At 67.9% G+C, this 56,978-nt stretch carries 49 protein-coding genes and 1 tRNA gene (1 of these 50 running past the window's edge); 17 read left to right on the top strand and 33 right to left on the bottom strand.

Annotated elements, in window-relative coordinates:
* Positions 1–72: 72 nt before the first annotated feature.
* From ACPYN9_RS14900 to ACPYN9_RS14910, 3 genes are read right to left on the bottom strand one after another with little or no spacing between them, the layout of a single operon-like run.
* On the bottom strand, positions 73–483 hold the full coding sequence (locus ACPYN9_RS14900; protein WP_424467330.1) for a hypothetical protein: 411 nt from the start codon (positions 481–483) through the stop codon (positions 73–75).
* Positions 484–496: 13 nt separating this feature from the next.
* Entirely contained in the window at positions 497–1,624 is a 1,128-nt protein-coding gene (locus tag ACPYN9_RS14905) for a branched-chain amino acid aminotransferase (protein WP_424467331.1), read from the bottom strand.
* Positions 1,621–2,703 (bottom strand): 3-isopropylmalate dehydrogenase, encoded by a 1,083-nt coding sequence (locus tag ACPYN9_RS14910; protein WP_424467332.1) that lies wholly within the window; start codon positions 2,701–2,703, stop codon positions 1,621–1,623. The genes ACPYN9_RS14905 and ACPYN9_RS14910 overlap by 4 nt, the downstream gene beginning before the upstream one ends.
* A gap of 73 nt (positions 2,704–2,776) precedes the next feature.
* Here ACPYN9_RS14910 and ACPYN9_RS14915 point away from each other — a divergent pair, with 73 nt between their 5' ends.
* Positions 2,777–3,295 carry a hypothetical protein gene (locus ACPYN9_RS14915; protein ID WP_424467333.1) on the top strand — a complete coding sequence of 173 codons (519 nt, stop codon included), beginning with the start codon at positions 2,777–2,779 and terminating at the stop codon, positions 3,293–3,295.
* Between the two features lie 479 nt (positions 3,296–3,774).
* Here the strand turns inward: ACPYN9_RS14915 and serA are convergent, their stop codons facing one another.
* The 11 genes from serA to ACPYN9_RS14970 all read right to left on the bottom strand — a co-directional run bounded on the left by serA (position 3,775) and on the right by ACPYN9_RS14970 (position 17,624).
* Positions 3,775–5,367, bottom strand: coding sequence for a phosphoglycerate dehydrogenase (gene serA, locus ACPYN9_RS14920; protein WP_424467334.1), 1,593 nt, complete (start codon positions 5,365–5,367; stop codon positions 3,775–3,777).
* Between the two features lie 183 nt (positions 5,368–5,550).
* On the bottom strand, positions 5,551–6,576 hold the full coding sequence (ilvC, locus tag ACPYN9_RS14925) for a ketol-acid reductoisomerase (protein WP_424467335.1): 1,026 nt from the start codon (positions 6,574–6,576) through the stop codon (positions 5,551–5,553).
* Between the two features lie 87 nt (positions 6,577–6,663).
* Positions 6,664–7,170 (bottom strand): acetolactate synthase small subunit, encoded by a 507-nt coding sequence (gene ilvN, locus ACPYN9_RS14930; RefSeq protein WP_424467336.1) that lies wholly within the window; start codon positions 7,168–7,170, stop codon positions 6,664–6,666.
* Positions 7,171–7,173: 3 nt separating this feature from the next.
* Positions 7,174–8,976 carry an acetolactate synthase large subunit gene (locus ACPYN9_RS14935; RefSeq protein ID WP_424467337.1) on the bottom strand — a complete coding sequence of 601 codons (1,803 nt, stop codon included), beginning with the start codon at positions 8,974–8,976 and terminating at the stop codon, positions 7,174–7,176.
* An 83-nt stretch (positions 8,977–9,059) separates the two neighbouring features.
* A complete protein-coding gene (gene ilvD, locus ACPYN9_RS14940; RefSeq protein ID WP_424467338.1) occupies positions 9,060–10,760 on the bottom strand; it encodes a dihydroxy-acid dehydratase in 1,701 nt (566 codons plus the stop codon).
* 72 nt (positions 10,761–10,832) lie between these two features.
* The gene (mnhG, locus tag ACPYN9_RS14945) at positions 10,833–11,330 is read right to left on the bottom strand and encodes a monovalent cation/H(+) antiporter subunit G (protein ID WP_424467339.1); all 498 of its coding nucleotides are present in this window, start codon (positions 11,328–11,330) and stop codon (positions 10,833–10,835) included.
* Complete coding sequence (locus ACPYN9_RS14950; RefSeq protein WP_424467377.1) at positions 11,317–11,601, bottom strand: monovalent cation/H+ antiporter complex subunit F; 285 nt, start codon at positions 11,599–11,601, stop codon at positions 11,317–11,319. The genes mnhG and ACPYN9_RS14950 overlap by 14 nt, the downstream gene beginning before the upstream one ends.
* A complete protein-coding gene (locus ACPYN9_RS14955; RefSeq protein WP_424467340.1) occupies positions 11,601–12,311 on the bottom strand; it encodes a Na+/H+ antiporter subunit E in 711 nt (236 codons plus the stop codon). The genes ACPYN9_RS14950 and ACPYN9_RS14955 overlap by 1 nt, the downstream gene beginning before the upstream one ends.
* A complete protein-coding gene (locus ACPYN9_RS14960) occupies positions 12,308–13,873 on the bottom strand; it encodes a Na+/H+ antiporter subunit D (RefSeq protein ID WP_424467341.1) in 1,566 nt (521 codons plus the stop codon). The genes ACPYN9_RS14955 and ACPYN9_RS14960 overlap by 4 nt, the downstream gene beginning before the upstream one ends.
* The gene (locus tag ACPYN9_RS14965; RefSeq protein ID WP_424467342.1) at positions 13,870–14,550 is read right to left on the bottom strand and encodes a Na(+)/H(+) antiporter subunit C; all 681 of its coding nucleotides are present in this window, start codon (positions 14,548–14,550) and stop codon (positions 13,870–13,872) included. The genes ACPYN9_RS14960 and ACPYN9_RS14965 overlap by 4 nt, the downstream gene beginning before the upstream one ends.
* Complete coding sequence (locus tag ACPYN9_RS14970) at positions 14,547–17,624, bottom strand: Na+/H+ antiporter subunit A (protein WP_424467343.1); 3,078 nt, start codon at positions 17,622–17,624, stop codon at positions 14,547–14,549. Before ACPYN9_RS14970 ends, ACPYN9_RS14965 begins: the two co-directional genes overlap by 4 nt.
* Before the next feature lie 137 nt (positions 17,625–17,761).
* Here ACPYN9_RS14970 and ACPYN9_RS14975 point away from each other — a divergent pair, with 137 nt between their 5' ends.
* Together ACPYN9_RS14975 and ACPYN9_RS14980 are read left to right on the top strand one after the other, a co-directional pair.
* Positions 17,762–18,967 (top strand): DUF418 domain-containing protein, encoded by a 1,206-nt coding sequence (locus ACPYN9_RS14975; RefSeq protein WP_424467344.1) that lies wholly within the window; start codon positions 17,762–17,764, stop codon positions 18,965–18,967.
* A 5-nt stretch (positions 18,968–18,972) separates the two neighbouring features.
* Positions 18,973–19,938, top strand: coding sequence for a magnesium transporter CorA family protein (locus ACPYN9_RS14980; protein WP_424467345.1), 966 nt, complete (start codon positions 18,973–18,975; stop codon positions 19,936–19,938).
* A gap of 128 nt (positions 19,939–20,066) precedes the next feature.
* On the opposite strand, the gene ACPYN9_RS14985 is transcribed toward ACPYN9_RS14980, so the two are convergent.
* Positions 20,067–21,461: a cation:dicarboxylate symporter family transporter gene (locus ACPYN9_RS14985; protein ID WP_424467346.1), complete on the bottom strand. Its 1,395-nt coding sequence runs from the start codon at positions 21,459–21,461 to the stop codon at positions 20,067–20,069.
* A 162-nt stretch (positions 21,462–21,623) separates the two neighbouring features.
* Between ACPYN9_RS14985 and ACPYN9_RS14990 the strand changes: the two genes are divergently transcribed.
* From ACPYN9_RS14990 to ACPYN9_RS15000, 3 genes are read left to right on the top strand one after another with little or no spacing between them, the layout of a single operon-like run.
* Entirely contained in the window at positions 21,624–23,255 is a 1,632-nt protein-coding gene (locus tag ACPYN9_RS14990) for a sensor histidine kinase (protein WP_424467347.1), read from the top strand.
* Positions 23,245–23,970, top strand: a complete 726-nt coding sequence (locus ACPYN9_RS14995) for a response regulator (protein WP_424467348.1) — start codon at positions 23,245–23,247, stop codon at positions 23,968–23,970. The genes ACPYN9_RS14990 and ACPYN9_RS14995 overlap by 11 nt, the downstream gene beginning before the upstream one ends.
* Before the next feature lie 54 nt (positions 23,971–24,024).
* A complete protein-coding gene (locus ACPYN9_RS15000) occupies positions 24,025–24,840 on the top strand; it encodes a sugar phosphate isomerase/epimerase family protein (RefSeq protein ID WP_424467349.1) in 816 nt (271 codons plus the stop codon).
* 192 nt (positions 24,841–25,032) lie between these two features.
* On the opposite strand, the gene ACPYN9_RS15005 is transcribed toward ACPYN9_RS15000, so the two are convergent.
* The 3 genes from ACPYN9_RS15005 to ACPYN9_RS15015 are packed head-to-tail and all read right to left on the bottom strand — an operon-like array spanning position 25,033 to position 30,854.
* Positions 25,033–27,255, bottom strand: coding sequence for a YhgE/Pip domain-containing protein (locus ACPYN9_RS15005; RefSeq protein ID WP_424467350.1), 2,223 nt, complete (start codon positions 27,253–27,255; stop codon positions 25,033–25,035).
* Positions 27,252–30,212: an MMPL family transporter gene (locus tag ACPYN9_RS15010; protein ID WP_424467351.1), complete on the bottom strand. Its 2,961-nt coding sequence runs from the start codon at positions 30,210–30,212 to the stop codon at positions 27,252–27,254. Before ACPYN9_RS15010 ends, ACPYN9_RS15005 begins: the two co-directional genes overlap by 4 nt.
* Positions 30,213–30,233: 21 nt before the next feature.
* Positions 30,234–30,854 carry a TetR/AcrR family transcriptional regulator gene (locus ACPYN9_RS15015; protein WP_424467352.1) on the bottom strand — a complete coding sequence of 207 codons (621 nt, stop codon included), beginning with the start codon at positions 30,852–30,854 and terminating at the stop codon, positions 30,234–30,236.
* 189 nt (positions 30,855–31,043) lie between these two features.
* On the opposite strand from ACPYN9_RS15015, the gene ACPYN9_RS15020 reads away from it, so the two are divergent.
* Both ACPYN9_RS15020 and ACPYN9_RS15025 read left to right on the top strand, forming a co-directional pair.
* The gene (locus ACPYN9_RS15020) at positions 31,044–31,235 is read left to right on the top strand and encodes a hypothetical protein (protein WP_424467353.1); all 192 of its coding nucleotides are present in this window, start codon (positions 31,044–31,046) and stop codon (positions 31,233–31,235) included.
* Positions 31,236–31,367: 132 nt separating this feature from the next.
* On the top strand, positions 31,368–31,991 hold the full coding sequence (locus tag ACPYN9_RS15025) for a hypothetical protein (RefSeq protein WP_424467354.1): 624 nt from the start codon (positions 31,368–31,370) through the stop codon (positions 31,989–31,991).
* A 105-nt stretch (positions 31,992–32,096) separates the two neighbouring features.
* Here the strand turns inward: ACPYN9_RS15025 and ACPYN9_RS15030 are convergent, their stop codons facing one another.
* Positions 32,097–32,744, bottom strand: a complete 648-nt coding sequence (locus ACPYN9_RS15030) for a vitamin K epoxide reductase family protein (protein ID WP_424467355.1) — start codon at positions 32,742–32,744, stop codon at positions 32,097–32,099.
* A gap of 9 nt (positions 32,745–32,753) precedes the next feature.
* Positions 32,754–33,545, bottom strand: coding sequence for a DsbA family protein (locus ACPYN9_RS15035; protein ID WP_424467356.1), 792 nt, complete (start codon positions 33,543–33,545; stop codon positions 32,754–32,756).
* Between the two features lie 143 nt (positions 33,546–33,688).
* On the opposite strand from ACPYN9_RS15035, the gene ACPYN9_RS15040 reads away from it, so the two are divergent.
* The gene (locus ACPYN9_RS15040; protein WP_424467378.1) at positions 33,689–34,942 is read left to right on the top strand and encodes an MFS transporter; all 1,254 of its coding nucleotides are present in this window, start codon (positions 33,689–33,691) and stop codon (positions 34,940–34,942) included.
* Positions 34,943–35,022: 80 nt separating this feature from the next.
* Here the strand turns inward: ACPYN9_RS15040 and ACPYN9_RS15045 are convergent, their stop codons facing one another.
* Positions 35,023–36,378: a D-arabinono-1,4-lactone oxidase gene (locus ACPYN9_RS15045; protein WP_424467357.1), complete on the bottom strand. Its 1,356-nt coding sequence runs from the start codon at positions 36,376–36,378 to the stop codon at positions 35,023–35,025.
* Positions 36,379–36,491: 113 nt separating this feature from the next.
* Positions 36,492–36,564 (bottom strand) — tRNA-Lys (locus tag ACPYN9_RS15050).
* Positions 36,565–36,653: 89 nt separating this feature from the next.
* Between ACPYN9_RS15050 and bcp the strand changes: the two genes are divergently transcribed.
* The gene (gene bcp, locus ACPYN9_RS15055) at positions 36,654–37,133 is read left to right on the top strand and encodes a thioredoxin-dependent thiol peroxidase (RefSeq protein ID WP_424467358.1); all 480 of its coding nucleotides are present in this window, start codon (positions 36,654–36,656) and stop codon (positions 37,131–37,133) included.
* Here the strand turns inward: bcp and ACPYN9_RS15060 are convergent.
* Positions 37,130–37,540 carry a hypothetical protein gene (locus ACPYN9_RS15060; protein WP_424467359.1) on the bottom strand — a complete coding sequence of 137 codons (411 nt, stop codon included), beginning with the start codon at positions 37,538–37,540 and terminating at the stop codon, positions 37,130–37,132. The two genes, bcp and ACPYN9_RS15060, sit on opposite strands and share 4 nt — an antisense overlap.
* Positions 37,541–37,719: 179 nt before the next feature.
* Between ACPYN9_RS15060 and ACPYN9_RS15065 the strand changes: the two genes are divergently transcribed.
* On the top strand, positions 37,720–37,968 hold the full coding sequence (locus ACPYN9_RS15065; protein WP_068476994.1) for a WhiB family transcriptional regulator: 249 nt from the start codon (positions 37,720–37,722) through the stop codon (positions 37,966–37,968).
* A 47-nt stretch (positions 37,969–38,015) separates the two neighbouring features.
* On the opposite strand, the gene ACPYN9_RS15070 is transcribed toward ACPYN9_RS15065, so the two are convergent.
* The 3 genes from ACPYN9_RS15070 to ACPYN9_RS15080 are packed head-to-tail and all read right to left on the bottom strand — an operon-like array spanning position 38,016 to position 41,709.
* Positions 38,016–39,518 (bottom strand): sensor histidine kinase, encoded by a 1,503-nt coding sequence (locus ACPYN9_RS15070; RefSeq protein WP_424467360.1) that lies wholly within the window; start codon positions 39,516–39,518, stop codon positions 38,016–38,018.
* Between the two features lie 9 nt (positions 39,519–39,527).
* Complete coding sequence (locus tag ACPYN9_RS15075; protein ID WP_424467361.1) at positions 39,528–41,081, bottom strand: AAA family ATPase; 1,554 nt, start codon at positions 41,079–41,081, stop codon at positions 39,528–39,530.
* A 1-nt stretch (position 41,082) separates the two neighbouring features.
* Entirely contained in the window at positions 41,083–41,709 is a 627-nt protein-coding gene (locus ACPYN9_RS15080; protein ID WP_424467362.1) for a hypothetical protein, read from the bottom strand.
* 127 nt (positions 41,710–41,836) lie between these two features.
* Between ACPYN9_RS15080 and ACPYN9_RS15085 the strand changes: the two genes are divergently transcribed.
* Positions 41,837–42,112, top strand: coding sequence for a helix-turn-helix domain-containing protein (locus ACPYN9_RS15085; RefSeq protein WP_424467363.1), 276 nt, complete (start codon positions 41,837–41,839; stop codon positions 42,110–42,112).
* A gap of 79 nt (positions 42,113–42,191) precedes the next feature.
* Here ACPYN9_RS15085 and ACPYN9_RS15090 read toward each other — a convergent pair whose 3' ends face one another.
* Positions 42,192–42,788 (bottom strand): hypothetical protein, encoded by a 597-nt coding sequence (locus tag ACPYN9_RS15090; RefSeq protein ID WP_424467364.1) that lies wholly within the window; start codon positions 42,786–42,788, stop codon positions 42,192–42,194.
* 138 nt (positions 42,789–42,926) lie between these two features.
* On the opposite strand from ACPYN9_RS15090, the gene ACPYN9_RS15095 reads away from it, so the two are divergent.
* Entirely contained in the window at positions 42,927–43,394 is a 468-nt protein-coding gene (locus ACPYN9_RS15095; protein ID WP_424467365.1) for an Rv3235 family protein, read from the top strand.
* A 133-nt stretch (positions 43,395–43,527) separates the two neighbouring features.
* Here ACPYN9_RS15095 and secA read toward each other — a convergent pair whose 3' ends face one another.
* From secA to mtrA, 6 genes are all read right to left on the bottom strand, one after another.
* On the bottom strand, positions 43,528–46,479 hold the full coding sequence (gene secA, locus ACPYN9_RS15100; RefSeq protein WP_424467366.1) for a preprotein translocase subunit SecA: 2,952 nt from the start codon (positions 46,477–46,479) through the stop codon (positions 43,528–43,530).
* A gap of 140 nt (positions 46,480–46,619) precedes the next feature.
* Positions 46,620–47,288 (bottom strand): ribosome hibernation-promoting factor, HPF/YfiA family, encoded by a 669-nt coding sequence (gene hpf / locus ACPYN9_RS15105; protein ID WP_424467367.1) that lies wholly within the window; start codon positions 47,286–47,288, stop codon positions 46,620–46,622.
* 144 nt (positions 47,289–47,432) lie between these two features.
* The gene (locus ACPYN9_RS15110) at positions 47,433–48,170 is read right to left on the bottom strand and encodes a ComF family protein (RefSeq protein WP_424467368.1); all 738 of its coding nucleotides are present in this window, start codon (positions 48,168–48,170) and stop codon (positions 47,433–47,435) included.
* Between the two features lie 71 nt (positions 48,171–48,241).
* Positions 48,242–49,960 carry an LpqB family beta-propeller domain-containing protein gene (locus ACPYN9_RS15115; protein WP_424467369.1) on the bottom strand — a complete coding sequence of 573 codons (1,719 nt, stop codon included), beginning with the start codon at positions 49,958–49,960 and terminating at the stop codon, positions 48,242–48,244.
* Positions 49,957–52,008, bottom strand: a complete 2,052-nt coding sequence (gene mtrB / locus ACPYN9_RS15120) for an MtrAB system histidine kinase MtrB (RefSeq protein ID WP_424467370.1) — start codon at positions 52,006–52,008, stop codon at positions 49,957–49,959. The genes ACPYN9_RS15115 and mtrB overlap by 4 nt, the downstream gene beginning before the upstream one ends.
* 1 nt (position 52,009) lies before the next feature.
* On the bottom strand, positions 52,010–52,699 hold the full coding sequence (mtrA, locus tag ACPYN9_RS15125) for an MtrAB system response regulator MtrA (protein ID WP_424467371.1): 690 nt from the start codon (positions 52,697–52,699) through the stop codon (positions 52,010–52,012).
* A 118-nt stretch (positions 52,700–52,817) separates the two neighbouring features.
* Here mtrA and ACPYN9_RS15130 point away from each other — a divergent pair, with 118 nt between their 5' ends.
* The 4 genes in view from ACPYN9_RS15130 to ACPYN9_RS15145 are tightly spaced (each overlapping or abutting the next) and all read left to right on the top strand, a layout consistent with a single transcriptional unit that may run on beyond the window.
* Positions 52,818–54,116 carry a hypothetical protein gene (locus tag ACPYN9_RS15130; protein ID WP_424467372.1) on the top strand — a complete coding sequence of 433 codons (1,299 nt, stop codon included), beginning with the start codon at positions 52,818–52,820 and terminating at the stop codon, positions 54,114–54,116.
* On the top strand, positions 54,116–54,793 hold the full coding sequence (locus ACPYN9_RS15135; RefSeq protein WP_424467373.1) for a DUF4129 domain-containing protein: 678 nt from the start codon (positions 54,116–54,118) through the stop codon (positions 54,791–54,793). Before ACPYN9_RS15130 ends, ACPYN9_RS15135 begins: the two co-directional genes overlap by 1 nt.
* Positions 54,790–56,079, top strand: coding sequence for a DUF4350 domain-containing protein (locus ACPYN9_RS15140; protein WP_424467374.1), 1,290 nt, complete (start codon positions 54,790–54,792; stop codon positions 56,077–56,079). Before ACPYN9_RS15135 ends, ACPYN9_RS15140 begins: the two co-directional genes overlap by 4 nt.
* Positions 56,076–56,978, top strand: partial view of an AAA family ATPase gene (locus ACPYN9_RS15145; RefSeq protein WP_424467375.1) — the 5' portion only. It continues 51 nt past the right edge of the window; only the first 903 of its 954 coding nucleotides appear in the window; it begins with the start codon at positions 56,076–56,078; its stop codon lies beyond the right edge, outside the window. The genes ACPYN9_RS15140 and ACPYN9_RS15145 overlap by 4 nt, the downstream gene beginning before the upstream one ends.

Consider the following 56,978-nt stretch of genomic DNA (forward strand, 5'->3'; position numbering starts at 1 on the left):
AACCCACATCCTCACGGAGGTTTTCGTTTCCCTCAAACCATCAAGCGTTCACAACGTCCCAGGTCAATACAGCTAGCGGCGGCCCTGCGTCGCCGCACGCCAGCGAACCGCTCGCGCTGGAGTCACCGCGAACGTCAGGAACCAGCCCCCGGAATACGCGAACAGCGTGACCAGCCCGAGCGCGGCCACCGGCTTCGCGAATACGCCGAGCACCAGCATCCCGAGCACCGCCGCGATCACGACCAGCCGACGCACCCACGCAGGGACACCAGCCAGGAACCTCGTGGTCGCCCACCCTGCGAGGGCGGCGGCCACGAGCACGACGGGCCCCAGCCAGTACTGTCCCAGCGCGAGGAAGACGGCGAGCGCGACCGCGAGACCGAACTCGAGCAGCACCAGCAGCACGAAGCCACGCCTCGACGGCGCCGCCATGGTGCGCTCCTGGTACTCGGCGCCCTTGCGGGCCGCCCACCCGTAGACCATGGTCGCGTGCCGGCTACGCCAGGCGCTGCGTCCAACCCATGAGGTCGGGCAGCTCGCCGTTCTGGATGCCCGTGAGCTCGGCTCGGATGCGCATGCTCACCGAGTCCTGCGTGATGACGGGGTTCTCGATCGTGAAGTCGGGCGACTTCACCTTGCCGATGGGCGAGATGACCGCCGCCGTGCCGCACGCGAACGCCTCGACGATCGTGCCGTCGGCGACGCCCTCGCGCCACTCGTCGATGGTGATGCGACGCTGCTCGATCTTGCGCCCCGCCCGCTCGCAAAGCTCCAGCACGCTGTCCCTCGTGATGCCGGGCAAGATGGAGTCGCTCAGCGGCGTCAGGATCGTGCCGTCCGACTTGATGAGCACGATGTTCATGCCACCGAGCTCCTCGAGGTACGTGTTCTCTGAGGCGTCGAGGAACAGCACCTGCTCGCATCCGTTCGCGTACGCCTCCTCCTGCGGCAGCAGCGACGACGCGTAGTTGCCGCCGCACTTCGCAGCCCCCGTGCCACCGGCACCGGCGCGCGAGTACTCCTGCGACAGCCAGATGTCGACGGGGCGCGTCGGGTCGGAGAAGTACGAGCCCGCCGGGCAGGCGATGACCATGTAGCGCACCGTCTGCGCAGCCCGCACTCCGAGGAAGTTCTCGTAGGCGATCATGAACGGGCGCAGGTACAGGGTCTTGCCCTCGCCTGCCGCCGGCACCCACGCTTCGTCGATCTGCACCAGCTGGCGCACCGACTCGATGAACAGCTCCTCGGGCAGCTCGGGCAGCGCGAGACGCCTCGCCGAGCTCTGCAGGCGGCGGGCGTTGCGCTCCGGCCGGAATGCGAACACCTCTCCCCCGCCGTGGCGGTACGCCTTGAGTCCCTCGAAGATCTCCTGGCCGTAGTGGAAGACCGCAGACGACGGGTCGACCTGCAGCGGGCCGTATGGCACGACGCGCGCATCATGCCAGCCGTCGGCGAGCGTCCAGTCGATGATGACCATGTGGTCGGTGAAGTGCTTGCCGAAGCCCGGGTCCGCGAGGACCGACTCGCGCACCTCGTCTGATGCGGGCGTCAAGTTGCGCTCGATGGTGAACTCGAGGGATGCCCCCTCGGTCGCGGCCGCTTGGGTGGTGCTGGTGTCGCTCATGCTTCTGTTCCTTGGGCAGTCAGTCGGGAGATGATGGCGTCGCCGATCTCAGAGGTGCTTCTGGGCGCCCCGCCACGAGAGGCGAGGTCAGCGCGGCAGGCCCGTTCGAGAGATGCGGCTGCGTCCGAGAGTCTGAAGTGCTCGAGCAGCAGCACGACGGAGAGGATCGCCGCCGTCGGGTCGGCTTTGCCGAGACCCGCGATGTCTGGTGCCGAACCGTGGACGGGCTCGAACATGCTGGGAAATTCGCCGTCGGGATTGATGTTGCCCGAGGCCGCCAGCCCGATGCCGCCGGTGATGGCTGCGGCAAGGTCGGTCACGATGTCGCCGAACAGGTTATCGGTGACGATCACGTCGAATCGCGACGGGTTCGTGACGAAGAAGATCGTAGCAGCGTCGACGTGCAGGTACTCAACGGCCACGTCCGGGTAGTCGGCCGAGACCTGGTCGACGATCCGCTGCCACAGCACGCCCGCGTTCACGAGCACGTTCTTCTTGTGCACGAGCGTCAGGTGCTTGCGAGGGCGCGACTGCGCCTTCTCGAACGCGTACCGGACGGTGCGCTCGACGCCGAAGGCCGTGTTGACCGAGACCTCGCTGGCGATCTCGTGCGGTGTGCCCACGCGGACCACGCCGCCGTTGCCCACATACGGCCCCTCGGTGCCCTCGCGCACCACGACGAAGTCGACCTCGCCCGGGTCGCTGAGCGGCGTCTTCACGCCAGGCGAGATCGCGCCGGGACGCAGGTTGATGTAGTGGTCGAACGCAAAGCGGAGCTTCAGCAGTAGGCCACGCTCGATAATGCCGCCCGCGAGCCGCTCGTCGGCGGGATCCCCACCGACCGCGCCGAGCAGGATGCCGTCGTGCTGGGCAAGCGTGTGCAGCTCGGCGTCGGAGATGATCTCGCCCGTCTCGAGGTAGTGACCTGCGCCGAACGGGTACTCGGTGAGGCTCAGCTCGACGCCCTCGGGGAGCGCCGCACGGAGCGCGCGCTGGGCCTCCGCGATGACCTCTGGGCCGATCCCGTCACCCGGGATGACGGCGATGTCGAGCTTCTCGATGGATGCACGTTCCGACACGAAGCGTCCTTTCCTGCCGACGGCGATCGCGGCTCCCCCAGTTTAGGCCGCAGCTGGGCTACCGTCTGTCCCCATGACCACCGCAATCCTGCGCCGCAAGCACGAGCTGCCACGCGAGCGCGCCGCAAGCCGGCTCACCGCATACGTCTACGGCAACATCATCGTGCTCGCGACGCTCCTCGGCCTCGTCCACGCGGGCGAGCATCCAGGGCAGGGCGCGATCACGGTCCTCGCGACAGGCGGCACAACCCTGCTCGCGCACCTCATCGCTGACGCGGTCGGCCACAGCACACGCACGGGCGAGCGCACCGACGCCAAGGAGCTGCTCAACGAGCTGCGAGACGCGGTGCCGATCGCGTCGGCCGCCTCCATGCCCGCGATCCTGCTCGGACTGGCCGCCCTCGGCGTCATGCCCGGCGAGGTCGCCCAGCTCGCGGGCGAGATCGTGATCATCGCCCGCCTGGCAGGCATGGGCTTCACCGTGCAGCGCATCCGCGGCGAGCAGCCGTCGTGGCGCACCTTCGCCGCCGGCATCGCCCTCGCGCTCGTCGGCATCGCGATCTCGGTGCTGAAGGCGCCCCTCGGCCACTAGCCGCCCGCCGCGGTCCACCCTCCAGCCCACCCCACCGCGCGCGAGTCCGGAACGCCACGGCTTCGCAGCTCGCGCGCGACCCCTCGGCCCCATCGCTGCCAGCTAAACGGCCCCTCTGGCGCAGCGATAGCGGCCATCTATCTGGCGGCGATGAGCACCCCTCGCACCGAAAAGGCCACTTCACTGGCAGCGATTGCGCGGCCTGCGGCGCTTCGAAGCTCGCGCAGGTGCGGTCCGTGTCCAACTTGCGTGATGGATGCGCCAGAACCGCCTCGCAGAGCCCCGCCGACCCTCCTGCATCCCGGAAGTTGGTCAGGCGCCCCGGAAGGCGGGCGCCGCGACTTTCACGGATTCCGGACGCCGCGGTCGGAGCCCGCCCCGCAATGCAGAACGCTGCCTGCGTCGCCAACGTTGCGATCTCTCGCAGCGTTGAAAACGCAGGCAGCGTTCGCTGAGGCGGCGGGCCGCCGACAGCAGGCTCAGCTCTCGACGATGTCGATCTCGTGCAGCTCGGATGCGCCGATCGCGTCGCGCAGGTTCGCGAGCAGCTCGTCGCTGGCCGGCTCGTCGATCGTGAGCACGGACAGGGCCTGGCCACCCTCCTCGTCGCGGGCGATCTGCATGCCTGCGATGTTGACGCCGGCTTCGCCGAGCGCGGCACCGTACACCGCGACGACGCCGGGACGGTCGCTGTAGACCATCACGAGGTGGTGCGCGGCGAGCGGCACCTCAATGCTGTAGCCGTTGATGCCGACGAGCTTCTCGATCTGCTTCGGACCCGTGAGCGTGCCGGAGACGGAGACGGTCTTGCCATCGCTGAGCGTCGCACGCAGCGTGAGCACGTTGCGGTACTCGTCGCTGTCCTCGTCGACGTTCATGCGCACCTCGAGGCCGCGCCCCTCCGCGAGGAGCGGCGCGTTCACGTACGACACTTGCTCGGTGACGATGTTCGTGAAGAAGCCCTTGAGGGCGGCGAGGCGCAGCGCCTTCACCTCGTAGCGGGCGAGCTCGCCGTGCACCTCGATGTCGAGGGCCACCGGCGACGAGCCGATGAGGCCCTGCAGGAACTGGCCAAGCTTCTCCATGAGCGGGATGCCCGGGCGCACGTATTCGTCGATGATGCCGCCGGCCACGTTGACCGCGTCGGGCACGAGCTCTCCGGCGAGCGCGAGGCGCACCGAACGTGCCACGGAGACGCCCGCCTTCTCCTGCGCTTCGTCAGTGGATGCGCCGAGGTGCGGCGTGAGCTGCAGGTTCGGCTGGTCGAGGAGGTCGCGGTTCGACGGCGGCTCGGTGACGAACACGTCGAGGGCGGCGCCCGCGATCTTGCCGGACTCGAGGGCGTCACGCAGCGCGTTCTCGTCGATGATGCCGCCGCGCGAGCAGTTCACGATGCGCAGCTCGGGCTTCGCGAGCGCGAACTCGGCCTCGCCGATGAGCCCCGTCGTCTCCGGGGTGCGCGGGATGTGGATCGTGATGAAGTCGGACTGCGCCATGAGCTCCTCGAGGCTGAGGAGCTGCACGCCGAGCTGCGAGGCACGGGCTGGCGTGACGTAGGGGTCGTAGGCGACGAGATTGACGCCGAAACCCTTGAGGCGGTCGACGACGAGCGTACCGATGCGGCCGAGGCCGACGATGCCGACCGTCTTCTCGAAGAGCTCGACACCCGTGTACTTCGAGCGCTTCCAGTCGCCCGCCTTCATCGACGCGTTGGCGTTCGGGATGTGGCGTGCGAGCGAGATGATGTGGCCGACGGCGAGCTCGGCGGCCGACGTGATGTTCGAGGTGGGCGCGTTGACGACCATGACGCCGGCCTTGGTCGCGGCTGGCGTGTCGACGTTGTCGAGGCCGACGCCGGCGCGCGCGATGATCTTCAGGTTCGGGGCGGCGGCGATGGCCTCGGCGTCGACCTGGGTCGCGCTGCGCACGAGGATCGCGTTGGCCTCTGCGAGCGCTTCGAGGAGCGCGGGACGGTCGGTTCCGTCGACCTGGCGGACCTCGAAGTCGGGACCGAGCGCATCCACGGTTGCGGGGGAAAGCTGCTCGGCAAGCAGAACGACGGGCTTTGACACGTGAAGAATCCTCCAGTGGAGACAGGGAGTCTGCGGGCGCAGGCCGAACCGATCCTATCGCGAGGCGCGCATCCGCCCCACGCCGCCGTAACACGCGGGACCCTGCACACGGCGAAGGGCCGACCCCGAGCGGATGCTCGAGGCCGGCCCTGTGCGGTTCGACGCCGCGGACGACGGTGACGCTTAGCGCGCGACCTGTCCGTCGACGTAGTCGCTGTCGGTCTGCTTCCAGGCGAAGAGCTTGCGCAGCTCCTGGCCCGTCTTCTCGATGGGGTGCGACTCGCCCTTCTTGCGGAACTCTGCGAACTCGACGCCGCCGTTGTCCTGGTCGTCGATGAAGCGCTTCGCGAACGCGCCCGACTGGATGTCGGCGAGCACGGCCTGCATGTTCTCCTTGACGCTTGGGTCGATGACGCGAGGGCCGGAGACGTAGTCGCCGAACTCAGCCGTGTCGGAGACCGACCAGCGCTGCTTGGCGATGCCGCCCTCCCAGATGAGGTCGACGATGAGCTTGAGCTCGTGGAGCACCTCGAAGTAGGCGATCTCGGGCTGGTAGCCAGCCTCGGTGAGCGTCTCGAAGCCGTACTGGATGAGCTGCGACGTGCCACCGCAGAGCACGGCCTGCTCGCCGAAGAGGTCGGTCTCGGTCTCTTCCGTGAAGGTCGTCTTGATGACGCCCGCGCGGGTTCCACCGATAGCCGCGGCGTACGAGAGGGCCGTTGCCCACGCGGTGCCGGATGCGTCGTTCTCGACGGCGATGATGTCGGGAATGCCACGGCCTGCGACGAACTCGCGGCGCACCGTGTGGCCGGGGGCCTTCGGGGCGACGAGGATGACGTCGACGCCCTCGGGAGCGTCGATGTAGCCGAAGCGGATGTTGAAGCCGTGCGCGAAGGCGAGCGTCTTGCCTGCGGTCAGCTTGTCCTTCACGCTGTCGGTGTAGATCGAGCGCTGGTGCTGGTCGGGCGCGAGGATCATGATGACGTCAGCCCACTCGGCCGCGTCGGCGACGCTCAGAACCTCGAAGCCGTCTTCCTGTGCCTTGGCGGTCGACTTCGAGCCGTCCTTGAGGCCGATCTTGACCTCGACACCGGAGTCGCGGAGGTTCTGCGCGTGGGCGTGGCCCTGCGAGCCGTAGCCGACGATGGCTACCTTCTTGCCCTGGATGATGCCCAGGTCTGCGTCGGTGTCGTAGAGGATTTCAGCCACTGGTGTGCTCCTTGATTGTTGGCGTTTGTCGTGTGGGTTCTGCAGTGCCGGTCGGCACTGGGCGGGGTGGATGCGCGCGACGCGGGGTCAGCGCGAGACCCGCTCGGTCATGGACTTGGATCCGCGACCGACGGCGACGAGGCCGGACTGGACGATCTCGCGGATGCCGTAGGGCTCGAGCACGCGCAGGAATGCCTGCACTTTGCCGGTGTCGCCGGTGGTCTCGATGACCAGCGCGTCCGTGGCCACGTCAACGACGCGGGCGCGGAACAGGTTGACGGCCTCGATGACCTGCGATCGGCTCGCGGCGTCGACCTTGACCTTCACGAGCAGGTGCTCGCGCTGCACGGAGGCGTCGAACTCGAGCTCGACGATCTTGATGACGTTGACGAGCTTGTTGAGCTGCTTCGTCACCTGCTCGAGCGGGAACTCCTCGACGTCGACGACAACCGTGATGCGCGAGAGCCCTTCGACCTCGCTGGCGCCGACGGCGAGCGAGTCGATGTTGAAGCCTCTGCGGGCGAACAGCCCGGCGACTCGCGTCAGCAGGCCCGGCTTGTCCTCAACGAGGAGCGAAAGTACGTGCTTCGACATGTTCTACTCCCCCTCGAAGGTCGGACTGTGGTCTTTGGCGTACTGGACGAAGCTGTTCGAGACGCCCTGCGGCACCATCGGCCACACCATGGCGTCGGCGCTCACGACGAAGTCGATGACGACGCTGCGGTCGTTGGTCTCGAGCGCGAGCTTGATCGCGGCGTCGATCTCCTCTTCCTTCGTGACGCGGATGCCGAGGGCGCCGTAGGCGTCGGCCAGCTTCACGAAGTCCGGGATGCGGACCGTCTCGTGTCCCGTGTTCAGGTCGGTGTTGGAGTGGCGTCCGTCGTAGAAGAGCGTCTGCCACTGCCGCACCATGCCGAGCGACGAGTTGTTGATGATGGCGACCTTGATCGGGATGTTGTTGATCGCGCAGGTCGCGAGCTCCTGATTGGTCATCTGGAAGCAGCCGTCGCCGTCGATCGCCCACACGGTGCGGTGCGGCTCGGCGACCTTGGCGCCCATGGCTGCGGGGATGGCGTAGCCCATGGTTCCGGCGCCGCCGGAGTTGAGCCATGCGTTCGGGCGCTCGTACTTCACGAACTGGGCCGCCCACATCTGGTGCTGCCCGACCCCTGCCGCGTAAATGGCTTCCGGACCCGTGAGCTCGCTGATGCGCTGGATGATGCGCTGCGGCGAGAGCAGGCCGTCGCTCGGCTCGGTGTAGCCGAGCGGGAACTCGGCCTTGAGGCCGTCGAGGTAGGTCCACCACTCGTCGAGCCGCGCTGTGTCTGCTGGCGCGTGGTCGGTGACGGCGGCGAGGAGGTCGATCGCGACCTCGCGCGCGTCGCCCACGATCGGCACGTCGGCCGTGCGGATCTTCGAGATCTCGGCTGGGTCGATGTCGACGTGGATGACCTTCGCGTTCGGCGCGAAGAGCGCCGCCTTGCCGGTCACGCGGTCGTCGAAGCGGGCGCCGATCGTGATGAGCAGGTCGGCTTCCTGCAGCGAGAGCACCGCTGGCACCGTGCCGTGCATGCCGGGCATACCGAGCATCTGCGGGTGCGAGTCGGGGAACGCGCCGCGGGCCATGAGCGTCGTGACGGCCGGAGCGCCGGTCTTCTCCACGAGTCGCTGCACTTCAGCGGATGCGCCGGAGCGGACGATGCCGCCGCCCAGGTAGAAAACGGGCTTCTTGGCCTGCGCGATGAGCTGCGCCGCGGCGAGGATCTGCTTGCCGTGCGCCTTGAGCACCGGACGGTAGCCGGGCAGGTCGAGCTTGACCGGCCAGACGTACGGCGCCTTCTTCTGCTGCGCATCCTTCGTGATGTCGACGAGCACGGGTCCCGGGCGGCCGGTCGACGCGATGTGGTGCGCCGCCGCGATGGCCGCGGGGATCTCCTCGGGCGTGCGCACGAGGATGCTGTGCTTCGTCACCGGCATGGTGATGCCGATGATGTCGGCCTCCTGGAAGGCGTCCGTTCCCATCAGGTGTGAGAACACCTGGCCGGTGATGGCCAGCAGCGGCACCGAGTCCATGTAGGCATCGGCGATCGCCGTCACGAGGTTTGTCGCGCCGGGGCCGCTCGTCGCGATGCAGACGCCGAGCTTGCCGCTCGCCGAGGCGTACCCCTCAGCGGCGTGGCCTGCGCCCTGTTCGTGACGGACCAGGATGTGGCGGAGTTTCGTGGAGTCGAGCAGCGGGTCGTACACCTCGATGATTGCTCCACCCGGCAGCCCGAAGACATCCGTGACCCCGAGGTTCTCGAGGGTGCGGACAACAGCCTGGGCTCCGGTCAGCATTTCGGGCTCGCGCCCAGCGGAGGGTGACGCCGCAGCGATGCGGGCGGCAGTTTCCTGCGTCATGAGATCCGTTCTTCTTCGTACTCGTCGAGGCGAGTGCAGTCGATGAGGGCCGAGCCCGGTGGCCGGAGCCGAGGCTCCGAGGGCTAGCCCGTGGTCGCGCCCTCAGACGCGCTGCGAACGAGCTTCGAGTATTTCGCAAGCACGCCGCGCGTGAACTTCGGAGGGAGCGGTTCCCAGCCTTCTCGGCGGGAGGCGAGCTCAGCTTCGTCGACGAGTAGGTCGATCGAGCGAGCCGCGATGTCGACCCGAATCAGATCTCCACTGCGGACGAAAGCGATAGGACCTTGGTCGACCGCTTCCGGTGCAATGTGGCCGATGCACAGGCCGGTTGTGCCGCCTGAGAATCGTCCGTCCGTCAAGAGTAGTACATCCTTGCCGAGACCGGCGCCCTTGATGGCCGCGGTGATGGCGAGCATCTCGCGCATACCGGGCCCGCCCTTCGGTCCTTCGTAGCGGATGACGATGACGTCGCCCGCCTTGATCTCGCCGTTGGTCAGCGCATCCATCGCACCGCGCTCGCGCTCGAACACGCGGGCTGGCCCTTCGAAGACCTCGGCGTCGAAGCCGGCCGTCTTGACGACGGCGCCCTCCGGAGCGAGCGAGCCGTGGAGCACGGTGATGCCGCCGGTGGCGTGGATGGGGTTGTCGAGCGTGTGCACGACGTCGCCGTCGACCGGGTCGGGGTCGAGGTCCTTGAGGTTCTCTGCGAGGGTCTTGCCGGTGACAGTGAGCGCGTCGCCGTGCATCAGGCCCTCGTCGAGGAGCGCCTTCATGACGACGGGGATGCCGCCGTGGCGGTCGACGTCGTTCATGACGTACTTGCCGAAGGGCTTCATGTCGGCGATGTGCGGGACTTTGTCGCCGATGCGGTTGAAGTCGTGCAGGGTGACGTCGACCTGCGCCTCGCGAGCGATCGCGAGGAGGTGCAGCACAACGTTGGTCGAGCCGCCGAGGGCCATTGCGAGCGCGATCGCGTTCTCGAAGGCCTCCTTCGTGAGGATGTCCCCGGTTGTGATGCCCTGGCGCAGCAGGTTCACGACGGCCTCGCCTGAGCGGTGCGCGAACGCGTCGCGGCGGCGGTCGGCGGATGCTGGAGCCGCGGAGCCGGGCAGGCTGAGGCCGAGCGCCTCGGCGACGGACGCCATGGTGTTGGCCGTGTACATGCCGCCGCAGGCCCCCTCGCCCGGGGCGAAGGCGCATTCGATGCGCTTGAGGTCGGCCTCGGACATCTTGCCCGCCTTGCAGGCGCCGACTGCCTCGAAGGAGTCGATGATGGTGATGTCCTTCTCGGTGCCGTCTGAGAGCTTCACCCAACCCGGGGCGATGGACCCGGCGTAGAGGAACACGCTCGAGAGGTCGAGGCGGGCGGACGCCATGAGCATTCCGGGGATCGACTTGTCGCATCCGGCGAGCAGCACGGTGCCGTCGAGGCGTTCCGCCATGACGACCGTCTCGACCGAGTCTGCGATGACCTCACGCGAGACGAGCGAGAAGTGCATGCCCTCGTGGCCCATGGAGATGCCGTCGGAGACGGAGACGGTGCCGAACTGCAGCGGGTAGCCGCCGCCGGAGTGGACGCCTTCTTTGGCGCCCTGCGCGAGGCGGTTGAGGGAGAGGTTGCAGGGGGTGATCTCGTTCCACGACGACGCGATGCCGATCTGGGGCTTGTCCCAGTCCTCGTCGCCCATGCCGACGGCGCGGAGCATGCCCCGCGAGGTGGTGGCTTCGATGCCGTCGGTGACGACCCGACTGCGTGGCTTGATGTCGATCTCTGGCTCAGGCATGCCCGCCATTCTACGCCGCGACGAAGCCCCTCCTGTGCGCTTGGGGACATCGGATCGCACCGCGGCTCGGGGTCACTTCTCGCCGTGCCCGAGCCCTTCGTGCTCCGGTGCCGGCTCCTGCTCCGGCTGCCCGGTTCGCACCGCGTGCGCCCGAGTCAGCTCGTCGTCGGTCCGCCGCTGCGCGCTCTCGACCGCGGCCGCCAGCTCATCGACGTAGAGCGGAACGTTGTCGAACTGCCGGCTGCGGTACCCGGCTCGCGCGAGCATCGTGGCCCCCGCCGGCGTGGTGAGCATCTGGAAGAACATGATCGGTATGAGGAAGAGGATCGTCGGCAGGTGCGTCTGCTGCACGCCGAGGCCGATGAGCAGGAACATGAGCCCGGCAATCTGCGGCTTGGTCTGCGCGTGCATGCGCATGAGCACGTCCGAGAAGCGCATGAGGCCGACGCCTGCGGCCAGCGAGAGCAGCGCTCCGAGGGCGAGGCAGACGAGGGAGATGACGTCGAGTGCGTCGAGCGAGGTCTCGCTCAGGAGCCCGCCGGATGCGAGAAGGGTGTCAGAAGCGCTCACTGGCGTTCGCCTCCTGCCTGGTGACGTGCCTGGCCACTGCGACCGAGGCGATGAATGCGGTCATGGCGAGGGCGAGCACGAGCGGGAGCGTGTCGGTGTGCCCGCGGATGATCATGTCGGCCACCAGCACGCAGATGAGGATGGTGAGCAGCGCGTCGGATGCGACCATGCGGTCGATGATCGAGGGACCGCGGATGATGCGGATCACTGCGAGGAGCGCGGCGACGGCGAACATCGTGCCGAAGATCCAGATGAGCACGTCGACGACCATCACTTGTCTCCCTCCTGCGCTGCGGTCCGGCCGGATGCCGATTCCTTCACCACGACGGGCATGTCGTGTGCGAACTGCTTGTCGCGGACGGCCTCGTGCTTCTTCTGCGCGGGCGACTGGCCGATGGGACCGAGTCCGCGGCGAACGCGGTCACGGTTGACCCGCCAGATGTCGTCTCGCGTGCCGAGCGCTAGCGCGAGCCCCTCCTCGACGTCCAGCGCGAGGGCCTTGACGGATTCGACCGACTCGTCGCTGGAGGCGTCGAGCACGTGCAGGTAGAGCACCGAGTGCATCCGGTCGACCTCGACCACCATGGATCCCGGGATGAGCATGTTGACTTCGGCCGTAAGCGTGAGGATGAAGTCGCTGCGCGTGCGGAGCTGCACCGACACGACGGAGCCGAGGGGCGGCTTGGCTGGGCGAAAGGCGAGCCAAGCGACGATCAGTGACGCACTCACGAGTCGGTAGACGAATTTCACGAAGAACACGAGCGTCCACCACAGGTTGATGCGTCCTGAGAGGTCCACGGCCGGCAGGTAGAAGACCTCGACGATGACAACCGCGAAGATGATGCCCGTGACGACGCTGATGACGTCGACGTGGCCCCAGAGCACAAGCCAGAACGCGACGAGCGCGAGCAGCAGGGGCAGCTGCACGAGGATCGCGTGGCGCCTGGGCCTGCGGGCGCTGGTGTCCTTGACCTTCATCATGGCTTGAGCACCTCCGCGTTGGAGACCGCGCTGATGTACTCAGCCGGGACCAGGTCGAATGCGGCCGTCTCCGACCACTCGTAGATGGGGCCCGCGAAGATCGTGATGGCGACGCTCACGGCGACCATGGTGGTCGTCGCGATCGTCATGAGCCTCGAGGAGGACTTCGTCTCGGTGACCACGGCCGATTCCGGGGTGTCCGAGATGCGCTCCGTCATGGGCGACGAGAAGTCAACGACCTGCTCCTGCGTGCGCCAGAAGCCGAGGTTCCAGACGCGGATGAGGGCGTAGAGCGTGAGCAGGCTCGTGACGGCACCCGCGGCGATGAGCACGTAGCTCAGCGGGCTGCCCTCGGCTGCGCCCGCGGTGAACAGCCCGACCTTGCCGATGAAGCCCGAGAAGGGTGGGATGCCTCCGAGGTTGAGCATCGGGATGAAGAACAGCACGGCGACGAACGGTGCGCGCTTGAGCATTCCGCCGAGGTGCGTGAGCGACGACGAGCCCGCAATGCGCTCGATGAGGCCCGTGACGAGGAACAGCGCGGTCTGCACGATGATGTGGTGCACGATGTAGAACACCGTCGCCGCGTCGCCGAGCTCGGTGCCGAGGGCGACGCCGAAGATCATGTAGCCAATGTGGCTGACCAGCGTGAACGAGAGCATCCTTCGGATGCCTGCCTGCGCCACCGCGCCCAGGATGCCGACGATCATAGTCAGCAGTGCGATCACCATCAGCAGCACCGAGATGTCGTTGTCCCAGAACAGGAGCGTCTCGGTGCGCAGGATGGCGTACACGCCGACCTTCGTGAGGAGGCCCGCGAACACCGCCGTGACGGGGGCTGGCGCGGAGGGGTATGAGTCTGGCAGCCAGAACGAAAGCGGGAAGAGCGCCGCCTTGATACCGAAGGCGATCAGGAGCGGCAGGTGCAACATCAGCTGCACGTCCTGCGGCAGCTCCGCCATGCGCACGGCGACCTCGGCGAAGTTCACAGTGCCCACCGCGCCGTAGATGAGCGCGATCGAGCCGAGGAAGATGAAGGAGGAAACGAGGCTCACGACGATGTACGTGACGCCGGCCTTGATGCGCTCGGTCGTGCCGCCGAGCGTGATGAGTACGAAGCTCGACACGAGCAGGATCTCGAAGCCCACGTACATGTTGAAGAGGTCGCCTGCGACAAACGCGTTGTAGACGCCTGCGGACAGCACGAGGTAGGTGGGGTAGAAGATCGAGACGGGGGTTTCGTCGTCGCCGTCGGCCGCGCCCTGGCCGATTGAGAACGCCATGACCGCGAGCAGCACGATGCTCGTGACCACGACGAGCATCGCGGAGAGCTGGTCGACGACGAGGGAGATGCCGAACGGCGCGAGCCAACCGCCGCCCTGCACGACGAGCGCCTCACCCGAGGTCGTGACGGCGATGAGCAGTCCGACGCTCACGGCGAGCGCAAGCACCAGGGTGGCCTGGGCGATGAAAATCTGGAGACGCGCGGCCCTGGCGGCGGTCAGCGCGAGCGCCGCGCCGATGAGCGGCACGAGGACGATGAGGGGAACGAGCCAGGTCATGAGCGGTCCTCCTCCCCTGCGTTGTCGTCTCGTCGCTTGCCGCGCTCACCGTGGTCGTCGGAGCCGGAGTCGAGTCCGACCTGCGGTGCCTGCTCCGCCTCCGCATCCTGCTCGCCGGCTCGGAACTCCTCGAGCTCCTCGTGTCGGTTGCTCGGCTCGGTCGCTTTGACGGACGCCTCTGCGAAGCTGTCTCGACCGGACGTGGGGTCTGACCCCTCGCCCAGGTTGATGCGCGCCGTCGAGACGGCCGCTTCGGCGTACTGCCCGAACTCCGTGTCGCCCGAGTCGTCCTCGTCGAATTCCTCGTCGTCCTGCGAGAGGTCCGCGGTGCGCATCGCGATGTCCTCTTCGTCGTCGCTCACCGTGTCGGCCTGCGCCAGGCGCCACGAGCGGTAAATGAGCGCGAGCATGAAGGCGGTGACGCCGAAGGTGATGACGATGGCTGTGAGGATGAACGCCTGCGGGATCGGGTCGGAGTAGTCCTCTGGCGCGATGTCGGGGTCGTAGATCGGGGCGAAGCCGAAGCTGCCGGACATGAAGAAGATGAGGATGTTCGTGGCGTTGCCGACGAGGAGAATGCCGAGCAGCATGCGCGTGAGGCTGCGCTCGAGGAGCAGGTAGACGCCGCAGGCGTAAAGCACGGCCATGCCGACGAGGAGCACGAGGGACAGGGTCATGAGCGGGTCACCTCCTCGGATTCGACGGGTTCGATGTCGGACTGCTCAGCCTCGACCTCTTCGTTGACTCGTGCCAGGGCACCGGTGTTGAAGCCGGTCTCGCCGCCGTCGGGGTTCTCGCCCTGCAGGCCGTCGTGCTCGGCCGCCGAATCGGAGTCGGGTGAGGCATCCTGTTCGATCTGCAGGTCGATCTCCGAACCGAGTGAGCGCAGGATGTCGATGACCAGCGCGATGACGATGAGGTACACGCCGATGTCGAACACGGTCGACGTGACGAACACGAACTGGCCGATGCCAGGGATGTCCTGATCGATCCAGGATGAGGTGAAGGGCGCCTGGCCGAAGAAGATCGGCACGAGGGCGGTGAGGGTCGCGAGGAGGAACCCGATGCCGAGCAGGCGGCCCGCATCCACCTTCACTGCCTCGTCGAGCTCGGCCCGACCGCCGGCCAGGTAGCGCGCGGCGAGCGCGAGGCTTGCAACTGCGCCGCCGGCGAAGCCGCCACCAGGCGTGTTGTGGCCGGTAAAGAGCAGGAACAGCGAAGCGATGAGCAGCGCGTGGAACACGAGCCGCACGACGACCTCGAGAATGATGGAGCGGTTGTTCGGCGCGAGCGACTTGCCGGCGATGAGCCAGACCTTGCGACGCTCGCCCTGGAGCTTGTCGGCCTTGCCGAGCTTCTGACCCGCCGCGCTGACGGCCGCAAGGTCGATGGGCTCGGTCACGGGCCGCGCGGCGCGGAGGAAGCGCGGGCCGCGAGCGGCATCGACGCGAGAGCGGCCGCGGTTGTTGAGGTAGACGAGGCTGGCGACGCCGGTCGCAGCTGCGATCAGCACCGAGAGCTCACCCATCGTGTCCCAGCCACGAATGTCGACGAGCGTGACGTTGACGATGTTGGAGCCGTGGCCACCCTTGTAGGCGAACTCGGGGAAGAACGTCGAGTCCGGGACCGCCTGGCGTGAGGCGAGCGAGATCCAGGCGACGGCCGCGAGCACGAGTCCGACAGCACCACCGATGCTCCAGCGCAGCCACGAGGGCGGGTTCTTGAGCGCCTTCCCGTGACGGGCTGGGAGCCTGCGCAGCACCAGCACGAACACGACGAGCGTGATGGTCTCGATGAGCGCCTGCGTGATGGCAAGGTCGGGCGCACCGGAGAGCGCGAAGAGCGCGGCCATGCCGTACCCGGTGACGCCGACCAGGATGACGCCCTGGAATCGCTTCTCAGAGGTCGTTACGAAGAACGCGGCGAGCACCATGATCAGGATGATCGCGATCTCCTGCCAGCGGATCTCGGTCTCGAACGCAGGGATCGGGGTGTCCATCGTGAGCAGCGTGAACGCCGACGCGATGACGAACATGATGAAGATCGTCGCGAGGTAGAACGGCAGCGAACCGCGCTGCGTGGTCGCGGTGGTGCGTGCTGCGATGACGTCCACGACGCGCATCGTGGTCCAGTAGCCCCGGGACGATTCGATGAGCGGAGGCACCTTCGCCTGCGCCCGGGCCACGGGGGCGCGCCAGAGGAAGAGCAACCCACCGACGATGAACGTGCCGATCGTGATGAAGAGCGCGGGTTCAAAGCCGTGCCAGAGTGCCAGGTAGTAGGGCTTGACCCCGGGGAGCTCCGGCAGCGTGTCCGCGTACATCGCGAGCACCGGGTCGACGAGGCCAGAGGCGAAGCCGAGTCCCAGCGATGCGGCGACCAGGATGAGGGGCGAGAACATGAAGTCGAGGTGCTCTGGCACGTAGCGGACCCGCTCGACCTCCGGCTTCGACGCGAAGGCGCCGTAGAGGAAGCGTGCCGAGTAGGCGACCGTGAAGATGGTTCCGAGGACGACGCCGATGAGCGCGATCCATCCCCACACGTTTCCAGCTTCCCCGGCTTCGAGGAGGGCAGTGAGGATGGCCTCCTTGGCGACGAAGGTGAACATCGGGGGCACACCCGCCATCGCGGCGATCGCGAGCGCCGTCATCCAGAACAGCACGGGTGCCGCCTTCGCGAGGCCCGAGAGCTTGCGGATGTCGCGGGTCCCCGTGCGGTGGTCGATCATGCCGACGATAAGGAACAGGGCGGCCTTGAAGCATGCGTGCGCGATGACCATTGCGAGGCCGGCGAGCGCGGCGTCTCGAGTCCCAAAGGCGACGACGATCGTGAGCAGGCCGAGCTGGCTGACCGTGCCATAGGCGAGGATCAGCTTGAGGTCGTGCTGGCGCAGGGAGCGCCAGCCGCCGATGAGCATGGTCGCGACGCCGATGGTGATGAGCACTTCTCGCCAGCCGGGCATCTCCGCGAAGCCGGGCGCAAGGCGGGCGATGAGGTAGATACCTGCCTTGACCATTGCCGCGGCGTGGAGGTAGGCGCTGACCGGCGTGGGCGCGGCCATGGCGGCCGGGAGCCAGAAGTGGAACGGGGCGAGGGCCGACTTGGTCACGGCGCCAGAGAGCACCAGCATGACCGCCGTGATCGTGAAGCCGTCGAACGCGGGCGGGTTCGCGATGATCTCAGAGAGCAGCGAGGTGCCGGTCGACGCGTGCAGCATGACGAGACCAACGAGCATCGCCAGCCCGCCGAGGGTCGTGACGAGCAGTGCCTGCATGGCGGCACCGCGGCTTGCGCGCTTCGAGGAGTAGTGCCCGATGAGGAGGAACGAGAGCACGCTCGTCGCTTCCCAGAAGATGAAGAGCAGGTAGATGTCGTCGGCGAGCACAAGGCCGAACATGACTCCCGCGAAGGCGAGCAGCACGGCGGCGAACCGACCGATGTCGGGTTCGTCTGGCTTGAAGTAGCGGCCGCAGTAGATGAGCACGAGCGCGCCGATGCCGGTGACGATGAGCGTCATGATCCAGGCGAGCACGTCCATGCGCATCGCGATGGCGATGTCGATCTGCGGGATCCAGGGGATGCTTTCGGTCAGCACCTCGCCGCCCAGAACACGCGGGGCGAGCAGCGCAGTCCAGACAAAGGCGACGGCGGGGATGGCGGCGGCGACAAGGAACGTCACGTTCCGAAGCCACCTGTGGAGCACCGGGATCAGGATGCTCGCGCCGAGGAAGATAGCCAGGAACGCGATCATTCGGCCTCCTGGAGCTCATGCAGCGGTGTGGACGAATTCATTTTACCTGTCAGTTGGCAGTGCAGACGCTGAGTGCGCCGAGGCGGTCGTTGGACCGAGCCAAACTGGCCGGTCCGCGAGATGGAACACTTAACTGCATGACGATGCCGCACAGACCCGGTCCGACCGCATCGACGGCGAGAGCCCTCGCGCCCGATGCGGCGCGTGGCTTCGCGCTCCTCTTTATCGCGATCGCCAACCTCACCGCCTATCTCTACGGGCATGAGCCGGGCATCCTCTTCCGCCCCGTCGACGCCAGCGGCCTCGATCGAGTCGCGGACGTCGTCGGGGCGCTCTTCATCGACAATCGCAGCTTCCCCCTCTTCTCGTTGCTCTTCGCCTACGGGATGCACCAGCTCCTGGCCCGCGAGGCGGGACGCGGAACTCCGTGGCCGGTCGCCCGATCGCTGCTGCTGCGCCGCAACCTGTGGCTGCTCGTCTTCGGTGTCGCCCACGGCTTTCTCCTCTTCATGGGCGACATCATGCACACCTACGCGCTCGCCGGCTTCCTCCTGGTGCTCGTCGTGCGCGCGCCCAACTGGGTCCTGTGGACCGTGTTCGGCGTGACCACGCCGCTCATGGTCTTCCTCGGCAGCAACGACGCGTTCGCCGCATCCGGGTTCGACATCCAGACCGGCCCCATCATGCCGTCGGCGATCGCCGAGACGCTCGGACAGGCGCAGCTCGACCGCCTCGGCGAGTTCTCGGGCGTCCTCCTGTTCTCCCCGATCCTCGCCATCTCCCTGATGCCGCCGATGATGCTCGGGCTACTGATGGCGAGGGCGCAGCTGCTCGAGCGTCCGTGGGAGCACCCCCGCGTCGTCGCGACCATCGCGGCCGTCGGCGTGCTTGGTGCGATCGTTGCCGGACTGCCCTTCGCCTCGGGACTGGCGTTCGGGTTCACCCCCGGGCCCGAGTGGTTGGGCGCAGGCATGTTGCACTCCGCGTCCGGAATCCTCGCCGGTGCCGGCTACGCGGCGCTCTTTGCACTGCTTTCTTCGAAACGGCAGCGGTCCGGCGCGGGCCCAGGTGTGCTCCTCGGGAGCCTCACCGCCCTCGGCAAGCGATCCATGTCCGGCTATCTCGCGCAGTCCGTGATCTTCCTCGCCCTCATGCCCGCCTGGTCACTGGGCCTCGGAGGCACTATCGGCACGGGCGGCGCACTGCTGGTCGGCACCGGCGCCGGGCTGGTGACGGTGGTCGGCGCGGTCGTGCTGGAACGCGCCGGGAAGCCCGGCCCCGCGGAGTGGGCGATCCGACGCCTCAGCTACGGGCGACCTCCCGCGAGCGCCGCCGTACGATAAGCCGCATGCAGACGAAGAGGCTCTACCGCGACGGCCGACGTGTCAGCGGTGAGCACTCGCTGACGAATCTCGCTGAGCATCGGGCGGCCGGTGATTGCACCATCTGGGTCGACCTCACGCTCGACGAGGACCAAGCGCTCGACGAGCTCGCGTCGCTCCTCGATCTGCACGAGCTGGCCGTCGAAGACGCGAGGTCGCATCTCGAACGGCCGCGCCTCGCGCGCTTCGACTCGCACCTACTCCTCACCCTGTCGAGCTCGGCGTGCGACGAGGAGGGTGCCGTCACGCTCTCGCGGCTGACCGCGTTCATCCTGCCCGGCATCCTCATCACCGTGCATGAGGCCGGGTTCCCGATCGAGGCCGTCGCGCAGCGGCTCGACGAGAACGAGGAGCTGTCGACGCACGGGGTTCCCTGGCTCGCCTGGGGCCTCCTCGACGTCGTCGTCGACAGCCACACCGATTCCGTCGAGCGGCTCGACGAGGTCATCGAGGCCCTCAGCGACGGACTCTTCAGTGAGCGCCCCGACACGAACGAAGTGCAGCGGCGCGCGTTCACGCTCCGCCGCAGCGTCTCGAAGCTGCGTCACGCGACACTCCCGCTCAAGGAGGTCATCTCGCTCCTCATCCACCAGGGAGAGGAGAAGGTCGCGTCGCAGCTCCGCCCCTACTTCGCGGACGTTGCCGACCACGCCGGGCTGGTCGCGGACTGGTCGGAGACGCTCGCAGAGCACATCTCCACGGCCATCGAAACGAGCATCGCTCTCCAGGGCAACAAGATGAACGAGATCATGAAGAAGGTCACCGGGTGGGCCGCGATCATCGCCGTACCCACCGCCATCACGGGCTTCTTCGGCATGAACGTCGACTTCCCCGGCCACAACGAGGTCGAGGGTCTCATCGCCTCGGTTTCCCTCGTGATCGGGTCGTCCGTCGTCCTCTACATCGTCTTCAAGAAGCGCGACTGGCTGTAGGCACACCGGCACGCTGCGCGCCGCTTGTGCCTGAGAAAACTCGGGATGGGTTCGTCATCTCGGGATGGGTAACAACCCATCCCGAGATGACGAACCCATCCCGAGTGTGGATGAGGCTAGCCGGCCGGCTACGCCGTGACGCGCTCCTGCTCGATGACCTGCGCGCTCTTCGCGTCGCGCGAGTGGTCGGTGGAGCCGTGCACGTCCTCGTTCATGGTCGACTCGTCGAACGGGGCGCCTCCGCCGAGGACCAGGTCGACTCGCTCCTTGTCGATCTCCTTCGTCCAGGTTCCGACGAGCACCGTGGCGACCGCGTTGCCGGTGAAGTTCGTGAGGGCACGCGCCTCCGACATGAAGCGGTCGATGCCGACGATCACGCCGACGCCGTCGACCAGGTCGGGACGGTGGGCCTGGAGGCCACCTGCGAGCGTGGCGAGGCCAGCGCCCGTGACGCCTGCCGCACCCTTCGAGGCGATCATCATGAAGACCAGCAGCGAGACCTGCTCGCCGATCGACAGCGGCGTTCCCATCGCGCTGGCGATGAAGAGCGACGCCATCGTCAGGTAGATGGCCGTGCCGTCGAGGTTGAACGAGTAGCCCGTGGGGATCGTGATGCCGGCGACCGACTTCGAGACACCGACGTGCTCCATCTTCGCGATGAGGCGGGGCAGCGCGACCTCGCTCGAGGAGGTCGAGACGATGAGGAGGTACTCGCGGCCGAGGAACTTCATGAGCTTGAAGATGTTGACGCGGGCGACGAGCCAGAGCAGCGTGCCAAGCACGACGACGATGAAGAGCGCGCAGGTGATGTAGAAGGCGATCATGAGCGTGCCGAGCGCGATGACCGCGTCGATGCCCGTCGCTCCGACGACCGCGGCGATAGCTCCGAACGCGCCGACCGGGGCAGCCCACATGATCATGCCGAGCACTCGGAAGACGAGCGCCTGGATCTGAGCGATCGCGTCGATGATCGGCGCAGCCTTGGCGCCCATCTTCTGCAGGCCGAACCCGAGCAGCAGCGCGACGAACAGCACCTGCAGGATGCTGCCGTCGGTCAGTGACGAGAACAGCGACGTGGGGATGATGCCGAGCAGGAAGTCGACCGTGCCCTCGCTCTTCGCCGCATCCGCCTCGTAAGAGGCGTTCGCGATGTTGAGGCCCTCACCGGGGTGGATGAAGTTACCGACGACCATGCCGATCGCCAGGGCGAAGGTCGACATCGTGATGAAGTAGACGAGCGCGAGCCCACCGACCTTGCCGACGGTGGCGGCCTTCGCGATCGAACCGACGCCGAGGACGATCGTGCAGAAAATGATGGGGGCGATCATCATCTTGATGAGTGCCACGAAGGCCTCGCCGATGGGCTTGAGTGCCTTCCCGAACTCCGGGAAGACGAGGCCGACGGTGATGCCGGCGACCACGGCGATGATGACGGCGATGTAGAGCCAGTGCGTCTTGTCGATACCGCGTCGACGCGGGGCGGGAAGTCCCTTTTCGGGACGGCGCTGAGTTGCAGATGACATGGCAGATCTCTCCTTTGAGATCCGACGCGATGTGCGTCGGGAACTATGGATCGAGCATCCGCTCACCGACGCGACCCTCGCGACTTGCGTTCATACTGTTTTCACCGCGCCTCCCGAAAGCAGGAGCAGGCGTGGTCCGCCCATCGACGCTGAGGAGGCGCCATGCGATTCGCAAGCTGGAGCGTCGCCACGCGGCTGTTCGTGCTGCAGTTCGTCGCCATCCTCGCGCTGACCGGCATCGGCGTTGCCATCGTGTGGGCGGATGCGCGTCGCGAGGCAGAGGACGACGCCGCGCTGCGGAGCGTGGCCGTCGCCGAGACGATCGCCCACGACCCGTTCGTTGTCGAGCAGCTGCAGACCGCCGACCCGAGCAGCAGCCTCCAGCCGTACGCCATCGGCATCTCCGACTCCACCGGCATCGACTTCATCACGATCATGGACACCGACCGGGTGCGCATCACGCACCGCAACCCCGAGGAGATCGGTCGACTCTTCCAGGGCAACATCGACGCGGCACTCGCCGGCTCGACGTTCACCGAAACCTACACGGGCACGCTCGGCCCCTCCGTCCGTGCCGTGGCCCCGATCGCCGACGACGGCGAGATCGTGGCGCTCGTCTCCGCCGGCGTCACCGTCTCGAACGCGCACGTCGCAACGGGCTCCCGCATCGCCCTCATACTCTGGTCGGCGCTCGGCGCCCTCCTCATCGGCGGCACAGGCGCCTGGGCGTTGAGCCGATATCTGCGCCGGGTTACCGACAACCGCGGCCCGGAGGACCTCGCCCGAATGTTCGCCTACTACGAGGGCGTGCTCCGTTCCATCGATGAAGGGCTCGTGCTCATCGACACCAAGGGGCGCATCGCGCTCACCAACGTCGTCGCATCCGAGTACTTGGGGCTTCCGCCGTTCGACCCGCAGGCGACCCCCGTTCCCGTCGCTGATCTCGATGTTCCCGACATCCTGCGTGACGTCCTCCTGAGGGCGGATGCCGTGGTCGACGAGATCGTCGTCACCGAGCGGCACGTGCTCGTCGTGAACAGCGAGGCCGTCGCGACCCGCGGGCCGGGTCAGGATGCACCGCGCTTCGCGGGAACCGTGGTCACGTTGCGTGACCACTCGCGCATCGAGGAGTTGAGCGGCGAGCTCGAGACGTCGCAGACCCTCGCGGCGGCGCTGCGCTCGCAGGCGCACGAGTTCGCGAACCGCCTGCACACCATCATCGCCCTCATCGAGCTCGGCCGCCCTGACGAGGCGATGCGGCTCGCGAGCTCGACGCTCGACGTCAGCCAAGAGCTCGCCGACCGCCTCGTGCGCGCCATCGAGGACCCGGTCCTCGTCGCGCTGCTGCTCGGGAAGTCCGCGCAGGCCGACGAAATGGACGTGCGCTTCGAGTTGCACCTCCCCGAGCGGGTTCCCGCGAGCGCCTCGGCGAGAGACCTCATCACGATCGTCGGTAACCTCATCGACAACGCGCTCGAGGCCGCGCGCGCAACGCCCGCGCCCGCGGTCCGTGTGTTCGTCGAGGAGCTCGACGCCGAGGTCCTCATCGAGGTGAGCGACAGCGGCAACGGACCAGACCCGGAGTTCCTCGACCGGATCTTCGAGTTCGGCGTCTCCGGCAAACCGGGCAAGGGCCGCGGCGTGGGGCTCGCGCTCGTGCGCCAAGCGGTCCGTCGGGCGGGCGGCAGCATCGAGGTCGACGGCTCCGCGTTCACCGTGTGCCTGCCCGTGCAGGCCCAGGAGCCAGCCATCGCGGCGCCAGCGAGAGAGGGGCAAATCGTAGATGGCCGATGAGCAAGAAGGCCGGGCTTCCCTCCTCCAGGTGCTGGTCGTCGACGACGAGGCGCTCACGGCGCAGGCCCACGCGTCCTACGTCGACCGACTCCCGGGCTTCCGCGCCGTGGGCGTCGTCAGCACCGCATCCGCTGCGATCCTCGCCGTCAGAGCGGCCGCCACCGGCGACGCGGAGCGCATCGACGTGGTCCTCCTCGACATCAACATGCCGGATGCGACGGGGATCGACGTCGCTCGGCGCCTCCGCACAGAAGGCCACGACGTCGACATCATCGCCGTCACCGCCGTTCGCGAAGCCACGACCGTCAAGCAGGCCGTCTCGCTCGGCATCGCCCACTATCTCCTCAAGCCGTTCACGTTCCAGACCTTCGCCGAGAAACTCGAAGCGCTCAGGGAGTACCGCGCCGGGCTCTTCGACCATGTCGTCTCGAGCCAGGACGAAGTCGACCAGACCCTGGCGTCCCTCCGCCAGGCCACCCATCAGACGTCCCTGCCGAAAGGTCTCACAAGCGAGACGCTCGCGAGCGTCGTCGCCGCGCTCCGCGACCTGGCACCCGAGACGGGCATCTCCGCGAAGGAGCTCTCGGAACGTCTGACGCTGTCCCGGGTCACCGCGCGGCGGTACCTCGAGCACCTCGTCGAGACATCCGCCGCCGAGCGCACCCCCAGGTACGGGACGCCCGGCCGGCCCGAACTCGAGTACCGCCTCGCCTAACCGCTTCCGCGCTTCGTCACCTTTCGGACAGCCGGGAGGAGTAATCTCCGGAAAATGATCACCGTCGGCATGAGCACCTCCTGCACGTTTCCGAAGTCTGTCGAGACGTCCTTCCAGATAGCTCGCGATGCGGGCTTCGACGGAATGGAGATCATGATCTCGACCGACCAGACGTCACGCAGTGTGGATGCGCTGAAGCGCCTCATCGACAGGTACCAGCTCCCCGTGCTCGCCGTGCACGCTCCCGTGCTCCTGTTCACGCAGTTCGTGTGGGGCAGGGACCAGCGCACGAAGCTGCAGCGCTCGGCCGAGCTGGCACGCGACATCGGCGCCTCCACGGTTGTTGTCCACCCACCGTTCCGCTGGCAGTCGGGGTACGCGGAGAACTTCCTCGACATCGTCCGCGAGATCAACGCAGACACCGGCACTGAGATCGCCGTCGAGAACATGTTCCCGTGGAAGGTCTCGGGCCGGGCCTTGCAGGCGTACAAGCCGGGCATCGACCCGGTCGACATGGACTGCGACGCCATCACCCTCGACTTCTCGCACGCCGCCCTCTCCGGGCGCGACTCACTACAGATGGCGAAGGCTGCGGGCGACCGGCTCCGGCACATCCACCTCTGCGACGGCCAGGCGCCAGAAGCGAACGACAAGCTCTTCGACGAGCACCTCGCGCCGGGCCAAGGCGGTCAGCCCGTCGCCGAGACGCTGCAGTACCTCGCGTCGATCGGCTGGTCAGGCCACGTCGTCGCCGAAGTCAACACTCGCAAGGCCAAGAACGAGGCCGACCGCCTGCGCATGCTTCGGGAGACCGTCGCCTTCGCGCACGAGCACCTGCAGCTGGGCCGCGCGGTCCCCGACGCCGTCTAACGCCCGCTCCAGTCTCCCACTCCCGTTTCGGGATGGGTTTCTCACCTCGAGATGGGTTGCAAGCCATCCCGAGATGAGGAACCCATCCCGAGACTTTGGCTCTCGCATACGACAGCGCTGGGCCCGAAAAGGTGCGGCCGCCCCGAGACGTGCGCTACCCCGAGACGCGTGGCCGGCCCGCGCAGCGCGGTGCTACGCGGCGACGAGTTCCGGACGCCCGGCGGCGAGGCCGGCGACCAGCGCCGGCTTCGACCGCCGCCTGCGCCCGATGACGAGACTGGCGGCCGCGAACCCGACGGCGCCGATGACGATCATGCCGATGGCGGCCGTGACGACTCCGGATGCGCTGCCGCCCGAGTAGGCGAGCTGCAGCCCGGCGGCGAGGTGGGTTCCCGGCAGCAGGCCCGACAGCGTCTCGACGAACGGCGACTTCAGTTCGAGCGGCACGAGGCCCCTGATGGCGAGCACCTGGATGCTCAGGAGCCCGATGGAGGCGACGGCCGCGGCGCGTCGGCCCCAGAGCGTTGTGAAAAGCAGGTGGATGCCGATGAGCGCGATCGCGCACAGGGCGCCGAGCCCAAGCGTTGCGAACGCCGCCATGACGGGGACCGCGAGGAACCCGTGGGCGATGACGAGCACGGCGAAGAGCACGACCGCCAGCGGGAGGAGCATGCGCTTGGTCGCGTCGAGCAGGATGCGCCCGTTTGAGGCCATGGAGGCGTAGGCCTCGGTCGGCACGAGCCGGCGCATGAGCGTGGTTGCGAGTGCGGCCAGCCAGAGCGTCAGGGGCAGGATGAGGGCGGTGAGGATCTCGCCGAAGCTGACCTCGTGCTGCATGGTCGTGTTCGCCTCGATCGGGTTCGCGACGACGCCCGCGAGCGCTTCTGGGTCGCCGACGGCGTTCTCCGCCTGCGCGGCGCCGTCGTTGAGCCCGGTCGACAGCTGGGTCGCTCCCGAGGTGAGTTCGCCGACGCCGTCTTGGATGGGTGCGACGCCGTCGGCGAGCTGCTGCTGTCCGTCGCGGAGCTGGCCGAGCCCGGTGGCGAGGGCGCTGGCGCCCGTCTGGAGCTCGGTGCCTCCCGTGGCGAGCTGGGATGCGCCGCGCTCGAGCTCGTCGCCGGCCGTCACGAGGTCGGACGCGCCGCTGGTGAGGCCGCTCGAGCCTGCCGAGAGCTGCGTGGCTCCCGTGTTGAGCTGGTCGATGCCGTCGGCAAGGGTGACGAGTCCCGCGCCGAGCTCGGTGAGCCCGGAGGCTCCTTCGGTGACGGCGGTGAGCTCCCCCGTCGCGTTGTCGAGCGTGTCGACGAGGCCGTCCACGCCGCCCGTCGTGCCCGCGAGCGCGGTGAGTTGCGCCTCGCACTCGCTCTTGAGGGTGGGGTCGGCGAGCGCCGCGCACCAGGCGACGAGCCCTTCCGTCGAGTCGTTGAGCGCGACGAGCACCGGCCGGATGTCGTTCTGGTAGGTGGCAGTGCCTTGCGTGACCGCCGTCGAGTATGCCTCGAGCTGTGCGCCGGCGCCTTGGAGCTGCTGCCCGCCGTCGCGGAGCGTCGGCGTCTGCAGGGCCAGCTGCCCGACGCCCGCCGCGAGCTGATCTGCCCCGCTGGTGTACTGCGTGATGCCTGCCGACAGCTGGTCGACGCCGCCCGTGTACTGGGTGACGCCGCTCGAGAGCTGGCTCACGCCCGAGACGTAGGTCGTCACTCCGCTCGACAGCTCGGTCGCCCCGTCGGCGCTCTGCGTGAGCCCTGTCCCGAGCTCGCGCTGCCCGTCTGAGAACTGCGCGAGGCCGGTGCCGAGCTGCGTGCCTCCGTCGGCGAGCAGGGCGGCACCGTCGGCGGCGTCTCGCAGCGACGAGGCCGTCTGGCCGATGCCGTCGAAGAGCTGCACGGCCACCATCTCGGTGACCTGCGTGCCGAACTGGGCGGTGAGCGCATCCGCGAGTCCGTTGGCGATCGCGGGCGACAGGTAGTCGTGCGATTGGTCGGTGGTCACGTCGATCGTGGCCGGGGTGGCCCCGTCGTCCGCGATGCCGGCGATGCGCGCCGAGAAGTCATCTGGGATCGTCACGACGACGTACGCGGAGCCGTCCTCGAGTGCGGCCCGAGCGGTGTCGGCGTCGGCGAGCTGCCAGTCGAATCCGGTCGGCGTTTCGGGGTCGGTGAGCGCGCTGACGACGAGTCGTCCCGCGATGACCGTCGTCTCCGTGCCGTCTGGTCCGGTCATGGTCTGCAGCTCGTCGTTGTTCACGATCATGGCGGGGATCGCCGCGGTGCGCGCCTCGGCGCCGGCGAGCCCCGCGAAGTAGGCTCCCGCGGCGAAGAGCGGAACGAGGATCGCGACGAGCAGGTTGCGCAGGCGCCTGCGGCGCAGCGCGGTGCGGTCGGCCGTGACGGCGTGGAGGACGGCGGCGCTCATGCGAGTGCTCCCTTGTGCGTGCTAGTTGCTTCGAGATCTTGGGCCGACGCGTCGGCGGATGCGCGTGGCGGGGCGTCGAGGCGGATTCGGCCGGCGGGGCGCCTCACCTTTCCCACGATGGATGCGGCATCCAGGCCGGCGGGGAGTCCGAGCACGAGCGTCGTGTCTGCCGGGGCGAGTGCGCTCGTCTCGGCGAGCAGCGCGCCGGCGAGTCGGGTGGTCGACTCGGGGTCTGCGCCCGGACCGAGGTCGAGGATGAGCACCTCGGGTCGCTCGGCGAGCGCGATGCGCGCGAGCGCGACTCCTCTTGCGGCGGGACGAAGCTCACCGAGGGTCGTTCCCGCGCGGACACCCGGGGAGCCGTCTCGCAGCCTGGTCGCCGCGGCCGCCAGCTCGGCTACTCCCTGCTGGATGAGTGCTTCCGGCACTGGCCCGGCGACGGAACCGCGCCCGAGTCGCAGCCGCTCCTCGAGGAGTGCGCCCACGGTGAGCTCGGCCGATCTCGCGTCGAGCGTGGCCGCGTCGACGACGGCGACCCGCCGCATGAGCGCGCCCTCGTCGCCGGGTGTGAGGTGCCCGTGCGCGTGCGCGTGCCCGCTGACCGGCGCGATACGCCCCGCGAGCGTCGCGGCCAGCAGTCTGCGCTCAGCGAGTCGCCCTTCGACGAGCAGCACGCCGCCGCGCCCGATGCCACCGGTCACGGGCCGGGTCGCGTTGGATTCCGTCCCGGCGACGAGGCTCGCCATGGCGATGCCGTCCTGCTGGCCTTGCATCCATTCGACGTTCTGGCGGTAGTGGCGAAGGTGCTCCCCTTCGACGTCGAGGTCGGGCAGGATGCGGTCGAGCCACCGCGGGAGCGTCCAGGCGCGCGAGCCCAGCATCGTCATGATGGCGGGGACGAGGGTCATGCGGACGAGGAAGGCGTCGAAGAAGATGCCGGCGGCGAGACCGAGCGCGATCGCCTTGATGACTCCTGCTCCCTCGGGCACAAACGCAGCGAAGACGAAGAACATGATCAGCGCCGCCGCGGTGACGACGCGCGCGCCGTTTGCGAATCCTGTCTCGACCGCGTCCCTGGCGTTGCCGCTGCGCACGTACGCCTCGCGCATCCCGGAGACGAGGAAGACCTCGTAGTCCATGGCCAGTCCAAAGATGATCGCCATGAGCAGGATCGGCATAAAGCTGATGATCGGGCCGGGCACGACGTGCAGCGCGTCGGCGAACCAGCCCCACTGGAAGATCGCCACGACCACGCCGAAGGCGGCGAAGACGCTGAGGAGGAAGCTCAGCGCTGCCTTGAGCGGGACCAGGATCGACCGGAACACCATCATGAGCAGGAAGAAGCTGAGCCCGACGACGACGGCGGCGAACGGCAGCAGTGCACGATTCAGACGGTCGGAGATGTCGAGCGCAATGGCGGTGGCGCCCGTCACCGAGGTCACCATGCCGGTCTCAGCCTCAAGCTCGTCGCCGAGATCGCGAATCTCGCCGACGACGCGCAGCGTCTCGTCGTCGTCCGGCCCGGTGCTCGGCACGACCTGGATGATGGCGGAGTCGATCGTCAGGTTGGGCAGCGGGTCGCCGACGGTGTCGACCCCGTCGACCTCCGCCACCCGGTCGGCGATGAGCTGCAGATCATCCAGCAGGGTCTCGTTGTCGCCCTGCGTGATGTCGACCATGACGATGAGGGGTCCGTTGGCTCCGGGCCCGAAGTGCTCCGAGACGAGGTCGTAGCCGACGTGCGCCACGCTGTCCTCGGGCTCGGACGCCCCCGAGGGCAGCGCGAGCTTGAGGTCGAGCGCGGGGATCGCGAGGGTGCCGAGGATGGCGACCACCGCGAGCGCGAAGGCCAGCGGCGCCCGCATGACCAGGCGCACCCAGCGGCGACCGATCGTCGGCTTGGCGTCTGCTCCCGTCTCGCGACGGAAGGCGCGCGACCCTGCCTTCGGGCGCATCCGCTCGCCGGCGAAGCCGAGCAGTGCCGGCACCAGCGTGACCACCGCGGCCATGGCGGCGAACACCGCCGCCGCCGCCGCGATCCCCATGACGCTGAGGAACGGGATGCCGACGATCATCAGCCCGAGCAGCGCGATCATGACGGTGACCCCGGCGAAGACGACGGCGTTGCCCGCCGTGCCGACGGCGGTGGCGGTCGACTCCTCGGCATCCATGCCGTTCGCGAGCTGGGTCCGGTGGCGCGAGACGACGAAGAGGGCGTAGTCGATTCCGACGGCGAGGCCGATCATGACCGCGAGCAGCGGCGTCGCGCTCGAGACGACGACGAACTTGGCGGCGAAGAGGATGCCGCCCATCGTGACGCCGACGCCGACGATGGCGGATGCGAGCGGCAGACCGGCGGCGAGGACGGACCCGAAGGTCACGAGGAGCACGATCGCCGCGAAGACCACGCCGACGATCTCGGTCGGCGTCAGCCCGTACTCGAGGTTCTGGAAGATCTGCCCATCGAAGCCGACCTGCAGGCCAGCGCTCTCGAGCGAGGTGCCGATCTCGGTCACCTCGACCACGAGTTCCTCGCTGATGTCCTCGCTCGTGCCGTCGAACTGCACTCGGATGATGCCCGCTTGCCCGTCGTCGGACACCGCATCGGTCGCGTACTCCGAGAACGGCGAGAGCGCCTGGCTCACGCCGTCGAGCTCGCCGAGCCGGTCGGCGGCGGCGTCGATCGCGTCCTTGGAGGCGGCGTCTTCGACCGACTCGCCCTCCGGCGCCACGACGACGACGCTGGCGCTCGCGCCCGCAGCTTCGGGAAACACTTCGCCGAGCCGGTCGAGCGCGGCCTGCGACTGCGTGCCAGGAATGGCAAACGATTCCTTGAGTGTCCCGCCCGCGCCGAGCCCGACGCCGAGGGCGACGCCCAGGAGGAGGACCCACGCGCCGAGCACGCGCCACGGGCGCCGGTAGGAGCCCCTGGCGATTCGGAAGAGGAGGAGAGCCATGGTTCGTGTCCTGCCTGTCGACTACCGGCGCGTGGCCGAGATGAAGGTGAGTGCGGCGACGAGTTCGTCGCGCGTCGGCTCCTGCGTTCGCGCGCCTCCTGGGATGTTCTCGTTCGCGAGGCAATAGGTCACCCCTGCGAGGCCGATGGCGATGCGCAGCGACCGGTCCGGGTCGTCGTCGGAGAGCGCGTCGACCAGGCGCTGAATGACGGGATCGACGCGGCTGGCGATGAACTCGCCGGCGCCGGTGCTGCGGTGGTTCACGAACATGTGCACGGCGAGGCGGTGCTGCAGGAGAAAGTCGACGAAGGGGCCGACAAGCCGCTCGTCTTCAGCCCCGATATCGAGGTGCTGCAGCGAGTCGACGAGCTGCTCGAATGCGCCGAGGGCCTCGAGCACGGCTTGCTCGAAGAGCCCCTGCTTCGACCCGAAGTGGTAGAGCAGGTTCGCCTTCGTGTACCCGGCCTTGCGTGCGATCTCTTGCAGCGAGGCACCCTCGTAGCCGTGCGCGGCGAACTCGACGAGTGCCGCCTGCTTCAGCAGGTCGGTCGGCAACTGGCGCGAGGTGGGTGGATGCGCGGGCTGCTCGACGGTAGGAGGGAGATCCTGGGCAGACTCTGAGGGGCGCGGGTGCTCGGTCACCCGCAGAGTCTATTGACCGAACGGTCAGACTTCAACCGATCGGTCAGGAACAACGCGACCCGATCGCCTCACGGGACATGCGGCGGACCTCACGAATCGGCCAGGCGACCCCGCTACTCTGGCGGCGTCAACCAGAAGGGCGGCGCGGTCCCAGCGACGCACCCCCGACACGAGCAGGGAGCGGAACCCATGCGCAAATTCCTCACCAACGGAGCGATCCTGTCGTCGGTCTTCGGCATCGTCAGTGTCTTCCGACAGACGTCGATGGAGACGAAGCGCTGGCGCGCAGTGCTCATCTGGCTCGCCTGGGGCATCTCGACGGCACTCGCGATCAGCGCCGTTATGGACGACGCGAACCAGAAGAAGCTCGAGCTGGACTAATATTCCGCAGGGCGTGCGGCGTGTCTGTCGACACGCCGCACGAACGACGCGAGACTAGTGCTGTCTCATTCTGGGGCCAGATCATCTGACCCCAGGCAAGAGCCTACAAACCCGGTGCAGAAAGGGGACTCCGTGTTCGGTTGGTTCCGCAAGCGGCGACACCCCGAGGGTGACGCCCCGTCGACGACAGAGTCGACGCAGTCGACCCAGCAGCCCGGAGCGGCGGTCCCGCCCGCGCTCCCCCAGCCACAGCCCGGCGCCGTCCCGGCCCCGATCCCAGCCGCCTCAGCACCATCGGCACGTCCGGCCATGCCGCTCGGCGGCCACCCCAACTTCTCTGGCCTCGAGCGACCCAGCAGCGAGCTGGAGCCGCCCCGCCTCCTCGAGCCGAGCGCCATCATGAGCGACGAAGCCCGCGAAGAGCTCACGATGCTGCTCGACGACATGTTCGGCGCCGAGGGCCGCTACCGGCTCGAGTGGCGCCCCGACCGCGAACCCGGCGACGATGCCATGTTCTCGGAGATCATGGTGGCAGACCTGGTCCGACGCATCCAGAACACCCTCGGCTCGGTCGCAGCGCTGGAAGCAGGGCAAGAGGCCCCCGCACGCCTCGCACCGGTGAGCGAACAGGAGCGGCAGCGGGCCATCGAGACGTTTCTCAAGCCAGAAGAGTCACTCGAAGACCTCGTCGAGACAGTGACCCCTCGCCCCGCCGACATCGCTGCGCACGCGTCGGCACCGCGCAAGATCGCCTAAGCCGAGCGCCACTGTCAGACACTGACGCACAGCAACGCCACACACAGCAAAGAACCCCGGTCCGAGTTTCGGACCGGGGTTCTTTGCTGTGCGCGGCGACCGCGACTAGAGCGCGAAGTAGGGCAGCAGACCCGCGAAGACGACGGCGACCACAACGAGGTACCAGACGATGACGATCGTGACCAGGTACGGTGCGAGCTTGCGCCCCACACGCTGCGCGCCGGCACCGAGGTGGCCGTGCGCGAGGTTGAAGATTGTGCCGGTCGTGACGAGCGGAATCGTCGCCGCCCAGATGATCATGCACCAGAGGCACAGTCGAGCGAGCTCGAAGGCGCTGTACCACTGCAGGTAGCTCACGAGCGCAGCGGCGCCGACGAGGCCGACCTGGAAGGCGACCCAGAACCACCGGCGGTACCCGGCGCCGGCGAAGATGCCGGCGCCGATCGCGACCGTCACGGAGAACGCGACGAGACCGATGATGATGTTCGGGAAGCCGAGGATCGCGCCAGCAGAGGATTGCATGGCTGGCCCGCAGGTGACGAAGAGGCTGAGGTCGCAGACGAGCGCTTCGCTTGGTGCCTGCAACTTGTGGATGTACTCGACGGTCAGGAAGAAGCTTGCGAGCAACCCGACGCCGCCGAAGACGACGAGCGCCCACGCGACGGTCCTGGGCGTGCGGACGAGCCAGGGCAGCTTGGATGCGCCACCCTGCTCGTCCTCGGCAGCTTCAGCCAGTTCAGGTGAGCTCGTCACGTTGCGCCGCTACTCGCCCGTGTTCGCGGTGCCGACGAGACCCATGAGGTCCTCGGCAGTTGGAGGCGTTTGCTGCAGCTCTCCGTCTATGAAGATGCTCGGCGTGCCGGAGACCCCGGCCTCACGCGAGGCCGCGGTGTTCGCGGCGGCCCACCCGGAGAACTCTCCGTTGGTCGCAGCCGCGAGTGCCTCGCTGTTGGTCACTCCGAGCTGGCTGAGCGCCGAGGAGTAGTCGGCGGGGCCCCAGTTCGACTGGGTCTGCGCGGGGATGCCGAAGAGGCCGTCGTGCACCGCGAAGAACGCGGACGGCTCGTAGGCGACGGTGGAGGCGATGGCCGCCGCCGCCTCAGCCCCGTACGGCGCGACGATGTTGATGGCGTGGTAGGTGACCTGGGCCTCACCTGCGGCCACGAGGTCGTTGTAGACCGCGCCGGTCTGCTCGTGGTAGTCCACGCAGTGCGGGCACGAGTAGTCGTAGTAGTAGTCGATCTTGACGGGAGCGTCTGCCGCTCCCACGACGATCGCCGAGTTGTCGACGACCTCGATGGGCTGTTCGACGCTGGAGCCGTCGAGACGCTGCACGGCGACAGTGCCGTCGGCCGTGAGCTCGATCTTCTTGCCGAACCAGGTGGAACCGAACACGGCGAGGAGCACGATGGCTCCGAGCACGACGACAGCGCCGACGATGATGCCGAGCTGCGTCAGCACGCGCGTGCGCTTGGCGCGCGCTTCCTCCTGCTTGCGGATGGCGTTGGCCTCCTCGCGAAGCTTTTGGATGTGTTCGCGGTTCTTGTCTGCCATTGCGGCTCTCCTCGGGTTCGACGACCGGCGTCATTGTACGTGAGATCATTTTGTGACCTTCACATACATACTTGCGGCCACAACTATTACATTGTGCACCCCAAGACCGCGATCCCCCTCAGAGAGCAGCTGCCGTGAGTTCCATGTTCCGTTCGCTCCGGGAACGGAACTACCGCATCTGGTTCGCGGGCTCGCTCACCTCCAACGTGGGCACGTGGATGCAGCGCACCGCGCAGGCTTGGATCGTCCTGACGGAGCTCACTGACAACGACGCGACAGCGCTCGGCGTCGTCATGGCACTGCAGTTCGGCCCCCAGCTCCTCCTCGCGCCGTACGCCGGCGTCATCGCCGATCGCTTCTCGAAGCGCAAGGTGCTCATCTGGACCCAGGCGGTGATGGCGGTCCTAGCCCTCGCACTGGGCGCGATCGTCACCGCCGGCGTCGCCGAGCTCTGGCACGTCTACGTCTTCGCCCTGCTGCTCGGCTGCGCCGCCTCCCTGGACGCACCAGCGCGCCAGGCGTTCGTCTCCGAGGTGGTTGGCCTCAAGCTGCTCTCGAACGCCGTAGCGCTCAACTCAGCATCGTTCAACGGGGCGCGGATGCTCGGCCCGGCCGTTGCGGGCGTGCTGACCGTGCTCATCGGGGCCGGACCGGTGATCCTCGTCAACGCGCTCACCTACTTGGCGACGATCGCGGCGCTCCTGGCGATGCGCACCTCCGAGCTTCTGCCCGCTCCCCCGTCGAGACGCGGCCGCGGCCAGATCCGGGAGGGGGTCCGCTACGTCGCGGGACGCCCCGACATCATCGCCGTCCTCGTGCTCGTGTTCCTCCTCGGCACCTTCGGGCTGAACTTCCCGATCTACACCGCCACCATGACGACCATGGAGTTCGGCGGCGGTGCCGACAGCTTCGGATTCCTGTCCTCGATCCTCGCCGTCGGCTCGCTCGGTGGGGCGCTGCTTGCGGCGAAGCGGGAGCGGGCCCGCTTCCGCGTGCTGCTCCTGTCGAGCGGGTTCTTCGCACTGAGCTGTCTCGCCGCTGCGCTGGCTCCCACCTTCTGGCTGTTCGCCATCGCCCTGGTCCCCATCGGCTTCACGTCGCTCAGCGCAATCACGACGGCGAACGCGCTGGTGCAGGGCAGCGTCGAGCCTTCGATGCGCGGACGCGTGCTCTCGCTCTACATGGCGATCTTCCTCGGCGGCACCCCGGTCGGGGCCCCGGTGATGGGATGGATCGTGGAGCTGCTTGGGCCGCGCGCGGCCCTGCTGACCGGCGGCGCGTCTGGCGCCGTCGGGGCGCTGCTCGCCGCGTGGATCCTGCATCGGGCCGGAGCGTTCCGCTGGCGGGACCGTCCCTGGCGAAACCTGGACGACCCCCGCGCCGGCGACCCGCTCTGAGGCACCGCTCGACGCTCGCTCGGGCTGCCCACGGGCAGGGCTGGCTCGGTCGCTCGCACGGCCGCGCGTGCGCCCGCGGATCAGTGCCCGCCGAGCACCCGCCTGAGGTGGGCGTTGTCAAACACGCCGGCAGGGTCGAGCCGTTCTCGGGCCGTGTGGAAGTCACCGAAGCGCATCAGCACGTGCTTGAACTCCTCGGCGCGGACAGTGTGGAAGGCACCCCAGTGCGGCAGCCCGCCGAGCCGCAGGAACAGGTCCTCCGTGGCACGGAAGATGGGACGCGCATCGATGGTCGACGGCACTCGCACGGTGATGTTGCCGACGGTCTTGCCGTAGGCGTTCGAGAGGTAGGCGTCGTCGCCGGCGGTCGTCGAGATGCGGACGGCGTAGGGCAGGTTCAGGTGCTCGCGCTCGATGGTCTCGTCGAGCGCCCGGAGCACCTCCGGGGTCTCGGCGATCGGAAACGCATACTCGAGCGACGCGAAGCGAACGGGCGCCGGTTCGGCGAGTGCTCGCAGTGGCCCGAGCGTCGCCTCGCCGACCGGATGCACGCGGTTCGCAAGCTTGTTGACCGCGGGGGTGAGCAGTGGCAGCGACTTCGACAGTCCGATGGCCAGCATCTCGCCGAGCGCGCCGAAGGACGCTGAGCGGCGGGATGGGGTCGGCTCGTCGGCGATCTCGCCGGACTCACGGAACCCCTGCGTGACGAACACCTCGTCGGTGTGCGGTCGCCAGCTCGCCGCGAAGTGGTCGGCGCCTGATGCCAGCACGGTGAACTCATCCACGAGCTCCGTCATGCGCACCTGCTCTTCCGACGTGCGGATGCGATAGCCGGGGACGATGCGGAACACCAGCTCGGTGAAGATGCCGAGGGCGCCGAGGCTCAGCTTGACCGAAGGCCACAGCTCGAGGTCCTGGGAATCGCTGATCGTCACGACCTCGCCCGTGCCTGCGACGAGCGTTGCGGACAGGAGCTGCGACGAGAGGCTGGCGAATCGGGCCCCGGTGCCGTGGCTTCCGGTCGAGACCGCACCACCCAGGGTCACCGCTGGGTTGTTCGGGATGTTCTCGAGCTGCCAACCGTAGGTCTCGAGGAGGGCGCCCGCCTCGGCGATGGTCGTCCCCGCGCCGAACGACGCCTGCCGACGGTCGAGGTCGATCCAGTTCATGCCTCGCAGACCGCGCGTGTCCAGCAGGATGTCGGGCGCAGCCGCGAGCGCGTTCGAGGTGTGGCTCGACCCAACCGGGCGAACATGCCTGCCCGTTCGGTACGCCTCGGCGACGACCTGCTGCACTTCGGCCGCCGTTCGCGGGGCGACGATGCTCGAGGGGTTGGCGCGTGCGGTTCGCGGCCAGTTCGCCCAAAGTTCACCGGGTGCATTCGTCACGGAATCCGCCTCCTCGTCGTCGGCGCGATCCGCGCCAAGCCAGTGCATGCCCATTCTGCCAGCACCGCGCCTCCGAGAATGGCACAGAGCGGCGCTGCGAGCGTGCTTCCGGAGCATGCAAGAAGGCCCGGTAGCTGGCGAGAGCTACCGGGCCTATCTCGTACACCCCCTCGGACTTGAACCGAGAACCCATTGATTAAGAGTCAATTGCTCTGCCAATTGAGCTAGAGGTGCATGTCGTTCCGTTTCCGTGGCGACCGAGAGAGCATAGCACTGTTTTGAACACGAAGTCCAATCGGCCCCAACATGCCACGATTGGGGACATGACGACATCAACTCCGGCCCGACTCGAGCCAGGTGCAAGCGCCCCCGACTTCACCCTCACCGACCAGGATGGCGACACCGTCTCGCTCGCCGACTACCGAGGCAAGCGAGTCATCCTCTACACGTACCCAGAAGCCTTCACCCCCGGATGCACGGCCGAGGCCTGTGACTTCCGCGAGAGCGATGCCCCCCTCCGCGCAGCCGGCTACACGATTCTCGGGATCTCGTCCGACGAACCCGAGAAGCTGGCCGAGTTCCGTGAAGCCGAGCACCTCGACTTCACGCTCCTGAGCGATGCCGACCACGCGGTGCAGACCGCCTACGGCGCCTACGGGGAGCGCAATAAGTACGGCCGTGTCGCCGTTGGCCCCATCCGCTCCACCTTCATCATCGACGAAGCGGGAAAGATCGAGCACGCCATGTACAACGTGCGGGCCGCGGGCCACGTCGCACGCATCCTCAAACTCCTCGAGGTCTAGCGAGCAACCTCGTCATCGTCGCGGCGCAGTGCACGGCCGGTCGCCGGATGCACGGCCGCGACGATGCCGAGGATGCTGATGCCGACGAGCGCCCAGCCGATCCATACCGCGATGTCCCCCTGCAGGAACACCCAGGCGACTGCCAGCTGCATAATCTGCCAGGTGATGGCGGCTCCGCGCACCCAGGAGCGCATGCGGAACGCGGCGCCTGCGACCAGCGCGAGCAGCACCGTGCCCAGCAGCGCGAGGCCAGCAAGCGCAAGGGATGAGACGAAGAAGTCGGCCTCCTGCGCGGCCGTCTCGAGCACCAGGAACACCGTCGCCGCCGCGAGCACCGCGGCCTCCAGCGCGAGGACTCCGGCGAGCAGCAGGACGGTCGCCGGGCGCTTGGTGGTGCCTGAGCTCACGAATTACCCCTTGCCTGGAAAATCACGCTGTGGCAAAATCTTTCTCTAGGTAGAGATACCCGGAGGTATGCAAAATCGAGGCCAAGTCTATAGGCCAGTCACCGCATCCCGGGTTCACGAACTTCGCTCCCAGCGGAGCGTTTTTGTGCGCGAGGCGCACTCGATAAGGAGCACCACTGATGGATTGGCGCGATACTGCCGCCTGCTTGGACGCAGACCCTGAGCTCTTCTTCCCGGTCGGCAACACCGGCCCGGCTGTCGACCAGATCGACGCAGCGAAGGCGGTCTGCGCATCCTGCAAGGTCACGGAGGTTTGCCTCCAGTACGCACTCGACACGGGTCAGGATTCCGGCGTCTGGGGCGGCCTCTCTGAAGACGAGCGCCGCGCTCTCAAGCGCCGCGCGGCGCGCGCTCGCCGCGCTTCCTAAGCGACACCGAACCGCGGCTCCGCCGCGAATCGCCCAACGGGCGGCGTCTAGACGCCGCCCGTTTCGCGTTTCCATCGGCTCGGGATCCGGAGCTTGACCTGGGTGCCCTGCCCAGGCTCTGAGTGCCACTCGATGGAGCCGCCCAGCTCCCCTTCGACCAGGGTGCGCACGATCTGCGTGCCGAGCCCGGCACCGATGCGACCGGTGACGAACCCTGACCCGGTATCTGCGACGGTGACGGACAGTCCGCCCGGCGTCTGCTCGGCGGTGACGGTCACCTCGCCCTCCTGCCCGGCGAGTCCGTGCTCGACCGAGTTCGTGACGAGCTCGGTGAGGGCGAGCGCGAGCGGCGTCGCGTACTCGCTGGGCAGGGTGCCGAAGCGGCCGTTCACGACGGGTCGGACCACGGTGTTCGACGATGCCGAGACCTCGGTGATGAGCTTCATCACGCGCAGGAACACCTCGTCGAAGTCGACCGTCTGCGAGAAGCCGCCGGAGAGGGTGTCGTGGACGACGGCGATGGAGGACACGCGCCGCATCGCCTGAGTGAGCGACTCGCGTGCCTCGTCGCTGCGGGAGCGCCTCGCTTGGATTCGCAGGAGCGCCGCGACCGTCTGCAGGTTGTTCTTCACGCGGTGGTGGATCTCGCGGATCGTGGCGTCCTTGGTGATGAGCTCCTGCTGCTGGTGCCGCACGTCCGTGGTGTCACGGCAGAGCACGATCGCTCCGGTGCGCTCGCCGTGCGCGCGGAGCGGCAGGGCACGAAGCGTCACGGTGATGTCCCGCGCCTCGACATCGGTCATCCAGGGGGCCCGGCCGGTGACCACGAGGGGAAGCGCCTCGTCGACGGTGACTCGGCTCTTGTCGTGGACCAGCGCGGAGGCCACCTCGGAGAGCACCTCCCCCTCGAGCTCGCCCCCGAAGCCCAGCTTGTTCATCGCGCTCAGCGCGTTGGCGCTCGCGAAGGTGACGACGCCGTCCTTGTCGAGCCTGATGAGCCCGTCGGAGGCACGCGGGGCGCCTCGCCTCGAGATCTGCGGCGCCTCGGGGTCTGGGAAAGCCCCTTCCTCGATCATCGCGAAGATCTCGTCCGCGCAGTCACGGAAGGTCTCCTCCTGTCGCGTGATCGAGCGCGTGCTGCCGAGGTTGGTGTGCCTGGTGATGACCGCGATGGGATGCTCGCTGACGCCTTCGCCGGGGACCCGGCAGAAGACCGGGGTCACGAGGAGCTGGGTGGGGATCTCGTCGAACCAGTCTGGCTCGGTCGACCGGACGGTGATGCCTTCCTCGTAGGCGCGTCGCACGGCGACTGCCCATTGCTCGCGCACGGACTGCCCGATGAGGTCGCGGTAGAAGAGCGTGGGGGCGCTCGACGGCCGCCCCTGGGCGACGGCAACGAAGTCGTCGTCCTTCGTGTGCACCCACAGCACGACGTCGGCGCACGAAAGATCGGTGAGGAGCTGCCAATCGGCGCTCAGCTGCAGGATCCACGACTGCTCAGTTTCACTGAGGGTTCCGCGGCGCTGGAGTTGCGATGAGAGACTCGACACTCGGTCAGCTTAGGAGTTCTGAGCTTGCAGTTCGCCACGACCGCGCCAGAATCGACGAATTGCGCCACGTCTCGCCGCTACCGCACGCTGCACAGGCAGGGCGGACGCGTCCGACGACGCCGCCAGCAGTAGGTCGGCGACGTACCGTCCGATCGCGCGCGAGAACACCGAGCGTGGGCTCGCGTGGGTGACCGGTTCGCCCGCAAGGAGGGCGCGATCGCACGCGGACTGGTCGAGCGGGATGAGCGCGGTCGGCTCCAGGCCCGCGAATCTGGCGAGCACATGCCGGATCTGCCCCGAGGCGCCGAACCCGACGGCGTCAGCGCGCACCCGGTTCACGATCAGATCCACCGCGGTGTCGCCCACGATCTCGACGAGCGTGAGCCGCGCGCGCAGGAAGCGCTGCAGCCCGACTGCCTGACCGTCTGCAACGGCCAGCACACGATCGGCCGCAGTGAGGGCCGTGAGCGTCGCCGCGGATCGGCGCGGGGAGAAGGCGTCGCTGGCGATCTCGTCGTCGCGCTCGAGGCTGAACCCCACGTCGACGACCACCAGGTCGGCCACCTCGCGACACTTCTCAAGCACCGTGAGAACTCGGTCGCGCGTGAGCTCCGGCCATCGTGCTGGGTTCGCAATGCCGGTCAGCACGAGCAGCTCGCCGGCCCCAAGCTGCCGAGACACGCTGATGCGCTCCAGCTCGGGGAGCGTGAGCCTCGCCGCGCCCGCGAGGCGACAGGCTGACGCGAAGCCCGGGGCTTCGTCGGTGATCCCGAGCATCGGAGCGAGCGATCCGCCGAAGGTGTCCGCGTCGATGAGCAGCACCCGCTGGCCCGCGTCAGCGGCGTTGGCGGCGACGGCCGCAGCGATGGTGGATGCGCCCGGTGCGCCGTGCGGACCCCAGACCGCCAGCAGCAGGCCTCGCCCGTCCGCTCGCACGCGCCGAAGCGGCGGCGGAGTTCCCTTCGTGCTCGGTTCCGGCGCACGCGCCGGACGGTTCCGCTCCCGCGACCGAGCCCCGGCTCGACGATCGGCACGGGACGACTCTGCACGGGACGACTCTGCACGGGACGAGCGGACGAGTTGCGGCTCGGTCGTCGCAGCCTCCCGGTGCGTCGTGGAGTCCGCCGTCGCCAGCCCGTCGCGAGGCGGTCCCGGCACCGGGGGACGCGCGAAGGCGAGGGACTGCTGCGCGATCGGGCCCGTTTCGACGTCGCGCGACGAACCACGTCGCCGAGCGGCCAGCAGCACTTCGATCTCGCTCCAGCTCGCAGCCGCATCCACCACCTCGGTCGACCCGAGCGCCTCGGCGTTTCGCCGCTCCAGGTCGGTGCCGACCATCACGACCGCCCGGACCCCGAGCCGTTCGCAGGCCGCGAGGCTGCGTGGCGTCAGGGTCTCCGGAGCTCCTTGCAGCACGACGATGTCCGGCCTGAGTCGCTCGAGTGCCGTCGACGCCGCGAGACCGCCCGATACTCGGTCCACGATGTCGTGGCCCGCTGCGATGATGCCCTCGAGCAGCCTCGCCTCGATCTCGAAGTCGATGGCCAACAGGATTCGAGACACGTCACTGCCCCTGTTCGGTGAAGACGGGGATGAGGGCAAGCCTCGAGTCATTGTTGATCACCGCGAGCAGCGCCGGGATCTCAACTTTCGGCACGAGCAGTTCCACGCGCTCCTCCCTCATCGACGACAGCGACCCCTCGCTCGGGAGAATCTTCGAGACGACCGCGTGCGCGGACGTCAGAACCGGCGCGCCATAGGTACCCGGGGTGGTCTCCTGGCTCGACCAAAGCTCCACGGCGCTGCCCGACCCAAGCTCCGTCGGCAGGCCGCCGGAGACCTCGACGATCACCGTGGACCTGCTGGCATCTGCGTCACCGAGCACCGACCTGGGCACGAGCTCGCCGGACTGCACCGCCTGCATCACGATGAAGTCGCCGGCCGGCGCCGTCTCCGCAGTGAGATAGGCGTCTGCGCTCGCCCCAAGTGCGACCTCGACGGCCACGAGGTCGCCGAGCGTGATCTTCTGCCCAGGCGCGATCGTCGAAGCGGCAGCGTAGGCGATCTCCGTGCGATTGCCGATGACGAGCACCCCGACGACCCCGAGGACCGATGCGACGACGAGGATGGCACCGAGGAACAGCCTCGGATCGACCCAGCGTCGTGGCCTGCGAGTCTTCGTCACACTCATCTACGCCTCCCCCAGCGTTGCCCGCCGAAGTGACGGCGGCTCAGCCATGGTGGCGCAGTGGGCGCGTCCCCGCAGAAGTTATCCACAACTTGTACCGTTCTCTGGTTGCCGCGCGATAATCGACGGCATGAACGCTTCCGTTGACCCCCAGTCAATCGGCCGTTTCCTGACCCTCGCCGAGGTCTGCGAGATCCTCAACGTCACCTTGGATGTGGCGACCGGGCTCGTGCAGAGCGGGGAGCTGCCTGCGATTCGCATCGGCGGTGTGGGTGAATGGCGTGTCGGGCGCAGTGTGCTCGAGCAATACATCGACGATCAGTACGAGTACCAACGCCGCGTCTCCGCGCTCCGGCAAGGAGCGTTCGCCGACACGGGTGACTTCCTCGCCTCGGAGCCGCTCTAAGACGACACCCCGAGGCTCCGACCGTTGCTCTGACCTGCCCTCGCGCGCTCGGCGCTCAGCCCGGGACGCTGCGCGGACGTCAGTCACCCTCGAGGACAACGAGGCGGAGGTCGTCGAACGGGAGGATCCGATAGGCCACGACGTCCTTCGCTCGCCGGGCCACGCCGCGCTCGTGCACCGCGACATCGACGTGGTCGCGCGCGACTCGGTCGATTGTTCCGACGATGCTCCCCGTAGTCACGACGAACTCGCACTGCTGCCGTCGGCGTCCGAGGTCGCGCAGCGCGAACGCCAGGCCGAGGCGCCCGGAGAGGTCGCCCGGGCCGCTGGCCGCCGGCTCACGCAGACTCGCGAGCAGCTGCTCCTCGGAGAGGACGAGGGATGCGATTCCCGCTGTCGGGACAATGCAGACCCGAGCGCGTCCCGACTCGGCGAGCAGCTCCGCGGAGAGCCAGTCGCTGCCGAAGGTCCTCGGTCGCACCGCGACGATCGATCCGTCCGAGAGCTGGAGCGAGACGGGACCGAGCTCGCGCTCCGCGAGCGCGACGAGCCGTTCGCGGACCGTCAAACGTCCGACGCGGAGCCGCTCGTCTTCGACGGCGCGTCTGGCCGCCTCGTCGTCGAGCCCTCCCTGCAGCTCGCCCGCGAGGTCTTCAAAGAGGTCGTCCCACCGCACCTCGTCAGCGTAGGGTGCGCCGCATCCACGGCGGAAGTTATCCACAGGGGAGTTCGAACCTGGCGACGGAGGGGGAGCGCGTGGTTTCATGACGCCAGGCGGTTCGGGGGGAATCGCCTAGAACCATTCGGGGGCCGCATGTTGCCATCGCGCGGCATCGGGGCGCTACGCGCCGTCGATGCACCACTCTCATCGACGCCGTCCGGCGCAGGCGAGCTCATCGACGCCGATCCGCTCTTCAGGCGCGAGCGGACGGCCGCGAGCGACCTCCCTGATCCGAGGCCGCTCATCTCGAACCTCGCGCGAAGCGTCGTCGAGGTCATCGCCGGGGTCAGGGACATCGAGCAGCTCTCGCGGTGGGTCACCGACGACGTCTTCCGCCACCTGCTCATCCGCACGCAGCACGCCGCGAGAGCACGACAGGCGAGGAAGCGCCCGACGCGTCGTCCGAACTTCCACGAGCTGAGCTTGCGGGTCCAGGAGACCAACGACAACATCGTCGACGCAGTCGTTGTCCTCGACTTCGGCGCACGGGTCCGAGCGGTCACGGTCCGCTTGGAGGGGCTCGACCGCCGCTGGCGTGCATCCGCTATCCACGTGCTCTGACGGCGCTCTGGCGTCACCTCGGCACGAGACAGCGACATCGACAGCAACAGCACGGCAACAGATCAGCGGGCGCACCCGGATGGGTGCGCCCGCTGAGTCAGTTCACAGCTCGCAGCTCAGAGGGGACGGCGCGCTACTTCTTCCGACGTCGCTGCGCGCGGTTGCCAGCAGGCTGGTTTCCGGACCCCGGGGTCGCGCCCTTGCCGAACGAGCTGCCCGCGACGGGGCCGCTGTTCGCAGCGGGCTCACCCTTTTCGGCGGCCTGTCGCTTGGCCGGGTTGCCCGAACGCGAGGCAGGCTGGCGAGGGCGCGTGCCGCCCTGCGGACGGCTCGAGGTCGGAGCAGCCGGCTCCTCCCCCGCTTCGTCACGCGCCTGATCGAGCGCCGATGACGTGCCGAGATCGCGTTCCCTGCGCTTGGCCTCGGCCGTCGCCCGCTGGTTGAGCTGGCCTCGCTCATTGCGCACCTCGACCTCGCCCTGGTCGGTCGCGGCGGAGTAGCTCAGCGCGGTCTGGGCCTTCTCATCGAGTCCCTTGGCGACGATCTGCACGTCTGGAGTCTCGCTGGCAGACGGGGTCTCGTCCTTCTTGACGGTGACCTCGAGGTTGTAGAGGAAGCCGACCGACTCTTCACGGATGCTGCCGAGCATCTGCTGGAACATCGCGAAGCCCTCGCGGGTGTACTCGACGAGCGGGTCGCGTTGCGCCATGGCACGCAGGCCGATGCCGTCCTTGAGGTTGTCCATCTCGTAGAGGTGGTCGCGCCACTTGCGGTCAATGACGCTCAGTACGACGCGGCGCTCGAGCTCGCGGGTGGCCTGCTCGCCGATCGACTCCTCGCGGCGCTCGTACGCGTGCCGCGCATCCGAGAGCACTTCCTCCTCGAGCAGCTTGCGCGTGAGCTTGCTGCGCCCACCCGCTTCCTCGAAGAGCTCCTCTTCGGTGATGCCGACCGGGTAGAGCTGCTTGAGGTCGGTCCACAGCGCATCAAATTCCCAGTCGTCACCGGTGCCTTCACCGGTGTGCTCCTGGATGATGTCGTCGATCGCGTCCGTGAGAAATTTCTGCACCTTGTCGGCGATGTCATCGCCTTCGAGGATGCGGCGGCGGTCGCTGTAGATCGCCGTACGCTGCTCGTTGAGCACGTTGTCGTACTTGAGCACGTTCTTGCGGATCTCAGCGTTGCGCGACTCCACCTGCGACTGCGCGGAGCGGATCGCCCTCGACACGATGCGGGACTCGAGCGCGAGGTCGTCTGGGGTGCCATCGCCCGCCATGATCGCCCGAGTGGCGCCGGTGTTGAAGAGGCGCATCAGGTCGTCGGTCATCGACAGGTAGAAGCGGCTCTCGCCCGGGTCACCCTGGCGACCGGAACGGCCTCGGAGCTGGTTATCGATGCGGCGCGACTCGTGGCGCTCGGTGCCGAGCACGTACAGTCCGCCAGCTTCAGCGACCTCGTCGGCCTCGCTCTTGACCTGCTCCTTCATGGAGCCGAAGACCTCGAGCCACTTCTCGTCGTACTCGTCGGCGTTCTCTTGCGGGTCGAGCCCGAGCGCCGTCATCTCGGCGACAGCCAGGAACTCCGCGTTGCCACCGAGCATGATGTCGGTACCGCGCCCTGCCATGTTGGTGGCGACCGTCACGGCGCCCTTGCGACCCGCCTGCGCGATGATGGCAGCCTCACGCGCGTGGTTCTTCGCGTTGAGCACCTCGTGCTTGATGCCGCGCTTGGCGAGGAGCTTCGACAGATACTCGCTCTTCTCGACGCTCGTCGTGCCGACAAGAACGGGCTGACCCGTCTCGTGGCGCTCGACGATGTCCTCGACCACCTGGTCGAACTTCACCTTCTCGTTCTTGTAGACGAGGTCGGGGTTGTCCTTGCGCTGCATCGGGCGGTTCGTGCGGATGGGGACGACGCCGAGCTTGTAGGTGCTCATGAATTCGGCGGCCTCGGTTTCGGCCGTACCGGTCATGCCCGCGAGCTTGTCGTACATGAGGAAGTAGTTCTGCAGGGTGACCGTCGCCATCGTCTGGTTCTCGGCCTTGATCTGCACCCCTTCCTTGGCCTCGATCGCCTGGTGCAGTCCTTCGTTGTACCGGCGACCCTTGAGGATGCGCCCGGTGTGCTCGTCGACGATGTTGACTTCGCCGTTCTGCACGACGTATTCCTTGTCGCGCTTGAAGAGCGCTTTCGCCTTGATGGCGTTGTTCAGGAACGAGATGAGTGGCGTGTTCGCGGACTCGTAGAGGTTGTCGATGCCGAGGGCATCCTCCACCCGGTCGATGCCCGGCTCGAGGACGCCGATCGTGCGCTTCTTCTCGTCGACCTCGTAGTCGCGGCCTTCCTTCAGCTTGCGCACGATGGAGGCGAACTCGGAGTACCAGCGGTTCGCGTCGCCCTGCGCTGGGCCGGAGATGATGAGCGGCGTGCGCGCCTCATCGATGAGGATCGAGTCGACCTCGTCGACGATCGCGAAGAAGTGCTCACGCTGCACCATGTCCTCAGACCGCCAGGCCATGTTGTCGCGCAGGTAGTCGAAGCCGAACTCGTTATTGGTGCCGTAGGTGACGTCGGCCGCGTACTGCTCGCGGCGTTCCGCCGGCGACTGGCCGGAGACGATACATCCGGTGGTCATGCCAAGGGCGCGGAAGACGCGGCCCATGAGGTCGGACTGGTAGGTGGCGAGGAAGTCGTTGACAGTGACGACGTGCACGCCCTTGCCCGCGATCGCGTTGAGGTAGGCGGGGAGCGTCGCGACGAGCGTCTTGCCCTCACCCGTCTTCATCTCTGCGATGTTGCCGAGGTGGAGCGCCGCACCACCCATGATCTGCACGTCGTAGTGCCGGAGGCCGAGCACTCGCCCTGCCGCCTCGCGAACCGCGCCGAACGCCTCGGGAAGGAGCGCATCCAGCGACTCTCCCGCCTCGTGGCGTTCCCGGAACGACGCCGTGATGTCGCGAAGGTCTTCGTCGCTGTACTCCTTGAACGCGTCCTCGAGGCGTCCGACCTGCTTGGCGATGCTCTCGAGCTTTCGAAGGGTGCGCCCTTCGCCCATGCGGAGAATCTTCTCGAGAACTGAGGCCAAGGTCTGCTCCTACTGGTTGACGCAAGCGGCGCGAGAGCGCACGGCGAAGCACAGCCCGTGCTGTGCATATTCGTTGATTCTACGCATCTCGCCCCGATCGATGCTGGATGCATCGACCGGGGCGAGCGTGACGCGTGGGGTCAGGAGACGGGCACTTCGTTCTCGTCGAGCGCGATGACTCCGTAGTCCCAGCCGCGACGGCGGTACACGACGCTCGGCCGCAGCGACTCGCTCTCGATGAAGAGGAAGAAGTCGTGGCCCAGGAGCTCCATGTGGTCGACCGCCTCGTCCTTGCTGAGACGCTTCGGCGCGAAGGTCTTCTCGCGGATCACGACGGGCGAGTACAGCTCTTCCAGCGATTCCTCTTCAGCCGCGATCTCAGACGCGGTGCCGCCGTTCTCGACCAGCCTGATCGCGTCGGTGTCTGCGGGGACGACGTCGATCTGCGCGAAGTTCTCGGCGGCAGCTTCCTGGAGACGCAGCGGCGTGTGCTGGCCGCGGTGGATCTTCTTGCGGTCCTTGTTCCGACGGAGTCGCTCGACGAGCTTGTCGAGCGCAAGATCGAACGCTGCGTACTTATCACCGGCCTCTGCCTCTGCGCGGACAACCGGCCCCGGACCGAAGAGGGTGATCTCGACCTTGCCCTTATCGAGAAGGTTCCCTGCCCTGTCGGTTCGCTTGGTCAGCTTGATTTCCGCCGCCTGCGTCTTGCCATCGAGAAGCGAGACCTTCGCGAGCGCCTTTTCGGTGGCGTATTCGCGGAAGCGGTCCGGGATCTCGGTGTTGCGACCGGTGATCGTGATTTCCATGTCACTCTCCTGTCGTTCTGCACGAGGCCGAGGTGTCACTGCCTCGTGATGCTGTGCGGTAATCGTAGACCCCAATTCACTCCGTGTTGTCTGCGATTTCGCAGGCATGACCTACCCTCCGCGCGTGTCGTGCTGAGCCGCCGCTCACTGCGGCCTCCGACGCACGGCCTCCGCGACAACGACGCATCCCACCACCGCTGCGCCAGCGGCTTCCAGGGCTCGGACCGCCTCCCGAAGCGTGGCCCCACTCGTGACAACGTCGTCGAAGAGCACGACCCTCGCGCCGGCCAGCCGCGGGTCGGCGACGTAGGCGCCTCGGAGGTTCGCCGCGCGGGCCGACGCGGAGAGCCCTGCCTGGTCGCGGACCGACCTCACGACCCGGAGCCCGGCGACGCTGCGCGTGCCAGGCACCGCGAGCGACCAGAGCATCGAGAGGTGCGCGTACCCCCGAGCACGGAGGGACCCCGGCGACGAGGGGGCTGGAACCGGCACCCAGGAGCGTGTGCTGGCGGTGTCGGTCGCTCCCGTGGACGTGGCCAGCGCGGCGACGGCCCTCCGCAGGAGCACCCCGAGCGGCCGCGCCGCGTCGGTCCTCCCCCGCTCCTTCAACGCCGCGATGAGCGCCTTGGTCGGCCCGTCGTAGTCGACCGCGGCAAACACCGGAATGCGCCGCCCGCCCATCGCCTCGATGCGCAGACCGCACTCTCTGACCCGTGTCGCCTCCGCGAGACGGCGAGCGCAGTTGCGGCAGAGCGCCCGGTCGACAGCACCGCACGACGCGCAGGTAACGGGCAGCACGACCGCGAGCGCATCGAGCAAGTGGATGCGCACCCCGCGTATCCACTGGCGCGCGAGCGTCGGAAGTGGAACGCGGAGCGGCATCCTTCAAGGATGCGGTGGCCCCAGCGCCGGGGATGACTCGGGTGCCGCGCTGTGGAGAAACGCAGCTCGGATCACACTTGGGTCAGGATGAAGTCGACCGTCGCGTCGGATTGCTGCCAGCGGTTGCCCTTCGGCACGTAGATGTGGTGCTCCTTGTCGAGCACACGAAGCCCGGCTGGGGTGTTGCTCCCGGTGATCTGCTGGCCATCGAGCACGGCGCCGTTGACCGTCACGGTGCCGCCGACGGTCTGCGTCCGCACTTCGGCGGTTCCCTCGCTACCGATTGCCAGCACGGCCAGCGAGGTCTCGTCGACCCACGCGAGGTCGATGGGTGACGTGCCACCTGGAGCGAGCAGGAGCGGGGTTCCCAGGGCGATCGGACGGTTCGTGCCCGGCTCTCGCTCGATCGCCATCACGGCGACACGGACACCGACGGACGTGTTCTCGAGCACGGCGAGCCGCGCACCGTCTCTGGACACGGCGATGGCCCGGTAGCCGGTGGCGCCGACGTTCTCAGCGGGCTCGAGCCAGCTGTGCTGGCGATCTTCGACATCGGTCGCGCGCAGCCCCGACCCGTCGGTGCTGCCCGTCCAGGTGTAGCCCCAGCTGTCGAGGCTCATGGCGAGCGGGCCGGGCCTCGCGTCGACCAGCAGCGGGTCCGGGTCGGCGATGGGTGTCGTGAAGACGCCGTTCGGCGTCACGAAGGAGGCGACGTCGCGGTCGGCTGCGTAGGCGCCCTTCTGGGGGCTTAGTGGGGCGATCGCCCCCTGCAGCGCGGCGGTCTCCTCCGACGCCGTGACGTTCGGGCCGCTGAGGAACCCGAGCTCGCCCGCCTTATAAACGAGCGGCGTGCTTGTGACCTGCCGGTTGACGATGACGTCGTCGTCACCGGGAAGCTCCTGGTCGATGGGCACGCCGGTGATCGACATCGTCACGCTCGAGATGGCCTCGAAGTCGCCGAAGCTCTCGGTGAGTTGCAGCAGCATTCGCGAGTACCGCTCCGGCGATGCCGACGAGAGGTTTGATGAGAAGTCGACGTCTGCCGTCTCGCCCTCGACGGTCACCGCGCCGAGCAGCGTCACGTCGGAGGGGATCGCGCTGACCACCTTGCCGTCGGCCAGCCACGGCGCAGGTCCGTTGACGAGCGCTCTGGCGATGCGCGTCATCGCCGTCTGCTGGGCGTCGAACCACCGCACGTCCGGCACCAGGCGCGAGAGGGTGTCGTCGTAGAAGTACAGTGTGTAGCTCTTGAACAGGCTCCGGAAGTTCTGGGCGAGCAGCACGATGCCAGGCGGGGCCTCCGTAATCCTCCACTCACCGTCGGCGTCTTGGGCGAGGGTGAAGGACAGCCGTTCCGTTGTGCCTCCGCCGAGTTCGCTGTAGAGCCCATCAGCGTCCACGGTCGCGGTCGACTTGTAGCTCGCCTCAATGCGGTCAGCGCCCGCGTCCACGACGCTCGGCACTGACGCAGTGATGAGGATGCGCGCGTTCGGGTCCCATTCCTGGCGGAAGGAGTCTGCGAGGTACTCCCGTGCGACCGCGTAGTCGTTCTGCGTGCCGGTTCCCGCATCGAGGAACCCCTCGACGATCTCCTCCCTGCTCATACCGTCGCGCGGGGCGTCCGGGAAGAAGCTGTAGGACTGGTCGCTCTCCTGCTGTTCGGATTCCCCGGCGAGCACCTGACCTGACGTCGGGATGCGCGCGCATCCCGCCAGCACGACCATGGCCAGGACGACGAACGCGGCCGCGATACCTCGCGTCACGCGCTGTGCGTTCGTGGATCGGGTCATCTCGCCTCCTCCTGGTTGGCTTCCGGACGCTCGCCGGCGCTGCTGTCGCTGTCGGCGCTGCTGTCGCTGTCATCGTGGTCCTCGCCGCTGGGAAGCGACGGCACGGACTCCGGGGCGGAGCTCGTCACGACGACCGCCTCGGCGTCATCCCAGGGAGCGGGAACCTGTGCGGGCTCGTCCAGCTCGGTCTGCTCGATGACATCCATCGAGTTCGTCGGGGCCGACGAGACCAGCGGCTCCGCATTGGCGGAGCGCATGCCGACCAGGTCGGGCAGCTCGATGGGCTGCGTGTCCACGTCCTCGTCCGTGAAGGCCTCAGAGGAGACGTCCTCCTGATCGATGGTGATCGTCGAGGCCCCCGCATCGCCAGGTTCGAGCGGCAGCGGCGACCCCATGATCTTCCCGCCGACGAACCGCGGCAGCGTGAGCCTGAAGTTCGTGCCCTTGCCCGGCTCCGACCACACCTCGAGGCGGCCCTCGTGGAGGCGCACGTCTTCGAGCGAGATCGCGAGCCCCAGACCGGACCCGCCCATGGTGCGCTTGCGCGAGGGATCTGCGCGCCAGAATCGGTCGAACACGCGCGTGCGCTCGGCCTCGGTCATGCCGATGCCGTAGTCGCGCACCGAGAGGGCGACCGCGGACTCGTTGGAGTCCACCGACACGACGATCGGCTTCGCCTCGCCGTGCTCGATGGCGTTGCCGAGGAGGTTCCTGACGACGCGGTTGATGCGGCGCGCGTCGAACTCGGACTCTCCGTACCCACCTGGCGCGTTCAGCACGAGCCGCGTGCCGTGGTCGAGGGCCACCGGGGTCATGGCGCCGATAACGTCGTCTGCGACCGTCGCGAGGCTGTTCGATTCGCGCAGGATCTCGACCGCACCCGCGTCGTAGCGGGAGATCTCGAGGAGATCGGCGAGCAGGATCTCGAACCGCTCGATCTGGTCGTGCAGGAGCTCGACGGAACGAGCCGTGACGGTGTCGAAGTCGTCTCGCCGGTCAAAGAGCATGCCGCCAGCGAGTCGGATGGTCGTGAGCGGCGTGCGGAGCTCGTGCGAGACGTCAGACACGAACCGCTGCTGCACCTGCGACAGATTCGCGAGGCGCTCGATCTGGTCCTGGAGGCTGTCGGCCATCTCGTTGAACGACCTCGCGAGCGTCGCGATGTCGTCTTCTCCCGATTCCGGTACCCGATGCTCGAGCTGTCCGGCGGCGAGCCGCCTGCTGGTCTTCGCCGCCTCGCGGATCGGCTGGATCACGGCGCGCATGACGAATCCGGTGATGACCGCGACAAGAAGGACGAGCACGATCATGGCGACAACGAGGGTGCGTTGGACGAAGTCCAGCGTCTGCTGGGTCTCCTCCATCGAGTAGACGAAGTACATCTCGTACTGGCCGAGACTCTGCACGGTCACGGTCGAGCCGATGACGATGCCTGGCACCTCGTTGCCGAGCTCGTCGACGAGCGCGATGGACTGGTAGTGCGTTCGCGGCGACGTCGAGGTCGTGCCGCTCGCGGCGGCGTCGCTTCCGGCGCTCACCGCCTCCTTCAGCTCCGCCGAGACCAGGTCCGCAGACACCGGCCCCTTGGCGAGGGCGCGCAGCTCGTTCGACTGCTCGCCAGTCGGCGACGCGCTCTGCATGAAGATGACACCGTAGCTGTTGGCTGCCGAGTCCTGCGCTGCATCCACCGCCTGCGTCTGCAACGTCTCAAGGGCCGCACTGTCGGTCTCCTCACCGGACGCGAACACGGTCTGCGCCGCAGTCACGGCACGCTCGGTCTCGGAGACGAGCGGACGGAGTCTCGAGTTGAAGAGGTCGCTGGCGATCGAGTTGGACATGACGAAGCCGACCGAGAGCACGGTCGCCGTCGTCAGCGCAACCGAGAGCGCGATCGTGCGAAATGGCAGCGACGTTCGCCACAGGAAGACGAGGTTGCGCCACACGCCGCGTGCAGAGCGCCAGCGGTAGGGCACCCGGATGCCCTCGGTATCGACATCGGAAGCCCGAGAAGCGGAGGTGGAGATCGCGCGCGGGCTCACAGCGCTCACGTCAGGAGAACGCTGTGGTGTTCCCAGCGCGGTAGCCCACGCCGCGAACGGTCGCCACGATCTTCGGGTGGTCGGGATCGTGCTCGACCTTCGCGCGGAGCCGCTGCACGTGCACGTTCACGAGTCGCGTGTCTGCCTTGTACTGGTAGCCCCACACCTGCTCGAGGAGCTCCTCGCGGGTGAAGACCTTCTGCGGCTTCGCCGCGAGGGTGAGCAGCAGGTCGAACTCGAGCGGGGTGAGGTTGATCTGTTCCTCGCCGCGCAGCACCTCGTGCGCGTTGACGTTGAGCGTCAGGTCGCCCACGCGGATGATGCTCTGCACCTCGGGCTGGCTCGCGCGCAGTCTCGTCTTGATGCGGGCGACGAGCTCCTTGGGGTTGAACGGCTTGACGATGTAGTCGTCGGCGCCGGCCTCGAGGCCGCGGACCACATCGGTCGTGTCCGACTTCGCCGTCAGCATGATGATGGGCGTGCCGGACTCGGCACGCAGCAGGTGGCAGATCTGGATGCCGTCCAGCCCGGGCAGCATGACGTCGAGCAGCACGAGCTCAGGTTTGACCCGACGGAACTCACCGAGGGCCGCGGCGCCGTCGCCGCAGAACTCCGGTTCGTACCCCTCGGACCTGAGGACGATGCCGATCATCTCCGAGAGTGCAAGGTCGTCATCGACCACGAGGATGCGTTCGCCCACAGAGCCCTCCCTGTTCAAGAACCCGCACGAGACCCGGCGGTTCTCTCAGCGTAGCGGGCCGAGCCTCCTCAGAGCCTCAACCCAGAGTGCGCGCCGAGCGGTGTGCCACGATGGAGCCGTGACGCACGGTCCATACGAGCACGCACCAGAGCCCCACCCCGCGCCTCCGCCCCAGTACGGAGCGCCGAACGCTGGCGCTCCCGCTTCGGCTTCGGGAGGCGCGTGGCCCGCGCAGCCCGGGCCGCACGGAGCGGCCGGCTGGCAGTACGGCCCCCCACAAGACCCGGGATACGGCCAGCAGCCCGGGGGCCAGTGGATGCCGGCGCCGACGCCTGGGCTGTTCCCACTGCGGCCGCTCGCCTTCGGCGACGCACTCGCTGCGACGTTCCGTCTCTTCCGCACCTCCCCCAAGACGATCCTCGGCAGCGCCGTCATCGTCATGGGCGCCACGACCATCTTCGCGAGCCTCCTGCCGGTGGTCGTGGGCATGCTCATGTTTACGCGCATCCCGTTCGCCGGACGTGAGGAAGACATCGCGCCGATGCTCGTCTCGTCGATCACGCTCACCTCGCTGGCCGCGCTTCTCGGCGTCGCCATCGCGGGCGTCGGGTCGGCGCTCTTGCAAGGCATCCTCGTGAGAGTCGTCGCGCGCGGCGCGATCGGTGAGAAGCTCAGCTTCAAGGAGGCTTGGCGTGCTGGTTGGCGGGGCATCTGGCGCCTCATCGGCTACGCCCTCATCGTCGGGATCGGAGCACTCGTGCTCATCGCCGTCGGCTGGCTCCTCGTTCCGTTCATCATGTTCCTGGTGCTCTCCGGTGCCAACGGAGACCAGGCGACCATCGCCGGGTCCATCGGCCTCGGCGTCGTGCTGACGTTGCTGCTCGGCGGCGCCACGGTCGTGCTCATGGTCTGGCTCGGCATCAAGATCATGTTCGCCCCGAGCGCCATCGTCCTCGAGGGCCTCGGGCCCATCGAGGCGATCCGTAGGAGCTGGGGCCTTTCCGGCGGCAACTTCTGGCGCATCCTGGGCATCGTGGTCGTCATCCAGGTCATCCTGAACTTCGCGACCGGCGCGGTGTCGGGCGTCGCGCAGATCGCCGTCAGCTTCGGCCAGATCATCCTCGTGCCGCTGGACGGCGGGCAGCCTTCGACGCCGGAGGCCGGCACGATCGTGGCGTTCGCGCTCATCCTGCTCATCACCTCCGCGCTCCAAGTGCTGCTCGGCGCGATCGTGCTCGTGCTCACGAGCGGCAACGCGACGATCCTCTACTTCGATCTCCGCATCCGCAAGGAAGGGTTCGGCGTGAGCCTCCAGCGCTACGCCGAGCAGTCCTCCGCTGGCTTGGAGATCACGGACGCGCACTTCGACGTGCAGCGGGAGCAGCCGCTCCAGACCGCGCCCGGGTTCTCGCGCTGATGATCCGCGGGCCTTGGGCCGGCTCCGCGGAGCCGCCACTCGAGATCGGCGAGGATCAGGCTCGCGACCTCCTGCAGGGCGAGCTCGCACAAGCTGAGTACACCCAGGCCTCCCCGACGTGGCTCGACCTGTGGATCGACGACTTCTGGAATTGGGTCAACGACATCCTCCAACCCATCGACGGGATCCCTGGCGGATTCTCGCCGATTGCGCTCGTCATCGGGGCGATCGTGGTGCTCGGCGTCATCGCGCTCCTGGTCGGGCGCCCGATCCTCGCGCAGCGCGCGCGCCGGAGGACCGTGCCGGCAGCTGATGTCTTCGACGGCGATGAACGCTCAGCGCAGGAGCTGCGTGCCTCAGCCGCAGCCGCGGCCGGTCGTCGAGAGTACGAGACAGCGGTCATCGAGCAGTTCCGCGCGCTGGCTCGCGCCGTGCACGACCGGACCGTCATCTCGCTCAGCCCCGGCATGACCGCCACGGCGGTCGCCGACGCGACTGCGGCCGCGTTTGTCGAGCAGGCCGCGTCGCTGCACCACGCAGCAACCACGTTCAACGCCGCTCGCTACCTCGGGCTCGGCGCCTCCGAACAGGACTGGCTGCACCTGCGCGACCTTGACTCAGCCCTCGCGTCGGCCAGGCCCGCCGCGTTCGTCGACCTGGCAGGACGCGCCTCGTGAGCACGGTGCAGGAGCAGACGCCGACGGTGCGAGAACGCCTGAAGCGCATTCGTCCCTGGCTGCTCATCTCGGCAGGAGCTGTGGCGATCGCCGTCACGAGCGCGCTCATCGCCGGAGGCCTCGCGAGCGCGAACGCCCCCTACCTCGGGGTCGACTCCGCCCGACCGAACGGCGCGAAGGCCATCTTTACCGTGCTCGGCGAGCAGGGCATCGCGACGAGCACCGCCTCGAGCGAAGTCGAGGCGCGAGAGCGGTTGCAGGAGGCATCAGGCGAGACGACGCTGGTCGTTCACGACCGCGATGGCATCGCCATTGACGACCTCGCGACCCAGATCGCCGAGCTCGACGCTGATCGAGTGGTCCTGATCGCCCCGAGCCGGGGACTCCTCGAAGCCTTCGGGGGCTCGATCGTCGTCGGTGGGGTTGGGGCCATCGGCGAAGACTCGGACACCGTCACTGCTGGCGCGAGGTGCGGAGCTCCGCTCGGGGAGCTTGCTCCGCAGATCTCACAGCGCGGAGCGCGCCTCTACCAGCTTGATGACGAAGCCACCGGCAGCGCGTGCTACCCCGAGTCGGATCGGTTCGCCTACGTGCAGACGACCCTTCCCTCAGGTCAGCAGGTGAGCGCCCTGGGCGCCACCGACAACTTGAGCAACGGCGACGTGCTGTCCGCAGCCAACGCGGCCATGGGCCTCACCGTCCTCGGCCAGACGGAATCGCTGGTCTGGTATGTCCCTGGCGTCGCCGACGCCGAGGCTGTCTTCGGGGTCGAACCAACCCTCGACTCCTTCGTGCCCCCTTGGCTGACGCCGGCCATCCTGATGACCCTGGCGACGCTGCTCGGCGTCATGGTCTGGCGCGGCCGCCGCTTCGGTCCGCTCGTCGAGGAGCGTCTCCCCGTGGTGGTTGAGGCCGCCGAGACTATGCACGGCCGGGGCCGACTGTACGCACAGCAGCGTGCTCGCCTGCGCGCGCTGGACAATCTCCGCATCGGCACCACGACTCGCCTCGCGAAGTCCCTGGGCCTGGCGCGCACCAGCGACGTGCAGGAGATCATCACCTCGAGCGCAGCGCTCCTCGGCGCGAGGCGCGCATCCGTCGCCTGGACGCTGCTCGACGCCGTGCCTGGCAGCGAGCCAGAGTTGCTCGATCTGAGCCAGGCGCTCCTCACGCTCGAACGTGAGGTCGCCGCCGCGGTGGACCCGGGCCACGCGCGACCGAATCGCGCAGGCGAGACCACCCACGATCCGAGTACAACCGCCGAGAGTTCCGGAGGACACGCATGAGCACCGACGTACGTGAAGCACTGCAGCGAGTCAGGGGTGAGGTCGCCAAGGCGGTCGTTGGCCAGGAGCGCGCGGTGGATGGCCTGCTGGTCTCACTGCTCGCCGGCGGTCATGCGCTGCTCGAGGGGGTGCCCGGCGTCGGCAAGACACTGCTGGTGCGGACGCTGAGCGAAACGCTGTCGCTCGACACCAAGCGCGTGCAATTCACGCCTGATCTGATGCCCGGCGATATCACCGGCTCGCTCGTGTACGACTCCGCCGCCGGCGAGTTCGAGTTCCGCGAGGGCCCGGTGTTCACGAACATCCTTCTGGCGGACGAGATTAACCGCACGCCACCGAAGACGCAGTCGGCCCTGCTCGAGGCGATGGAGGAGCGACAGGTCTCGGCAGACGGGGTGACGCGCACCCTCCCGTCGCCCTTCCTCGTTGCCGCCACCATGAATCCGATCGAGTACGAGGGCACGTACACGCTCCCTGAGGCGCAGCTCGACCGTTTCCTCCTCAAGCTCGTCCTCGACCTCCCGTCTCGGGATGCGGAGTTCGAGGTGCTGCGACGCCACGCTGCTGGGTTTTCGCCGCGTGACCTCCGCGGGGCCGGCGTCCGTAGCGCGCTGTCTGCCGATGAGCTCCGTCGCGCTCAAGCGGAATCGGCTGCAGTGGACGTGCGTGCGGATGTGCTTGCGTACATCGTCGACATTGCCCGAGCCACACGCAGTTCGCCCTCGGTCCGCATGGGCGTCTCACCCCGTGGTGCGACGGCGCTCCTCTCGGCAAGCAAAGCCTTCGCCTACCTGAGCGGCTACCAGGCCGTCACCCCAGACCATGTGCAGGCGATGGCCCTGCCGGTGCTCCGGCACCGCCTGCAGCTGCGGCCGGAGGCCGAGCTCGAGGGTGTCGGC

Origin of the sequence: Pseudoclavibacter helvolus (assembly GCF_049707175.1) — a bacterium.
In the GTDB taxonomy this organism is placed as follows: domain Bacteria; phylum Actinomycetota; class Actinomycetes; order Actinomycetales; family Microbacteriaceae; genus Pseudoclavibacter; species Pseudoclavibacter helvolus_A.

Bases quoted from the DNA above. Each gene is read 5' to 3' on its own strand.
- ACPYN9_RS15005 (WP_424467350.1), bottom strand. From the start codon at position 27,255: ATGAGCGCCGCCGTCCTCCACGCCGTCACGGCCGACCGCACCGCGCTG.
- ACPYN9_RS15080 (WP_424467362.1), bottom strand. From the start codon at position 41,709: ATGAGTGTGACGAAGACTCGCAGGCCACGACGCTGGGTCGATCCGAGG.
- ACPYN9_RS15040 (WP_424467378.1), top strand. From the start codon at position 33,689: ATGTTCCGTTCGCTCCGGGAACGGAACTACCGCATCTGGTTCGCGGGC.
- ACPYN9_RS15045 (WP_424467357.1), bottom strand. From the start codon at position 36,378: ATGCACTGGCTTGGCGCGGATCGCGCCGACGACGAGGAGGCGGATTCC.
- ACPYN9_RS15135 (WP_424467373.1), top strand. From the start codon at position 54,116: ATGATCCGCGGGCCTTGGGCCGGCTCCGCGGAGCCGCCACTCGAGATC.
- ACPYN9_RS14950 (WP_424467377.1), bottom strand. From the start codon at position 11,601: ATGGTCGTCGACGTGCTCATCTGGATCTTCGGCACGATGTTCGCCGTC.
- ACPYN9_RS14990 (WP_424467347.1), top strand. From the start codon at position 21,624: ATGCGATTCGCAAGCTGGAGCGTCGCCACGCGGCTGTTCGTGCTGCAG.
- ACPYN9_RS15110 (WP_424467368.1), bottom strand. From the start codon at position 48,170: ATGCCGCTCCGCGTTCCACTTCCGACGCTCGCGCGCCAGTGGATACGC.
- ACPYN9_RS14975 (WP_424467344.1), top strand. From the start codon at position 17,762: ATGACGATGCCGCACAGACCCGGTCCGACCGCATCGACGGCGAGAGCC.
- ACPYN9_RS14985 (WP_424467346.1), bottom strand. From the start codon at position 21,461: ATGTCATCTGCAACTCAGCGCCGTCCCGAAAAGGGACTTCCCGCCCCG.
- ilvD (WP_424467338.1), bottom strand. From the start codon at position 10,760: ATGCCTGAGCCAGAGATCGACATCAAGCCACGCAGTCGGGTCGTCACC.
- ACPYN9_RS15010 (WP_424467351.1), bottom strand. From the start codon at position 30,212: ATGGCTCTCCTCCTCTTCCGAATCGCCAGGGGCTCCTACCGGCGCCCG.
- ACPYN9_RS14965 (WP_424467342.1), bottom strand. From the start codon at position 14,550: ATGACCCTGTCCCTCGTGCTCCTCGTCGGCATGGCCGTGCTTTACGCC.
- ACPYN9_RS15000 (WP_424467349.1), top strand. From the start codon at position 24,025: ATGATCACCGTCGGCATGAGCACCTCCTGCACGTTTCCGAAGTCTGTC.
- ACPYN9_RS14960 (WP_424467341.1), bottom strand. From the start codon at position 13,873: ATGACCTGGCTCGTTCCCCTCATCGTCCTCGTGCCGCTCATCGGCGCG.
- hpf (WP_424467367.1), bottom strand. From the start codon at position 47,288: ATGGAAATCACGATCACCGGTCGCAACACCGAGATCCCGGACCGCTTC.
- ACPYN9_RS15020 (WP_424467353.1), top strand. From the start codon at position 31,044: ATGCGCAAATTCCTCACCAACGGAGCGATCCTGTCGTCGGTCTTCGGC.
- ACPYN9_RS14915 (WP_424467333.1), top strand. From the start codon at position 2,777: ATGACCACCGCAATCCTGCGCCGCAAGCACGAGCTGCCACGCGAGCGC.
- ACPYN9_RS14970 (WP_424467343.1), bottom strand. From the start codon at position 17,624: ATGATCGCGTTCCTGGCTATCTTCCTCGGCGCGAGCATCCTGATCCCG.
- ACPYN9_RS15095 (WP_424467365.1), top strand. From the start codon at position 42,927: ATGTTGCCATCGCGCGGCATCGGGGCGCTACGCGCCGTCGATGCACCA.
- ilvN (WP_424467336.1), bottom strand. From the start codon at position 7,170: ATGTCGAAGCACGTACTTTCGCTCCTCGTTGAGGACAAGCCGGGCCTG.
- bcp (WP_424467358.1), top strand. From the start codon at position 36,654: ATGACGACATCAACTCCGGCCCGACTCGAGCCAGGTGCAAGCGCCCCC.
- ACPYN9_RS14935 (WP_424467337.1), bottom strand. From the start codon at position 8,976: ATGACGCAGGAAACTGCCGCCCGCATCGCTGCGGCGTCACCCTCCGCT.
- ACPYN9_RS15035 (WP_424467356.1), bottom strand. From the start codon at position 33,545: ATGGCAGACAAGAACCGCGAACACATCCAAAAGCTTCGCGAGGAGGCC.
- ACPYN9_RS15115 (WP_424467369.1), bottom strand. From the start codon at position 49,960: ATGACCCGATCCACGAACGCACAGCGCGTGACGCGAGGTATCGCGGCC.
- ACPYN9_RS14905 (WP_424467331.1), bottom strand. From the start codon at position 1,624: ATGAGCGACACCAGCACCACCCAAGCGGCCGCGACCGAGGGGGCATCC.
- ACPYN9_RS15065 (WP_068476994.1), top strand. From the start codon at position 37,720: ATGGATTGGCGCGATACTGCCGCCTGCTTGGACGCAGACCCTGAGCTC.
- ACPYN9_RS15085 (WP_424467363.1), top strand. From the start codon at position 41,837: ATGAACGCTTCCGTTGACCCCCAGTCAATCGGCCGTTTCCTGACCCTC.
- ACPYN9_RS14955 (WP_424467340.1), bottom strand. From the start codon at position 12,311: ATGATGAAGGTCAAGGACACCAGCGCCCGCAGGCCCAGGCGCCACGCG.
- ACPYN9_RS14980 (WP_424467345.1), top strand. From the start codon at position 18,973: ATGCAGACGAAGAGGCTCTACCGCGACGGCCGACGTGTCAGCGGTGAG.
- ACPYN9_RS14900 (WP_424467330.1), bottom strand. From the start codon at position 483: ATGGTCTACGGGTGGGCGGCCCGCAAGGGCGCCGAGTACCAGGAGCGC.
- ACPYN9_RS14995 (WP_424467348.1), top strand. From the start codon at position 23,245: ATGGCCGATGAGCAAGAAGGCCGGGCTTCCCTCCTCCAGGTGCTGGTC.